At 31.7% G+C, this 57,671-nt stretch carries 58 protein-coding genes (1 of these 58 running past the window's edge); 22 read left to right on the top strand and 36 right to left on the bottom strand.

The features are described 5' to 3' along the window. Positions 1-162: the beginning of a polyprenol monophosphomannose synthase gene (locus H574_RS0112365; RefSeq protein WP_027880880.1), read on the bottom strand. The gene continues 564 nt to the left of window position 1, outside the view; the window shows 162 of its 726 coding nt (coding positions 1-162); its start codon is at positions 160-162; the stop codon falls past the left edge of the window. A gap of 108 nt (positions 163-270) precedes the next feature. Here H574_RS0112365 and H574_RS14875 point away from each other — a divergent pair, with 108 nt between their 5' ends. Beyond that, positions 271-915 (top strand): DUF4271 domain-containing protein, encoded by a 645-nt coding sequence (locus tag H574_RS14875; RefSeq protein WP_027880879.1) that lies wholly within the window; start codon positions 271-273, stop codon positions 913-915. Positions 916-937: 22 nt separating this feature from the next. Next, a complete protein-coding gene (locus tag H574_RS0112355) occupies positions 938-1,687 on the top strand; it encodes a uroporphyrinogen-III synthase (RefSeq protein ID WP_027880878.1) in 750 nt (249 codons plus the stop codon). A gap of 80 nt (positions 1,688-1,767) precedes the next feature. Here the strand turns inward: H574_RS0112355 and pckA are convergent, their stop codons facing one another. Both pckA and H574_RS0112345 read right to left on the bottom strand, forming a co-directional pair. After that, a complete protein-coding gene (gene pckA / locus H574_RS0112350) occupies positions 1,768-3,384 on the bottom strand; it encodes a phosphoenolpyruvate carboxykinase (ATP) (protein WP_027880877.1) in 1,617 nt (538 codons plus the stop codon). Positions 3,385-3,450: 66 nt separating this feature from the next. Beyond that, positions 3,451-3,840, bottom strand: coding sequence for a DUF423 domain-containing protein (locus tag H574_RS0112345; protein ID WP_027880876.1), 390 nt, complete (start codon positions 3,838-3,840; stop codon positions 3,451-3,453). Between the two features lie 109 nt (positions 3,841-3,949). On the opposite strand from H574_RS0112345, the gene H574_RS0112340 reads away from it, so the two are divergent. Together H574_RS0112340 and H574_RS0112335 are read left to right on the top strand one after the other, a co-directional pair. Further along, positions 3,950-5,314, top strand: a complete 1,365-nt coding sequence (locus H574_RS0112340; protein WP_027880875.1) for a saccharopine dehydrogenase family protein — start codon at positions 3,950-3,952, stop codon at positions 5,312-5,314. Between the two features lie 191 nt (positions 5,315-5,505). Further along, positions 5,506-5,976: an Lrp/AsnC ligand binding domain-containing protein gene (locus H574_RS0112335; RefSeq protein WP_027880874.1), complete on the top strand. Its 471-nt coding sequence runs from the start codon at positions 5,506-5,508 to the stop codon at positions 5,974-5,976. A 191-nt stretch (positions 5,977-6,167) separates the two neighbouring features. Here the strand turns inward: H574_RS0112335 and H574_RS0112330 are convergent, their stop codons facing one another. The 4 genes from H574_RS0112330 to H574_RS0112315 form a co-directional block, all read right to left on the bottom strand. Then, a complete protein-coding gene (locus H574_RS0112330) occupies positions 6,168-6,875 on the bottom strand; it encodes a Bax inhibitor-1/YccA family protein (protein ID WP_027880873.1) in 708 nt (235 codons plus the stop codon). Positions 6,876-6,972: 97 nt separating this feature from the next. Further along, positions 6,973-7,683 carry a zinc metallopeptidase gene (locus H574_RS0112325; protein ID WP_240471271.1) on the bottom strand — a complete coding sequence of 237 codons (711 nt, stop codon included), beginning with the start codon at positions 7,681-7,683 and terminating at the stop codon, positions 6,973-6,975. Positions 7,684-7,778: 95 nt separating this feature from the next. Then, on the bottom strand, positions 7,779-8,879 hold the full coding sequence (gene ald, locus H574_RS0112320; protein ID WP_027880871.1) for an alanine dehydrogenase: 1,101 nt from the start codon (positions 8,877-8,879) through the stop codon (positions 7,779-7,781). A gap of 454 nt (positions 8,880-9,333) precedes the next feature. Continuing rightward, positions 9,334-12,384 carry a leucine--tRNA ligase gene (locus tag H574_RS0112315; protein ID WP_027880870.1) on the bottom strand — a complete coding sequence of 1,017 codons (3,051 nt, stop codon included), beginning with the start codon at positions 12,382-12,384 and terminating at the stop codon, positions 9,334-9,336. A 127-nt stretch (positions 12,385-12,511) separates the two neighbouring features. Between H574_RS0112315 and H574_RS0112310 the strand changes: the two genes are divergently transcribed. From H574_RS0112310 to H574_RS0112300, 3 genes are all read left to right on the top strand, one after another. Then, positions 12,512-13,387, top strand: a complete 876-nt coding sequence (locus H574_RS0112310) for a cell division protein FtsX (RefSeq protein ID WP_027880869.1) — start codon at positions 12,512-12,514, stop codon at positions 13,385-13,387. 138 nt (positions 13,388-13,525) lie between these two features. Next, entirely contained in the window at positions 13,526-13,669 is a 144-nt protein-coding gene (locus H574_RS14665) for a hypothetical protein (protein ID WP_155912670.1), read from the top strand. Positions 13,670-13,709: 40 nt separating this feature from the next. After that, the gene (locus tag H574_RS0112300) at positions 13,710-13,967 is read left to right on the top strand and encodes a DUF3098 domain-containing protein (protein ID WP_027880868.1); all 258 of its coding nucleotides are present in this window, start codon (positions 13,710-13,712) and stop codon (positions 13,965-13,967) included. Between the two features lie 8 nt (positions 13,968-13,975). Here H574_RS0112300 and H574_RS0112295 read toward each other — a convergent pair whose 3' ends face one another. The 4 genes from H574_RS0112295 to H574_RS0112280 form a co-directional block, all read right to left on the bottom strand. Continuing rightward, complete coding sequence (locus H574_RS0112295) at positions 13,976-15,100, bottom strand: glycerate kinase (RefSeq protein WP_027880867.1); 1,125 nt, start codon at positions 15,098-15,100, stop codon at positions 13,976-13,978. Positions 15,101-15,103: 3 nt separating this feature from the next. Beyond that, the gene (locus tag H574_RS0112290; RefSeq protein ID WP_027880866.1) at positions 15,104-16,810 is read right to left on the bottom strand and encodes a sodium:solute symporter family transporter; all 1,707 of its coding nucleotides are present in this window, start codon (positions 16,808-16,810) and stop codon (positions 15,104-15,106) included. 11 nt (positions 16,811-16,821) lie between these two features. Then, positions 16,822-18,132, bottom strand: a complete 1,311-nt coding sequence (locus tag H574_RS0112285; RefSeq protein WP_036227640.1) for an MGH1-like glycoside hydrolase domain-containing protein — start codon at positions 18,130-18,132, stop codon at positions 16,822-16,824. Positions 18,133-18,216: 84 nt separating this feature from the next. Continuing rightward, positions 18,217-20,883: a TonB-dependent receptor gene (locus H574_RS0112280; RefSeq protein ID WP_027880864.1), complete on the bottom strand. Its 2,667-nt coding sequence runs from the start codon at positions 20,881-20,883 to the stop codon at positions 18,217-18,219. 116 nt (positions 20,884-20,999) lie between these two features. Here H574_RS0112280 and H574_RS0112275 point away from each other — a divergent pair, with 116 nt between their 5' ends. The 4 genes from H574_RS0112275 to H574_RS0112260 all read left to right on the top strand — a co-directional run bounded on the left by H574_RS0112275 (position 21,000) and on the right by H574_RS0112260 (position 24,345). Beyond that, entirely contained in the window at positions 21,000-22,022 is a 1,023-nt protein-coding gene (locus H574_RS0112275) for a LacI family DNA-binding transcriptional regulator (RefSeq protein ID WP_027880863.1), read from the top strand. Positions 22,023-22,060: 38 nt separating this feature from the next. Continuing rightward, complete coding sequence (locus tag H574_RS0112270) at positions 22,061-22,855, top strand: undecaprenyl-diphosphate phosphatase (protein ID WP_027880862.1); 795 nt, start codon at positions 22,061-22,063, stop codon at positions 22,853-22,855. 5 nt (positions 22,856-22,860) lie between these two features. Next, the gene (gene truB / locus H574_RS0112265) at positions 22,861-23,556 is read left to right on the top strand and encodes a tRNA pseudouridine(55) synthase TruB (RefSeq protein WP_027880861.1); all 696 of its coding nucleotides are present in this window, start codon (positions 22,861-22,863) and stop codon (positions 23,554-23,556) included. Positions 23,557-23,628: 72 nt separating this feature from the next. Continuing rightward, positions 23,629-24,345, top strand: coding sequence for a hypothetical protein (locus H574_RS0112260; protein WP_027880860.1), 717 nt, complete (start codon positions 23,629-23,631; stop codon positions 24,343-24,345). 50 nt (positions 24,346-24,395) lie between these two features. On the opposite strand, the gene H574_RS0112255 is transcribed toward H574_RS0112260, so the two are convergent. Beyond that, complete coding sequence (locus H574_RS0112255) at positions 24,396-25,010, bottom strand: thioredoxin family protein (RefSeq protein WP_027880859.1); 615 nt, start codon at positions 25,008-25,010, stop codon at positions 24,396-24,398. Positions 25,011-25,087: 77 nt separating this feature from the next. Between H574_RS0112255 and H574_RS0112250 the strand changes: the two genes are divergently transcribed. Then, a complete protein-coding gene (locus H574_RS0112250) occupies positions 25,088-25,651 on the top strand; it encodes a DNA-3-methyladenine glycosylase I (protein WP_027880858.1) in 564 nt (187 codons plus the stop codon). 10 nt (positions 25,652-25,661) lie between these two features. Here the strand turns inward: H574_RS0112250 and aat are convergent, their stop codons facing one another. The 3 genes from aat to H574_RS0112235 form a co-directional block, all read right to left on the bottom strand. Then, positions 25,662-26,288 (bottom strand): leucyl/phenylalanyl-tRNA--protein transferase, encoded by a 627-nt coding sequence (gene aat, locus H574_RS0112245; protein WP_027880857.1) that lies wholly within the window; start codon positions 26,286-26,288, stop codon positions 25,662-25,664. A 105-nt stretch (positions 26,289-26,393) separates the two neighbouring features. After that, on the bottom strand, positions 26,394-26,768 hold the full coding sequence (locus H574_RS0112240; protein WP_027880856.1) for a DUF3127 domain-containing protein: 375 nt from the start codon (positions 26,766-26,768) through the stop codon (positions 26,394-26,396). 46 nt (positions 26,769-26,814) lie between these two features. Beyond that, positions 26,815-27,669, bottom strand: coding sequence for a flavin reductase family protein (locus H574_RS0112235; protein ID WP_027880855.1), 855 nt, complete (start codon positions 27,667-27,669; stop codon positions 26,815-26,817). Between the two features lie 121 nt (positions 27,670-27,790). Between H574_RS0112235 and H574_RS0112230 the strand changes: the two genes are divergently transcribed. Together H574_RS0112230 and H574_RS0112225 are read left to right on the top strand one after the other, a co-directional pair. After that, on the top strand, positions 27,791-28,942 hold the full coding sequence (locus H574_RS0112230; RefSeq protein WP_027880854.1) for a sensor histidine kinase: 1,152 nt from the start codon (positions 27,791-27,793) through the stop codon (positions 28,940-28,942). A 2-nt stretch (positions 28,943-28,944) separates the two neighbouring features. Beyond that, complete coding sequence (locus H574_RS0112225) at positions 28,945-29,295, top strand: hypothetical protein (RefSeq protein ID WP_027880853.1); 351 nt, start codon at positions 28,945-28,947, stop codon at positions 29,293-29,295. On the opposite strand, the gene H574_RS0112220 is transcribed toward H574_RS0112225, so the two are convergent. Beyond that, positions 29,286-29,675 (bottom strand): HIT family protein, encoded by a 390-nt coding sequence (locus tag H574_RS0112220; protein WP_027880852.1) that lies wholly within the window; start codon positions 29,673-29,675, stop codon positions 29,286-29,288. The two genes, H574_RS0112225 and H574_RS0112220, sit on opposite strands and share 10 nt — an antisense overlap. A gap of 108 nt (positions 29,676-29,783) precedes the next feature. After that, the gene (gene greA / locus H574_RS0112215) at positions 29,784-30,257 is read right to left on the bottom strand and encodes a transcription elongation factor GreA (RefSeq protein ID WP_027880851.1); all 474 of its coding nucleotides are present in this window, start codon (positions 30,255-30,257) and stop codon (positions 29,784-29,786) included. Positions 30,258-30,416: 159 nt separating this feature from the next. Here greA and H574_RS0112210 point away from each other — a divergent pair, with 159 nt between their 5' ends. Continuing rightward, on the top strand, positions 30,417-30,860 hold the full coding sequence (locus H574_RS0112210) for a hypothetical protein (RefSeq protein ID WP_027880850.1): 444 nt from the start codon (positions 30,417-30,419) through the stop codon (positions 30,858-30,860). A gap of 66 nt (positions 30,861-30,926) precedes the next feature. Here the strand turns inward: H574_RS0112210 and H574_RS0112205 are convergent, their stop codons facing one another. The 8 genes from H574_RS0112205 to H574_RS0112170 all read right to left on the bottom strand — a co-directional run bounded on the left by H574_RS0112205 (position 30,927) and on the right by H574_RS0112170 (position 38,101). Continuing rightward, a complete protein-coding gene (locus H574_RS0112205; RefSeq protein ID WP_027880849.1) occupies positions 30,927-33,056 on the bottom strand; it encodes a TonB-dependent receptor in 2,130 nt (709 codons plus the stop codon). Between the two features lie 332 nt (positions 33,057-33,388). Beyond that, positions 33,389-33,796, bottom strand: coding sequence for an alternative ribosome rescue aminoacyl-tRNA hydrolase ArfB (arfB, locus tag H574_RS0112200; RefSeq protein WP_027880848.1), 408 nt, complete (start codon positions 33,794-33,796; stop codon positions 33,389-33,391). Next, on the bottom strand, positions 33,796-35,349 hold the full coding sequence (locus H574_RS0112195) for a DUF4301 family protein (RefSeq protein WP_027880847.1): 1,554 nt from the start codon (positions 35,347-35,349) through the stop codon (positions 33,796-33,798). Before H574_RS0112195 ends, arfB begins: the two co-directional genes overlap by 1 nt. Next, positions 35,333-35,914 (bottom strand): AAA family ATPase, encoded by a 582-nt coding sequence (locus H574_RS0112190; RefSeq protein ID WP_027880846.1) that lies wholly within the window; start codon positions 35,912-35,914, stop codon positions 35,333-35,335. Before H574_RS0112190 ends, H574_RS0112195 begins: the two co-directional genes overlap by 17 nt. Continuing rightward, positions 35,875-36,507: a nicotinamide riboside transporter PnuC gene (pnuC, locus tag H574_RS0112185; protein ID WP_027880845.1), complete on the bottom strand. Its 633-nt coding sequence runs from the start codon at positions 36,505-36,507 to the stop codon at positions 35,875-35,877. Before pnuC ends, H574_RS0112190 begins: the two co-directional genes overlap by 40 nt. Further along, on the bottom strand, positions 36,491-36,751 hold the full coding sequence (locus H574_RS0112180) for a hypothetical protein (RefSeq protein ID WP_027880844.1): 261 nt from the start codon (positions 36,749-36,751) through the stop codon (positions 36,491-36,493). Before H574_RS0112180 ends, pnuC begins: the two co-directional genes overlap by 17 nt. A 1-nt stretch (position 36,752) precedes the next feature. Next, a complete protein-coding gene (locus tag H574_RS0112175; protein ID WP_036227638.1) occupies positions 36,753-37,475 on the bottom strand; it encodes a phosphoglycerol geranylgeranyltransferase in 723 nt (240 codons plus the stop codon). Next, a complete protein-coding gene (locus H574_RS0112170; protein ID WP_027880842.1) occupies positions 37,475-38,101 on the bottom strand; it encodes a 4'-phosphopantetheinyl transferase family protein in 627 nt (208 codons plus the stop codon). The genes H574_RS0112175 and H574_RS0112170 overlap by 1 nt, the downstream gene beginning before the upstream one ends. A 133-nt stretch (positions 38,102-38,234) precedes the next feature. Between H574_RS0112170 and ahcY the strand changes: the two genes are divergently transcribed. After that, complete coding sequence (gene ahcY, locus H574_RS0112165; RefSeq protein ID WP_027880841.1) at positions 38,235-39,551, top strand: adenosylhomocysteinase; 1,317 nt, start codon at positions 38,235-38,237, stop codon at positions 39,549-39,551. A gap of 127 nt (positions 39,552-39,678) precedes the next feature. Here the strand turns inward: ahcY and H574_RS0112160 are convergent, their stop codons facing one another. The 5 genes from H574_RS0112160 to H574_RS0112140 form a co-directional block, all read right to left on the bottom strand. After that, the gene (locus H574_RS0112160) at positions 39,679-40,692 is read right to left on the bottom strand and encodes a phytase (protein ID WP_027880840.1); all 1,014 of its coding nucleotides are present in this window, start codon (positions 40,690-40,692) and stop codon (positions 39,679-39,681) included. After that, positions 40,692-43,550: a TonB-dependent receptor gene (locus H574_RS0112155; RefSeq protein ID WP_027880839.1), complete on the bottom strand. Its 2,859-nt coding sequence runs from the start codon at positions 43,548-43,550 to the stop codon at positions 40,692-40,694. The genes H574_RS0112160 and H574_RS0112155 overlap by 1 nt, the downstream gene beginning before the upstream one ends. A gap of 194 nt (positions 43,551-43,744) precedes the next feature. Beyond that, the gene (gene rpmA, locus H574_RS0112150; protein WP_027880838.1) at positions 43,745-44,005 is read right to left on the bottom strand and encodes a 50S ribosomal protein L27; all 261 of its coding nucleotides are present in this window, start codon (positions 44,003-44,005) and stop codon (positions 43,745-43,747) included. 64 nt (positions 44,006-44,069) lie between these two features. Next, a complete protein-coding gene (gene rplU / locus H574_RS0112145) occupies positions 44,070-44,723 on the bottom strand; it encodes a 50S ribosomal protein L21 (protein WP_027880837.1) in 654 nt (217 codons plus the stop codon). A 97-nt stretch (positions 44,724-44,820) separates the two neighbouring features. Next, a complete protein-coding gene (locus H574_RS0112140; protein WP_027880836.1) occupies positions 44,821-45,273 on the bottom strand; it encodes a DUF4199 domain-containing protein in 453 nt (150 codons plus the stop codon). 191 nt (positions 45,274-45,464) lie between these two features. Here H574_RS0112140 and H574_RS0112135 point away from each other — a divergent pair, with 191 nt between their 5' ends. After that, positions 45,465-46,787 (top strand): M16 family metallopeptidase, encoded by a 1,323-nt coding sequence (locus H574_RS0112135; RefSeq protein WP_027880835.1) that lies wholly within the window; start codon positions 45,465-45,467, stop codon positions 46,785-46,787. 49 nt (positions 46,788-46,836) lie between these two features. Beyond that, positions 46,837-48,915, top strand: coding sequence for a M16 family metallopeptidase (locus H574_RS0112130; RefSeq protein WP_027880834.1), 2,079 nt, complete (start codon positions 46,837-46,839; stop codon positions 48,913-48,915). A 35-nt stretch (positions 48,916-48,950) separates the two neighbouring features. On the opposite strand, the gene H574_RS0112125 is transcribed toward H574_RS0112130, so the two are convergent. Beyond that, positions 48,951-49,847 (bottom strand): DMT family transporter, encoded by an 897-nt coding sequence (locus H574_RS0112125; RefSeq protein WP_036227636.1) that lies wholly within the window; start codon positions 49,845-49,847, stop codon positions 48,951-48,953. Between the two features lie 99 nt (positions 49,848-49,946). Here H574_RS0112125 and H574_RS0112120 point away from each other — a divergent pair, with 99 nt between their 5' ends. Then, entirely contained in the window at positions 49,947-50,459 is a 513-nt protein-coding gene (locus H574_RS0112120; protein ID WP_027880832.1) for a heavy-metal-associated domain-containing protein, read from the top strand. A gap of 98 nt (positions 50,460-50,557) precedes the next feature. Continuing rightward, complete coding sequence (locus H574_RS0112115) at positions 50,558-51,385, top strand: alpha/beta hydrolase (protein ID WP_027880831.1); 828 nt, start codon at positions 50,558-50,560, stop codon at positions 51,383-51,385. A 1-nt stretch (position 51,386) separates the two neighbouring features. Here the strand turns inward: H574_RS0112115 and gldD are convergent, their stop codons facing one another. The 4 genes from gldD to mutY form a co-directional block, all read right to left on the bottom strand. Continuing rightward, the gene (gene gldD, locus H574_RS0112110; protein ID WP_027880830.1) at positions 51,387-51,968 is read right to left on the bottom strand and encodes a gliding motility lipoprotein GldD; all 582 of its coding nucleotides are present in this window, start codon (positions 51,966-51,968) and stop codon (positions 51,387-51,389) included. Positions 51,969-51,984: 16 nt separating this feature from the next. Next, the gene (locus H574_RS0112105) at positions 51,985-53,289 is read right to left on the bottom strand and encodes a gliding motility-associated protein GldE (RefSeq protein ID WP_027880829.1); all 1,305 of its coding nucleotides are present in this window, start codon (positions 53,287-53,289) and stop codon (positions 51,985-51,987) included. A gap of 10 nt (positions 53,290-53,299) precedes the next feature. Further along, positions 53,300-53,755 (bottom strand): single-stranded DNA-binding protein, encoded by a 456-nt coding sequence (locus tag H574_RS0112100; protein ID WP_027880828.1) that lies wholly within the window; start codon positions 53,753-53,755, stop codon positions 53,300-53,302. Positions 53,756-53,847: 92 nt separating this feature from the next. Further along, complete coding sequence (gene mutY / locus H574_RS0112095) at positions 53,848-54,888, bottom strand: A/G-specific adenine glycosylase (protein ID WP_027880827.1); 1,041 nt, start codon at positions 54,886-54,888, stop codon at positions 53,848-53,850. Positions 54,889-55,027: 139 nt separating this feature from the next. Between mutY and H574_RS0112090 the strand changes: the two genes are divergently transcribed. Both H574_RS0112090 and H574_RS0112085 read left to right on the top strand, forming a co-directional pair. After that, positions 55,028-55,318, top strand: a complete 291-nt coding sequence (locus tag H574_RS0112090; protein ID WP_019386001.1) for an HU family DNA-binding protein — start codon at positions 55,028-55,030, stop codon at positions 55,316-55,318. A 307-nt stretch (positions 55,319-55,625) separates the two neighbouring features. Then, positions 55,626-57,170, top strand: a complete 1,545-nt coding sequence (locus H574_RS0112085; RefSeq protein WP_027880826.1) for an Rne/Rng family ribonuclease — start codon at positions 55,626-55,628, stop codon at positions 57,168-57,170. A gap of 212 nt (positions 57,171-57,382) precedes the next feature. Here H574_RS0112085 and H574_RS14240 read toward each other — a convergent pair. Further along, positions 57,383-57,671 (bottom strand): OmpA family protein (locus H574_RS14240; RefSeq protein ID WP_036227634.1); only part of this gene is annotated, 289 nt, incomplete at its 5' end.

The following is a 57,671-nucleotide window of genomic DNA, read 5'->3' as shown; positions in this document are numbered from 1 at the left end:
GTGTTCTTGAAGACGCTGTACTTTTTTTGCAGTTCCATCTGGAGAATTATCATCTACCACTAAAATATGGAACTCTTTTTTTAAATTGAAAACAGCTTTTATAATTGCTTCTATGTTTTCAACTTCGTTATACGTTGGTATAATGACAATAGCGTCTTGCATTAATTCTTTTAAAAATTTAGGCAAATGTACATTTTATAGGGTTAAATGTTTATAAAAAAACCTTAATAATTGCCATTTTTTTGCTTTAAAAAGTAATAATTTTACCACGTGATTAGAGAAATTATAAATACAGATATTATTACACTAATATTTATAGTGTGCTTAATTTGTATTGCCTTAAGTAAATTAATCTACACAAAACGTTTTGAGATTTTTTCTTACTTAGTTGTTAATAACCGATACACAAAGTTATTTTCAAAAGATCAGCATTTTATTGAGCTTTTTGATGGCATACTGTTTATAAACTTGAGCCTTAATGCCGCTATCTTTTTTTACTTGTTTATAAACAGCTTGGTTGGCGAGACAATTTCGCAATTACTAATCTTAAAATATGCACTTTTGATAGCTTGCTTTTTTATAGTAAAAGTACTTTTAGAACGTTTATTATCTAGCATTTTTGAGATAGAATTGCTTATTAAAGATTACCTGTTTACTAAAACTAGTTATAGAAATTATCTAGGTTTATTATTACTACCAATTAATGCAATATTAATATACTCGGTCACTCCAAATCTTAACACACTGATTATTATAAGTTTATTAGGATCAACTGTTTTTAGTTTAGGTTTATTAACTTTTTTTAAAGCTAATCTTAATGTATTTAAAAGAAGTATGTTTTATTTTATTTTGTATCTTTGCGCTCTCGAAATCGCACCTTACCTTATTGTTTATCAATTTATAGCAATAAAATAGGCCTAAAAATTTAAAGATACTTATGAAAGTGAAAACCATTTTAGTCTCGCAACCAGAACCTAAAATTGAAAATTCGCCATACTTTGATCTTTCAGAAAAGCAGAAAGTTAAAATTGATTTTAGACCTTTTATTCACGTAGAAGGTGTATCTACAAAAGAAATTAGACAACAAAAAGTAGATTTGACTAAATACACTGCAATTATCCTAACCAGTAGAAATGCAGTAGATCACTTTTTTAGAGTAGCCGAAGAAATGCGCTTTAAAGTACCAGATACAATGAAGTACTTTTGCCAGTCTGAAGCTGTAGCTTTTTACTTACAAAAATACGTTGTTTACAGAAAACGTAAAATTTATGTGGGTAAACGTACTTTCGCAGAGCTTTCGCCATTAATCAAAAAGTATAAAGATGAAAAATTTTTATTACCAACAACAGACAAGTTAAAACCAGAAGTACCAACCATATTAGATGGACTTGGTGTAGATTGGAAAGAAGCTATTTTTTACAGAACTGTAATTAGTGACCTATCAGACTTAGCCAACGTGTACTATGACATATTAGTGTTTTTTAGTCCATCTGGTATCGAGTCTTTATTTCATAATTTTCCTGACTTTAAGCAAAACGATACAAGAATTGCTGTGTTTGGTAATACTACAATTAAAGCTGTTGAAGCAAAAGGATTACGTGTAGACATTTCTGCACCAACACCAGAAACACCTTCTATGACTATGGCTTTAGAAAAATACATTAAAGAAGTAAATAAAGGAAAGTAAAAACTTCTCTTTAAACAGTATAAAAAAAGCGCTATCTAATTATTTAGATAGCGCTTTTTTACTTTAACACTTGGTTTGTATTACTCAGCATAACGTTGCGGTCCGCCACGTCTAATTTCTTCGCTTGCGTAAGACTCAAACTTTTCAAAGTTAGTTCTAAACGCATTAGCTAATTTAAATGCTGTTTTGTAATATTCTTTATCATTATTCCAAGTTGCTCTTGGACTTAAAACTTCTGTTGGTACACCTGGACAACTTCTTGGTTGCGCTACACCAAATACAGAATGAATGTGATAATCGTTATAATTGTATAAACCTAAATCACCATTTAATACCGCATTAATCATAGCTCTAGTGTATTTTAGTTTAATTCTGCTTCCTACACCGTAAGATCCGCCAGTCCATCCAGTATTAACTAGCCAAACGTTTACGCCAGCTTCTTTCATCTTTTTGCTTAACATCTCTGCATATTTTGTAGGATGTAAAGGCATAAAAGGAGCTCCAAAACACGCTGAAAAGCTTGGTACTGGTTCTGTAATACCTGCTTCTGTACCTGCTACTTTAGCTGTGTAACCTGATATAAAATGGTAAGCAGCTTGTGCTGGTGTTAATTTTGAAATTGGAGGCAATACACCAAAAGCATCTGCAGTTAAGAAAAATATGTTTTTAGGGTTTTTACCAATAGATGGTTTTTGGATGTTATCAATATGATAAATTGGATAACTAACACGTGTATTTTGTGTGATTGAAGTATCTGCAAAATCTACAACGCCATTATCATCCATAATAACATTTTCTAAAATTGCACCTCTTTTAATTGCTCTAAAAATATCTGGTTCTTTTTCTTCAGAAAGATCTATCACTTTAGCATAACATCCACCTTCAAAATTAAACACAGAGTTTTCTGATGTCCAACCGTGCTCATCATCTCCAATTAATTTTCTATTTGGATCTGCAGACAGTGTTGTTTTTCCTGTTCCTGATAAACCAAAAAAGATAGCTGTTTCATCATTTTCACCTACGTTAGCACTACAGTGCATTGGCAACGTATTTTTAAACACTGGTAAAATAAAGTTTAAAGCAGAAAAAATACCTTTCTTGATTTCACCAGTATAACCTGTTCCACCGATTAAAGCTATTTTACGTGTAAAATCTAAAATAGCAAAGTTATGTTGACGTGTTCCATCTACTTCTGGATCTGCCATAAAACCTGGTGCATTTACTACAGTCCATTCTGGAGTAAAGTCGTTTAACTCTTCTTCTGTTGGTCTTAAAAACATGTTATAAGCAAACATGTTACTCCAAGGTAATTCGTTAATTACTCTAATATTTAGTTTGTAATTATCATCTGCGCAAGCATACGCATCTCTTACAAAAACTTCTTTATCAGAAAGGTAAGCGGTTACCTTATCATATAATTTCTGAAATTTATCCGAATCAAACGGAATATTAATATCTCCCCACCAAATTTTATCTTCGGTAATACTATCTTTTACAATAAAACGATCTTGAGGAGAACGACCTGTAAACTCTCCAGTATTAATTGCTAAAGCTCCAGAAGATGCTTCTACTCCTAAACCTTTTTCTATAGTTACATCATGTAATTGATCAGGTGTTAGTTGATATTGTACTTGTGCATTTTTGATTCCGTACTGTTCTAACGAAATCGTTTTCGTGGATTGTGTATGGTTTACCATAATTTGTTTGTGTTGTTTAAAGTGCAAAGGTAAAATTTAATATAAATTAACGCTAAGTAAAACTTGTTAATTCTCTTTATATTTTAAAAAGTTTATTAACAATATAGCCCAAGCTGCTATTAATAAAGCGCCACCTATTGGTGTTATTAGTGCTATTTTGCTAAAATCAAATCCTGTTAAATCATTTGTAGCTAGACCATATATTGAGCCTGAAAAAAAGATAACACCTACAAATACTAAATAGAATATTGTTGATTTTGTTTTTTCTGAAATCTTATCAATAAGTCCTATAAATAACAAGAATAATGCGTGATACATTTGGTAACGTACACCAACTTCAAAAGTTTGTAATTGCTCTGCATCTAAAACTTCCTTTAATCCATGAGCCCCAAAAGCACCAATTATAACGCTTGTTAAACCTAAAAATGAAGCTAAAATTAGAATTCTTTTATTCATAATAATTTAATCTTAACACAAAAATACAGTAAGTATTTATTAAATTCGTATAAAAATATAAGATACTTTAAAAATATTACATAAAAATTAAAAATAGTTAATAACCTTTATGCGACATATATTAGTTATAGGTTCCGGAAAATCAACCTCTTACTTATTCAAATATTTATTAGAACAATCTGAAACTGAAAATCTGCACATTACCGTTGGTGATTTAGACATTGATAATGCTAAAAAAATGATTGGTAATCATAAAAATGCTACAGCTATAACTTTAGATGTCTTTGATAAAAACTCTAGAGAAGATGCTGTTAAAAAAGCAGATATTGTTATCTCTATGCTACCTGCAAGATTTCATATAGAAGTTGCTAAAGATTGTGTGACCTACGGTAAAAATATGGTTACAGCATCCTACATAAGTGACGAGATGCAAGCTTTAGACCAACAAGTTAAGGATAAAGGTTTAGTTTTTATGAACGAAATTGGTGTAGATCCTGGTATTGACCACATGAGCGCTATGCAAGTGATAGACCGTATTCGTGATAAAGGCGGAAAAATGATACTATTTGAATCATTTTGTGGCGGACTTGTAGCGCCAGAAAGTGATAACAATCTTTGGAACTACAAATTTACTTGGAATCCAAGAAATGTTGTTGTTGCAGGACAAGGTGGCGCTGCTAAATTTTTACAAGAAAACACCTATAAATATATTCCTTATCACAGATTATTTAGACGTACCGAATTTTTAGAAATTGAAGGTTTTGGACGCTTTGAAGCTTATGCTAATCGCGATTCTTTAAAATACCAAAGCGTTTACGGATTAGATAATATCAGGACATTATACAGAGGTACAATGCGTCGTGTAGGATTTTCTCGTGCTTGGCAAGCTTTTGTTTTATTAGGCATGACAGACGATAGCTATACCATAGATGATAGCGAAAACATGAGCTACCGCGACTTTGTAAACTCTTTTTTACCATACAGTCCAACAGACTCTGTAGAGCTTAAATTTAGACACGCATTAAAGATAGACCAAGATGATATGGTTTGGGACAAGTTTGTAGAACTTGATATTTTTAACCCTAATAAAATGGTCGAACTTAAAAAAGGAACACCAGCTCAAATCCTTCAAAAAATATTAATGGATAGCTGGACACTAGCACAAGAAGACAAAGATATGCTAGTGATGTATCACAAATTCGGATACGAGTTAGATGGTAAAAAACACCAAATAGACTCGACAATGGTTTGTTTAGGCGAGGATCAAACCTACACAGCTATGGCAAAAACCGTAGGCTTACCCGTTGCAATAGCTACATTAGCCATATTAAATAAAAAAATTACTACACCAGGTGTACAACTACCTATAAACAAAGAAGTGTACACACCAATTCTTGAAGAATTAGAAAACTACGGTATTATTTTTAAAGAAACCGAAGTACCTTATTTAGGGTATAATCCTTTAAATATTTAAGATTATTATAGCGTTACCGTACCGAAAACATCGGTACGGTCGGGCTATTCATTGCAATTCCTCGCTCGTACCTCGCTGTGGGATTTACATTACTATCCCTAACGCGCTAGCCAAAGTTAAACACACAAAATAAAGTTTTAGTTTAAAACAAAATACTTACTTTTATCTTTTAAACTATAAGCTTAAATCTTTTGAAAACTTCAAATAACAATATTATCATAGACGGTATTGACAAGAAAATATTACGCGCACTTATGGAAGATGCCCGTACACCTATATTAGAAATTGCTAGACAAGTTGGTATTTCGGGCGCTGCAATACACCAACGTTTACGTAAGCTAGAAAAATCTAAACTTATTGCTGGATCTAAATTTGTCATAAATCCTAAAGTTTTAGGCTATACTACTATGGCGTTTGTTGGGATTTATTTAGATAAAGCCATTAGTAATCCGCAAGCTGTAAAACAATTACAAAAAATACCTGAAGTTATCGAGTGTCATTACACTACAGGTAATTGGAGTATTTTAATTAAGATTCTTTGTAAAGACAACTCGCATTTAATGCATTTATTAAATAGTCAAATTCAATCGATAGAAGGCGTATCTAGAACAGAAACGTTTATTTCTTTAGATCAACAGATAGAAAGACAAATTAAAATCTAGATTCTAGATCGCTACGCTTTTAGAATAAAGAGAAAAGAACAAAAAAAAACACCTCAAAATTTTAAAATTTTGAGGTGTTTTTTTGCGTTAGGGATTGAGCAACTGTCGGAGCACATCTTTGATTGCGACTTGCGAAAGCCTGACGCACTTTTGCCATTAAAAGCAAAAGTGGGTAACGCCCAAATAATAATCTAGTCCCTGGACATAAATAATTGAAGTATATACCAAAATAATAACATTACTGAAGCAAATATACCCAAAGCTGCACCTACGTATTGATCACCAGTATATTCATATTTTACTTTAGATGTTTGATATAAAATTGCTGCTCCAGCAAACACAACCATTCCTACAGAAAACCATAGTCCTAAATCAAAACCAAAAATAGTTCCTGCAACGATTAATCCAATTGCTACAAAGCTTCCTATAACCAAACCTGTTTTAAGGAAAGAAAAATTCTTATTTGTCATGAATACTGTAGCTGTCAAACCTGCAAAAAGGCAAAGTGTAATTATTGCTGCTTGAGTTAACATTTCTGATCCTGTAGAATGATATGCCGCAAGATATATCATTGGTAAAAAAATGATTGCTTCTAAAAGCACATAGAGTCCTAATCCTAAGTATTGGGTTTGTTTTGAAGGGTTATGAGCAAGTTTATCTGCCATACTACTTCCAAACCAAAAAAGACCCAAAACTATTAACCAAGAAAAGCTACTTCCAAACATAAGGTTAATTAATGAAATAACTGCATCTTCAAACATACTTATAAAGATATACTCTAGTAGTATAAAGGCTAAAATTGCAAATGCAACGTGAGTATAAGTTTTACGATAAAAAACAGCTTTTTCGCTATCTTCTAAATTGCCAACTAATATTGGACCTTGAATTTGATTTTCCATATAAAAATTATTGTTTAATTAGATTTTAAATATAAACAAAAAAGCCGAAGAAATCGTTTTACTCTTCGGCTTGATTTATAATCTAATACTTATTTGTTTAATCTCGACTTCCAAATACTTGTAATGCCCAATATAGTAATGAGGCTAAAGCACCAATTGCTGCAACTAAATATGTTCTTGCTGCCCATTTTAAAGCATCTTCACTACCTTTATATTCTTCTGGAGTTACCATATTTTTAGCTTTTAACCATGCTAATGCGCGGTTACTTGCATCATACTCTACAGGTAAAGTGATAAAACTAAATAAGGTAGCAAATCCCATCATAATTAATCCAGCAACTGCTACATAAAAACCACTACCGCCTAAAGCATTAGATGCCATTAATACTATACCACCAATTACAACCCATTGTGACATACTTGATGTGACTTGTACAATTGGCACTAGTTTAGATCGCATCGTTAGATATTGATACGCTGTAGCATGTTGTACTGCATGTCCAACTTCGTGAGCAGCTACTGCTGCTGCTGCTGCGTTAGCATGATTGTAAACCACTTCACTTAAATTTACGGTTTTATCCACTGGATTGTAATGGTCTGTTAATTGTCCTCTTGTAGAAATTACTTTTACATCTTGTATACCATGATCGGCTAACATTTTTTCTGCTATTTGTGCGCCTGTCATTCCGTTACGTAAATGTACCTTAGAGTAATGTGCAAATTTTCGTTTTAATTGACTACTTACCATACCACTTATTAATGCAATGACACCTATTAGTATGTAGTAACCCATATATCCTGTAAACATGTTTTTCTCTTTTTAATATTAATGATTTAAATATAACAAAAAGTAAGCCAATTTAATGTTAGGTAATTTTGTCAGAAAAACAATGTCAGTTCTTTTTAAACTGCATCAACAGACCAGTTAAAAGCTTCTGCAATTTCCTGATATACAATTTTTCCGTTAACAACATTTAATCCTTTTGCTAACATTTTATCGTTTTCGCAAGCTTTTTTCCAACCTTGATTGGCCAATCGTAAAACGTAAGGTAAAGTTACATTTGTTAGAGCTAAAGTTGAAGTGTATGGTACTGCTCCTGGCATATTTGCAACGCAATAATGCACAACATCATCTATGATATAAGTTGGTTCTTCATGCGTGGTTGGTTTTGAGGTTTCTACACAACCACCTTGGTCTACTGCAACATCTACAATGACTGTTCCTGGACGCATTTCTTTTAGCATATCTCTGGTAATTAAGTTTGGTGCTTTTGCACCTTTTAATAATACACCACCAACAATTAAATCGTGATCCTTTATACGTTTTCTTATATTAAATTCGCTAGAAAACTCTGTAACAACATGATTTGGCATTACATCATTTACATAACGTAGTTGTTTCATGTTTATATCCATAATAGTAACGTGCGCTCCTAATCCTGCAGCCATTTTTGCGGCTTGTATCCCAACAGTGCCTGCGCCAAGAACTAAAACTCTGCCTGGTGGCACACCTGGTACACCGCCTAAAAGTACACCACGACCTTTAATTGGTTTTTCTAAATATTTTGCACCTTGTTGTATTGCCATACGTCCCGCAACTTCAGACATTGGCGTTAATAGAGGCAATGTGCCATCTATATCTTCTACAGTTTCGTAAGCAATACAAACTGCTTCGCTTTTTAGCATAGCTTTAGTCAGTGCTTCACTAGACGCAAAATGAAAATAAGTAAATACCACATGATGCGATTTTATAAGCGGATACTCTTCTGCAATTGGCTCTTTAACCTTAACAATCATATCACTTGAGGCATAAACTTCTTCAATACCATCTAAAATTGTTGCACCAACATCTTTGTAATCTTGATCAAAAAAACCGCTACCAAAACCGGCATCTTTTTGTACATAAACAATGTGATTGTTCTTGATTAATTCGAAAACTCCAGCTGGTGTCATACCTACTCTATTTTCGTTGTTTTTGATTTCTTTTGGAATACCGATTTTCATTTTTTTTATTGAATTTGTAGATTATAGCGTATGAAAATTACAATGAAATTTTTAGCTATCCCAAAGAGAATGATGTGTTTACAGGATTTTTATGGAATTGATATTTTGAAGGATTTATTTTGAAAAATTAGCATTTTTTGTTCTCGATACAACGCTCCTTACGTCGCGTCACTCGAACTGACGTATTGGGATTAAAACTATCGTCACTTCGAGAGATTTATGAGGTACGAGCAAATTGTATCGAGAAGTATAAAAAAAGCCTTCAAAAATTATTGAAGGCTTTTGTGGTATTTTTTAGTCATGTCATGTCGAATTCACGTGAGACATCGCACACGATATGTAATAATTATGTGATTTCTCCTAGCGTCGAAATGACTCAACCTTTTCTTATTTAAAACTCCTATGAACTCAGTGTGATATTTTATCCAAAAGAGATTCCTGCTTTTGCAGGAATTTATCCTACGATATTCACAATTTTACCTGGTACGACGATTACTTTTTTAGGTGTACGTCCTTGTAATTGTTCTTGTGTTTTTTCGTGAGCCATAACGGTTTTTTCTATTTCGTCTTTGCTCATATCCAAAGGTAATTCTAGTGTAAAACGCATTTTACCATTAAACGAAATTGGATAATTCTTACTGCTTTCTACTAAATGCTTTTCTTCAAAAACTGGGAAAGGCGCTGTAGAAATTGACATTTCATTACCTAATTGATGCCATAACTCTTCTGCAATATGTGGCGCGTATGGCGATACTAAAATTAGTAATGGTTGTAAAATATCGCGACTTGTACATTTTTGTGCTGTTAGCTCGTTAACCGCAATCATAAAAGTAGATACCGATGTATTGAAAGAGAAATTTTCTATATCTTCTTCTACCTTTTTAATGGTTTTATGTAAAGTTTTTAAGTTGTCTTTTGTAGGTTCTGTATCGGTAATTTTTAAACCGTTATCGTCTACGTATAACTTCCATAATTTTTTAAGGAAACCATGCACACCAGTAATACCAGCAGTATTCCAAGGTTTTGCTTGCTCTAACGGACCCAAAAACATCTCATACAAACGTAAGCTATCTGCACCGTAATCTTCACAGATTTGATCTGGATTAACCACGTTGTATTTTGATTTTGACATTTTTTCGACTTCGCGACCGACTTTGTAAACATCATTATCTCCTTCAATTATTTCTCCATTTTCACCAATAAAAATAGCACCTTTAAAATCGTCACCAAATTCGCTATCTTCTTTTAAGCCTTCAATATCTAATTCATCTGAAGCATTTACATATTGAACTTTAACATGTAAAGCAGAAACTTTAAGCATATTAGTTTGCCCATATTTCGTTTCACCTTCAGGTAAAGTCTCATTAACTTCATTTATTTCTTTATTAATTCTTCCAACAATTTTAGCCCATAAATCCGATGAAATTTTATCAACATCATCATTTTCTATAAGTTTAGCTATCTCAGCAGAAACATAAATAGAAGACGAAAAAATTGATCTAACCGCATTATCTTGAATATTACCTGTTGATTTCTTTCCAGTCATAGGTAAAGATTCAACTCTATAAACAAAAGCACTAGTCCCCAAGATCATTCCTTGGTTTATTAGCTTTTTAAAAGGTTCATCTACGTTTACAAAATTTCTATCTTTTAAAAACTTAGTCCAAAAACGTGCATATAATAAATGTCCAGTAGCGTGCTCGCTTCCGCCAATGTATAAATCTACATTTTCCCAGTAGTTAAGTGCATCTTCGGTTGCAAATGCGTTACCACGATTAGCTTGTTCTTCCATATATCTAAAGAAATACCAAGAACTTCCTGCCCAACCTGGCATGGTGTTAAGCTCTAAAGGAAATACCGTTTTATCGTCTATTTTATCGTTGCTAACCACTTGGTTTAATTGTGTATCCCAAGCCCAAACATCTGCACGACCCAATGGTGGCTCGCCAGTTTCGGTTGGTAGATATTTTTCTACTTCTGGTAAGGTAATTGGCAAATGTTTTTGGTCTATCATTTGTGGCATACCATTAACATAATACACCGGGAAAGGTTCTCCCCAATAACGCTGACGACTAAATACTGCGTCGCGTAAACGGTAGTTGGTTTTTCCTTGTCCTTGTCCTATTTGTTCTAGCTCAAAAATAGCGCGTTTGGTTGCTTTTTTGTAGTTCATTCCGTTAAGGAAATCGCTATTAGCAATCACGGTTTTTTCTTTATCTGCAAACGCTGCTTCGCTTATATCTACACCTTCAAAAATATTTGGGATTTCGATATTAAAATGTTTAGCAAAATCGTAATCACGTTGGTCGCCACAAGGCACAGCCATTACTGCTCCTGTACCATAGCTAGCCAATACGTAATCGCCAATCCAAATTGGGATTGGTTCTTTAGTAAACGGATGCTCTGCATACGCACCTGTAAATGCACCAGAAATGGTTTTTACATCTGCCATACGATCGCGTTCGCTACGTTTTGCAGTTGCTTCGATGTAGGCATTTACCTCATCTTTTTGTTCTGGTGTTGTAATTTTTGAAACCAAATCGTGCTCTGGCGCTAAGGTCATAAAACTTACGCCAAAAATAGTATCTGGTCTTGTCGTGAAAACTTCGATGGTTTCGTTATGATCTTTTACGTTGAAAGTTACAGATGCTCCAACCGATTTACCTATCCAGTTACGCTGACTTTCTTTTAACGCATCTGTCCAATCGATGCTATCTAAACCTTGTAATAATCGCTCTGCATACGCCGAAATACGCATAGACCATTGTGTCATTTTTTTGCGCACAACAGGATGACCGCCACGTTCTGACACGCCATTTACAATCTCGTCGTTAGCTAAAACAGTTCCTAAAGCCGGACACCAATTTACTTCAGTTTCGGCTAAATACGTTAATCTGTATTTTAATAATATGTCTTGTTGTTTTTCAGATGAAAAGGCTTGCCATTCTTCAGCAGAAAATGTTTCAACTGTTTCGTCACAAACAGCGTTAACTGTTGTATTTCCTTCTGAAGAAAAAAGTGTTTCTAATGTTGAAATGCCTTCAGCTTTATCTGAATCTATATTATACCAAGAGTTGAACAGTTGAATGAAAATCCACTGCGTCCATTTGTAATATTCTGGATTACTAGTGCGTACTTCTCTACTCCAATCAAAAGAAAACCCAATTTTATCTAACTGTTTTCTATAAGTAGCAATGTTGGTTTTTGTTGTAATTGCAGGATGTTGTCCTGTATGGATAGCATACTGTTCTGCCGGTAAGCCAAAGCTATCATAACCTTGCGGATGCAATACATTAAAGCCTTTATGACGTTTGTAGCGCGCATAAATATCACTAGCAATATACCCTAACGGATGTCCAACATGTAATCCTGCTCCAGATGGATAAGGAAACATGTCTAGCACATAATATTTAGGTTTTTCGCTGTTGTTTTCGGCTTTAAAAGTTTCGTTTTTGGCCCAATACTGTTGCCAATGGTCTTCTATCTTTTTAAAATCGTATTGCATCTTGTTGTTTTTCGGCTTATAAAAGCGCAAATTTAAACTTATTATAACAATGTTGAAAGTTTAAACGTTGTAAACATTAAGCAATCCAAAATATTTATATTTTTACGGTATAATCTAACATCGTTTTATGAGTTCATCTTTTGACAGATATCAAAAAAGACGTTTAATTTCGTCTTATTTTTCAGTTGTAATTAGCATCGCTTTAGTACTTTTTCTATTAGGAATTGTTGGCTTTTTATTGCTTAACGCGAAAAAAGTAACCGATTTTATGAAAGAAAACGTAAACGTAACAGTGTATTTAAAAGACACTGCTAAGGATGTTGAAATAAAACAACTTGAAAAAAGTCTAGCGCTTGCAGACTATGTAAAAACAACCGATTTTGTATCTAAAGACGACGCTGCAGAAGCAATGAAATCTGAATTTGGTGACGATTTTATGGATCTAGTTGGTTATAATCCTTTACAAAATAGTATTGATGTAAAGTTGAAAGCCGATTTTTTAACTAACGAAAAGTTAGAAGAATTAACTGCTTTAGCACAAGAAAAAAGCTTTGTAGACGAAGTTAAATACGACGAAAGTCTTGTTGAACTTATTAATAGCAACGTTAAAAAAATAAGCTTTTGGGTATTATTGCTTAGTGCTATCTTCACTTTAATTGCTGTACTTTTAATTAATAGCTCTATTAGATTATCTGTTTACTCTAAACGATTTACAATTAAAACTATGCAAATGGTTGGCGCTACAAAAAGCTTTATACGCAGACCTTTTGTTTGGAAAAGCATAAAACTTGGTATTCTTGGTGCTGTTGTAGCATTAATAGGACTTGGTTTTGTTGTTTACTACGTCGATAAAATGTTTCCAGAATTAGCACTTAGACAAAGTTTAGTCTTAATTGGTGGTTTATTTTTAGCCGTTTTCCTATTAGGGATTATAATCACTTGGATAAGTACACATTTTGCTACACAACGTTTTTTAAATTTAAAAACTGACCAGTTGTATTAAACAACTTTAACAGCTTTTAACGTTAGCGTTAACAATACTTCACACAATAGCACGTTATCTTTACTTAACCAAAAAATTAAGTGCGACTGACCATACCATTACATTAACAAATTTAATTAATCCCTAAAATTAACGGTTATGAAAAGAGTAACGTTTGTATTGATAGGTCTTATAGCAATTGTAATTTACATTGCCAAAGCAAAACCAGAAGCTAATAATAAAGTAGCACAAGTAGAAAAGGTAAGTCCAAAAAAACATACCATTAAACATATATATGATTAATTTAAAAAGTTTAAATTTGTCTTATAAATAATAAATCATCGTGGGCGAAAGTAAAAACAAGAACAAAAACAATCTTAAAACCGAATTGGTTTTTAAAAAGCACAATTATAAGTTTATGTTCATAGGTCTTGCTCTTATGGCGCTTGGATTTATACTTATGTCTGGCGGTGGAAGTGATGACCCTAATGTGTTTAACCCAGAAATTTTTAGTTGGAGACGCATTAGACTAGCACCAACATTGGTTATTATTGGTCTTGGCGTACAGGTTTATGCAATACTATCTAAGCCTAAAAATTAATCTACCCTTTATAATTTTGATTTAAGTATAAAATCTTTAGTGATTTGATTTAAATAAGTCTCTGTATTTGCTAAAGCATCTTCAAAGTTTTTTGCTTTATCCATAATGGATGCGCTGTATTGTATGCCTATTTTTTGAAGTGCCTCTTGACTTAAATCTACACTACCACAAAATGTTGCTACTTTAATCCCTTTTGATTTTGCAGATTTTAAGATACCATCTATTGCTTTACCTGAAAGTGTTTGACTATCTAGCTTGCCTTCTCCTGTAATGATCCAATCTGCGTTTTTTATTTTATTATCAAAATCGGCTATTTGTTTTACTAGTTCTATTCCTGGTGATAGTGTTCCGTTTAAAAAAGTAACGCAACCTGCGCCCATTCCGCCTGCTGCTCCTGCTCCAGCAATGTCTTGAACATTTGTATTGAAATGAGCATCTAAAACTTTTGAAAAACTTTGAAGACCTTGATCTAAGTATAGAATATCATTTTTTGAAGCACCTTTTTGTTTTGCATATACATGTGCTGCACCATTTGTACCAAAAAGCGGATTTGTGACATCGCATGCTATTTGTATGCTAACTGATTTTAATTGTGAATCTACATGCGTATCATCAATAGATTTAATATTAATTAGCTCGCTACCAATTGGCTTCACTTGGTTATTAGTTTCATCTAAAAAACGGTAGCCTAAAGCGGTTGCCATACCAATTCCGCAATCGTTAGTAGCACTTCCTCCAATTCCTAAAATGATGTGTTTTGCACCTTTATTAATCGCATCGAGAATTAATTGTCCGGTACCAAAGGTTGTGGTATTCATACAATTTTGCTCTTCTGGTTTTAAAAGCTTTAAACCTGATGCTTCAGCCATTTCTATAAAAGCTGTTTTAGACTCTTCGGCATATAGATAGTTTGCCTTTACCTTATTAAATACCGGATTATTAACTTCAACTTCTATATTGTTTCCGTTAAGGTAATAATTAACAACTTCAATAGTACCATCTCCTCCATCTGCTAACGGTACGTTAATAACCTCTGCATTGACGGTTTGCTTTAAAATTGGCGCTACGATGTTACAAAACTCTAAGCCTGATAATGAGCCTTTATACTTGTCTGGTGCTAATACAATTTTCATTTTTTAACTTAAGATATTAGGTAAAAATGAACTTATTATAAGTATAAAAGTAAAGAATGAAATTAGTATAATACTTTCCTTTTTAAATAAATCCTTAAAGCTAACTTTATAGTCCATCTCTATTTGTTTTGCAGGTACTTTATGGGTTAATTTACTCACTAAAATCGCAACTAAAATTGCTATTATAAATCCTGTGAGATTGTACCAAATCCAAAAAATATCAGGCACATAATTATATCCTAAATCTGCTAATGCTAAATGAATAGAATCTTGACCCGAATAAAACTGACCTTGTGTAAAAAAGTACACTAACTCTGGTAAGTATTTAAAAATAAGGTTAACTGCTACCGATGTTATAATGGCAGCATTCATACCAATATGATTAACTTTTTTTAAGAATATTGCAATAACAAAAGCGGCTAATATTGGCCCATAAAACAAGGATGTAATAGCATTAATAAGCTCTATAACTGTGCTTTGGCTATTACCAAAAAGATATGCTGCAAGTATACAAACTACACCCCAAAAAACAACAAGCCCTTTAGATAACACCATATAGCGTTTTTCGGACAGCTTGTTTTTTCCGCTATTAAAAAAATCTTCGATAGTTACAGCACTTAAAGAATTAATGGTAGAACTTAACGAAGACATTGCTGCAGATAAGATACCAACCATTAAAATACCGATTAGTCCGTTTGGCAAATATTTGGTAATAAATACAGGCATCATTAAATCTGGTTTTATACCAGAAGCTGCATATTCTGCAGGATAATGCACACGCGTTGTTTCTTGTATGCTTTGGTAAAACTCTGGAATATTACTAACTAAATAGCCAATAATTAATCCCATAATACAGTATACCAATACTACAGGAAATCTTAGCAGTCCATTAGCCATTAAAAGTTTTCTAATTGTACCCTCGTCTTTTGCAGATAATAAGCGTTGTGCTTGGGTTTGGTCTGTACCGTAGTACGATAAATACAAAAACAAACCACCTAAAAGCATTGGCCAAAAGCCATATTCTTCACCTTGGAAAATTCCTAAATTTGACAGGTCTATTACCTGTAATCTTTCGGAATTAAAGCCTGTAAATGTTCCGGTATCTTCCATTAAAGAATAACCAACAATAAGGCAAATTATTAATCCTGAAAACAGAATTATCATTTGTATGGCGTCGCCCCAAACAACAGCTTTCATACCACCTTGATACGAATAGACAAGTGTTACAATACTTATAATAATTAACGTCCAATGAAAACTTATACCTACTACAGCTTGAATAATTAACGCCATAGTAAACACCATTACACCTGTCCCTAAAGCTCTACTAATTTGAAAAACAACACTAATTAATTTTCGAGTGGATTTAGAAAAGCGACGTTCTAAATATTCATAAATACTAACAATACCAGATTTGTATAAAGGTGGAATTATGAAAAACATTATACCAATCATAGCTAGAGGAACACCAAACTCAAAGGTTAACCATTTTAATCCTCCGTTAGCTTTTAAACCAACAAAAGCTGGTGCTGAAATAAAGCTAATGGCAGATAATTGGGTTGCCATAGTTGATAAACTTAGTGGAAACCAACCTAAGCTTTTTCCTCCTAAAAAATAATCTTTAGAATCTTTATTTTCTTTGAAGAAATAGCCCATAGCCACAAAACCTATGAGGTAAACAATTATAATGGTGTAATCTAGCCAATTCATTTAGTTGCTTTTTAGTCTTTTAATAAATCTAGTAATAATGCTGCACTCCAAGAAAAGTTATTCCCTCCGTAACCAGCATTTTCTGTTACAGATTTTCTAGAATCGAAATATTCGTAAAAACCATATTTTTCGATTAGTGTTATAGAATCTTCTTTTACACGATTAGCAATATCTGTAAACCCATAATTATTTAGTCCGTTATAAAGCATCCAGTTAAGGTTTATCCAAATTGGTCCACGCCAATATTTTTTTGGGTTAAATCTATCACTTTCTGGGTCGAAAGATGCACAAAGATAACGGTCTTCTCCTCCAAATTTTTCAATTAGCGTTTTTACCATTACCTCAGCGTGTTCTTTTGTTGGTATATTGGAAAATAAAGGTGCAAAAGATGAAGACGAAAGATGTTCTATCTGCTTTTCGTTTCTTAAATCGTAGTGTACGTAACCTCCTAATTTTTCGTTATAAAGCTTTTCGTTAAATCTTGTTATTGCCTTTTCTTGCCAAGCTTTTAATGTACTTATTTTATCTTCTGAATCGCCAATCATTTCATACAACTCAATTAATGCTTCGTTAGATTTAATAAGCATAGCATTAAATAATGGGTCTTGTACTAAGAATGGTGATAATTCTGCAATTTTTGCGTCATCATAATTATGCGCTTTTGCAATTTCAATTAAATGAAGATAGTAATCATACTCTCTATTTGTTGGTCTTTGTGCTGCATCGACGTGTGTGGTATCTCGTCTTTCAAACTTATAGTTTGGCGGATCCATAGTCTCCCAAATATCGTCCCAAATTGGTGAATTGTCTGTACCAGATTCCCAATTATGATATATGAAGACTAATCCTTCTTGATTTGGGTCTCTGTGGTTGTAAAAATGTTGATGGTTAAAAAAAACTTTATCTATGTTTTGCTTGATAAAATTTAGCATATCCTCTTTATCATCTACAATATCATAAATTTCTTTAAGCACAAATCCCAGTACTGGCGGTTGCGTCATACCAGTTGTTCTATGACTTTTAGATGCTAATGGATGAAGTTTTGATAAGTGAAAATCTGGACCAGGAAAATAGGTGTCACTATCGTTATGAAATACGATGTGAGGAATAAATCCATTTTCCCATTGTGCGCTTAATAATGCTTCTATTTCTCGTTTTGCTTTGTTACTATCGTAATGGGCAAATCCGATAGCTATGAAGCCTGAATCCCAATTCCACTGAAAAGGATATAAGCCTTCACAAGGTATTGTAAATCCTTTATCTTCATTAAAATTAGTATTAAGAATATGTTTTGCTTTTTCTTGTAGGTTGTCTTTACTCATAGTTTGGTTTAATATAAAAATTGTAAAAAAAGCATCGGCATTACGATAAATAATACCAATGCTTTAAGACATAATTAAATAATTTTAGAAATTAAATGTAGTGGTAATAAATAATCGTCTTGGTAATATTGGTCTTCCGTAAAAGAAGTCACCATCTGCAGATTGTCCTGCAATACCAGCTCTTGGATTTCCTTCTGTAAGTCCAGAACTATCAAATAAGTTAAATACAGAGAATCCAACTCTTAAATTACTATTGTCTTTAGTTTTAAAAGTATATCCTGCACCTAATCTTGCTATAGTGATTGCGTCTAACTCTACGTTATTAGTATCGTCTGTAAATTTTGCACCAGTATGGTTAAGTGAAAATAAAGCGTCAAACTGGCTATTGTCATAATTTAGAGCAAACGATCCTAAAAAGTTAGGCTGCCTTCCTATTTCATTTCCTTCGTTAATTGTAGTGATGCCACCATTAACTAAATCTTCTGTTTGATTTGTTGTAATTTCATGATTTTGATACGTTAATGTTGCTGATGCTGTAAATGCATCTGTTATTTTATAGTTACCTGTTGCTTCTAGTCCTAATGTTTTTGTAGATTGTTCGCTACGACCTTGGTCTACTAACTCTCCGTTAACAATTGCTTGATCAATTCTAATACGATCACTTAACCCTACGTAATAAGCTGCAGCAGAACCTGAGAACTTAGATGTACCAAATTTTGCTCCTATTTCTCCTTGTAAAATTGTTTCAGCGTCATAATTTGTGTCTCTAATTCCTGGTGTTGGTGCAAAACCACGTTGTTGTGGGAAAAAGAATCCTCTTGAGAAGTTAGCGTATAAATTTGTAGTTGCTGTTAGTTTATATAAACCTGCAAGTGATACAGCCCAATCTGTTGCTTCAATTTCACCTGTTGTAAATGTACCGTCTGTATATCTTACGTTTTGAAGATCTGAAGTTAAATTAGCATCATCATAAACTTGGCTTTCTGCTAAGTTTCCTCTTCTAAATGTTCCCTTTGTAGATTCTATTCTAAAACCAACATCAAAACGCCATTTATCTAAAACCATCTCGTCAGTAATATAAAATGCTGTTCTACTTTGGTTTAAAAAGTTATTAGTTGTCATACCTATTCTGTTATATAAACCTCCTTGAGAGTAAATAACATTATCTCCACCAGCATTTGTATAACTTAAGTTTATAAGACGTGGATTATTATTAAATTCTGAAAGTACTCTATATTGATAATTAACATCTTCTGCTTCTGTACGTGCCAAGAATGTACCTGCTGTATAAGTATGTATACCGTTTTCTGATTTAAAAACTAAATTAGCCTCTCCAGAATAGTCTGTCATTGGTCTTAATCTATCAATGTGTAAATTTTCAATTACTAAATCATTACCATTAATTTGTTGTCCTGATCCACCTAAATAATTTGCAGTATAATCTATGTTATTTGGTGCCACAGCAGACACATAATCTGATAAAGTAATAGGATTACCATAATTACCGTTACCTCCAACATATAAAGCAAAATTGTGTTGATAGTTAGCATATTTTACTTTAGACTTAAATTTTAAATTATCTGTTAAATCGTAATTAAAGTCTGCTAAAATATATCCTCCTTTAGTGTAAACACCATCTCCTATAGGGCTGTCATAATTTCCGCCAGGTGTTAAAAAAGATGTGTTAGCCAATTCTCCTGTTAATAAAGATTGTACCTCATCACCATCATTACCATTTAATCGCTCTCTTGATCCTCCTTGAAGAGGTAAAGGCATAAAAAATTGTGCGCGGTCATTTATAAACTGACCATGTACTGTAAAAAATCCTTTATCAAATTTTTGTTTGATATTAGCTCTTAATTGAAATCCTCTAGTATCTAATCCTGTATCTATAGGACCTTCGTCTTTTCTAACAAAACCAGTTACTGCGTAGTAAGTATTTGAGTCTTCTCCTCCTAATTGTCCTCCAGAGTAGAATTCAGTTTTTAATCTTCCATCTGTACCATACTCTAAATTAAGGATATTTTCATCATTAGAATCTCCTGTTTTACTAGTGTAATTAATAATACCTGCTACAGAACCAGCACCGTATAAAACTGCTGCTCCACCTCTAACAAATTCTACACCTTTAAATCCTAAATCTGGTCTTGCATACACATCATGAGCAGAAGAGTTAAGACCAAACGTACTCATTAATGGCATACCATCGTATTGTAATGGATTAAATACGTATTGTCCGCCAGAAGGTAAACCTCTTACAAAAAGATTAGTAGCTGTTTCTCCTCCACCACCTTCTGCTGTAATACCAGGAATACTACGTAAAACATCTGCTTGGCTATTTGCAGATAACTTTGTAATGTCCTTTTGTTTAACAGAGCTTATAGACATTGGTGTCTCTTTTTGAGATCTAAAAGTAGAAGACGCTGTAAGTACAACTGTTTCTAATGCATTTTCTCCTTCTTGTAAAACAACGTTAATATTCACTTCACTGTTATTACAATCAATACTTTGTTCAAAAGTATCAAAACCAACGTAAGACACTTGTAAAGTCTGTTGACCTGTCAAACTTGTAGTAAACGTAAAATTACCCTCAAAATCTGTAACAGCTCCAAAGTCACTATTCTTAATAATAATATTTGCTCCCATTATAGGCGTATTATTTGCATCTGAAACTTTTCCTTTAATGACAGTCTGAGAAAAGGCAGAAATAATACTAATCATCATTAAAGATGTAAGTAAAAATTTTTTCATGTTAGTTATATATTTTGTGTTAGTGAGGCTAAAATATTATCAAATAGTTAAATTTTTATCAAAAAAATTAATAGATTCGTACGCAAACGATTGCGGTAACGATTGCATAAATAAACATGAAAAAAAAGATAATTACCTTAAAAGACCTAGCTAAACGTCTAAATATTTCTCCATCTACAGCTTCTAGAGCTTTAAATGATCATCCAGATATAAGTATAGAAACTAAACAAAAGGTAAAAGACCTTGCAAGAAATTTAAATTATGTTCCCAATCTATTTGCTAAAGGATTTAGATCTCACAGAAGTAACATTTTAGGGGTAATTGTACCTAATATTACTCATTATTTTACGACTACTTTAATTAGAGGAATCTTAGAAGAAGCAAATCTTCAAGGTTATAAAGTCATTATATCAGAATCTAATAATGATGTAAAAAAGCAAACCGAAATGCTAAATACTATGTTACAATTTGGTGTAGACGGCGTACTAATGTCTATCTCTAAGATGACAAAAGATGTTGATGATATTCTTAAAGTATTAAATACTGTACCTCTTATTTTATTTGACAAAGCCTCTAACAAAATACCATGTACACAAGTAGTTATTAATGAAGAGGAAGCTGCTTTTAATGCAGTTGAACATTTAATTAACATTGGAAAAAAAAGAATTGCAATTATTAAAGAAACAGAATATTCTTTTACTTCTGAAAAAAGGTATCATGGTTATTTAAGAGCTTTAAAAGAAAATAATATTCCATTAGATAATAAAATAGTTTTAAGTGTAGAAGACATTTCTATGCATCAGGGAAAGAGAATGACCAATATATTACTATCCTTAAAAGAAAAACCAGATGCAATTTTTGCTATAACGGATAGTGCCGCTATTGGAGTAATTAAAACTTTAAAAAAACTTAGTATAAAAATTCCAGAAGATATAGCTGTAGTAGGATTTAGTAATTCTACAAACTCACAGATAATAGAGCCTAAATTAACAACAATAGACCAACCTGGACAAAAAATAGGATCTACAGCAGTAAAACAAATAATTGAAGAAATAAACAGCACTAATCAAATTAACGTCAATAAAACTATAGAAATAAAAACAAACTTGATTATTAGAGATTCTAGCTTCAAAATTTAAAAAACAAATGTTTACTTTTGGCCAATTAATTTATTTAAATGGAGGTTTTAGATTCAATTTTATTAGGAATTATACAAGGTTTAACCGAGTTTCTACCGGTATCATCTAGTGGTCACTTAGAGTTAGGAAAAGCTGTTTTAGGTGATAAAAGTATTCCTGAAGAAAGCTTATTATTTACTGTTGTACTTCATTTTGCCACTGCTTTAAGTACCATTGTTGTATTTAGAAAAGACATTTGGTTGCTTTTAAAAGGCATTTTAAAATTTGAATGGAACGACGATTTACAATTTGCTTCAAAAATTGCAATATCTATGTTGCCTGCAGTAATTGTAGGTTTATTTTTTGAAGAGCAATTAGAGCAACTTTTTGGAGGAAACATCCTATTAGTAGGCTTTATGTTATTAATTACGGCTATTCTTTTATTTTTTGCAGATAAAGCTAAAAACACTAATAAAAACGTCTCATTTAGTAATGCCTTTATAATTGGTGTTTCTCAAGCAATAGCAATGCTTCCAGGTATTTCTCGAAGTGGCGCAACAATTTCGACCTCTGTTTTGTTGGGTAATGACAAAACAAAAGCTGCACGTTTTTCGTTTTTAATGGTTGTGCCTTTAATTTTTGGTAAAATTGCTAAAGATGTGTTAAGTGGAGATTTAAGTTTAGAATCTCAAAACATTACGGCGCTTTCAATAGGTTTTATAGCTGCATTTATTTCTGGATTATTTGCTTGTACTTGGATGATACGTTTAGTTAAAAAAAGTAAACTATCTTACTTTGCTATCTACTGTGCTATTGTTGGGTTAATTGCTATAACATATTCATTTTTAAATTAGAAAAAATGACAGGAGAAGATTACAAATCAGGACAAGTTTTATTAATAGATAAGCCTTTAAATTGGACGTCTTTTCAAGTTGTTAACAAACTACGTTGGGAAATCAGGCAAGCCTTTAACATAAAAAAAATTAAAGTTGGTCATGCTGGTACTTTAGATCCATTAGCAACTGGTCTATTAGTGATTTGTACCGGAAAGATGACTAAGCAAATAAATACGTTTCAAGGTCAAATTAAAGAATATACTGGCACTTTTGTTTTAGGAAGCACAACGCCTTCTTTTGATTTAGAAACTGAAATTGACAACACCTATCCAACCGATCATATTACTGAAGCATTAATACACCAAACAACCAAACAATTTATTGGTGAAATTGATCAATATCCACCAGTATTTTCAGCCATCAAAAAAGATGGAAAGCGTCTTTATGAATTTGCTCGTGCTGGTGAAGATGTAGAAATTAAGTCTAGAAAAGTAACCATCGAAGCTTTTGAAATCACTAAAATTAACGGTTTAAGCTTAGAGTTTAGAGTAGTTTGTAGCAAAGGTACTTACATTAGGTCTTTAGCAAACGATTTTGGAAAAGCTTTAAATTCTGGCGCTCATCTTTCAGTATTACGACGTACAAAAATTGGTGATTTTGATGTAAAGAATGGACTTTCTATCGAAGATTTTATTAAAAATTTGCCAAAAAAGGAATAAAAAACGTCTTTTCAATATATAGCTGCGTATATTAATTACTAACAAATCAAGCTTAATTATTAATTTGTTTGCATGCAGTTTAACAATTCACATAAGGCATTAGCTATAACTTTTTTAATTGTGGGTACATTGGTACTTTCAATTTTTAATACAACTATTTTTAAGTTAGATAATGCGCAAGCTGAAACATTTTATGAAGTAGAAACTATTGAAGATATAAAAGAACAAATACCTGAAATTGAATCACAAAACAAAAGTTCTAACACTACAAATAAAGCTTTTAATACCACCGAAAATTATAAACATTACGCACAAGCTTACAAACCTATAGCGCCACCAAAAGATTATAAAAACCCTAAACTAGAAACTTATAAAAATGAAGTAATTAAGGAGACTTCAACATCTAAAAGCAATGGTAATTCTTCAATTTCTGAAGAAACTATAACCAGTTTTAATAGTGTAAATAGTGTGCTTTCTAAACGTAGCAAAAATCAAAGTGCAGCACAAAGCAATGTCGCAAATACCAACAGTAATGTCTATTATTCTTTAAAAGGTCGTATAGATCAATTTTTACCTGTTCCTATTTATTTATGCGATGCAAGAGGAAAAATAGTAGTAAATATTACAGTAAATCAAAACGGAAACGTGGTTAAAGTTAGCACCAATTCTGCATCAACTTCTAATAATGCTTGTTTAAAAGACTACGCTTTAAAGTATGCAAAAGAAGCTAGATTTAACAGTGCTAATAAAACTTCACAAATAGGTACTATTACTTTTGAATTTCAATAAAAGTTCTCGAAACAATTTTTCGTGCCTTAAAATCACTCGAACTGACGTTATTAGTATATCAATTCTATTAAATCTTTAATCACATTTTGACCTTTATCTTTATTGTACCAACGTTGTAAATCTTCTTTAAATTCGGCAGTTAACGTACCGTGTATCTTTTTAAAATCATTAACCAGCTTGGTAGCTTCTGTTGGTCTAGGTCCATAACTATTTAAAACTGTTTTTGATGTATTATCAAACTGAATAAGTTTAGGTATTGATTTACCTCCGTTGGTTAAGAACAAATCCATTAATTGCTCATTTTCATCACGCATAACCAATTGCAAATTAATACCAGTATTTAACTCGGCAACCTTATTAATTACAGGTATTACATGTGCTGCATCGCCACACCAACTTTCGGTAAGAACAATCCATGTTTGATTTACTGTTGCATTTTTAATAGTTATTTTATCGGCTTCACTAATTTTTACCGTTTTATCCCAGCGCTTCATACGTCTATCGTTAAGCGCTGTATAATTAATTAATGCTTCAGATTGATTAGTACCTGTAGTAGCATTCTCTTCTACTAACCTGCTTAATAAAGTTCTATAATCTTGATAAGAAAGACTTTTTTTTAAGCTCTCTTCTATAACATTTGCTAAGTCTAATTGTGTTGTTTCCATAGTCTAAAATTACAGCAACTTTTAGGATAATTTAGTAACTGTTGTTACATTAGTAGTATATTTTTAAAAACCTTACAATGACAAAACACAGATGTGGTTGGTGCGTTGGTGATGCACTATACGAAGCCTATCATGACCAAGAATGGGGAAAACCTGTTTATGATGACGACACCATTTTTGAGTTTTTAATTCTTGAAACATTTCAAGCTGGATTGAGTTGGATTACTGTGTTGCGTAAACGCGAAAATTTTAGAGTCGCTTTTGATGATTTTGACTACAAAAAAATAGCAAATTATAATGAAACGAAACTTGAAGAATTAATGCAAAATGAAGGTATTATACGCAATAGACTAAAGATTAAAGCTACAGTTACCAATGCACAAGCTTTTATGAAAGTGCAGGAAGAATTTGGATCGTTTAGTAAATACATTTGGGCTTTTGTAGACGGAAAACCTATAAAAAACAAAGTAAAAAATTATAAAGAAGCTCAAGCAAATACACCAATAAGTGATGCTTTAAGTAAAGATTTAAAAAAACGAGGGTTTAAATTTGTAGGCAGCACTGTTATATATGCACATATGCAAGCAACTGGTATGGTTAACGACCATGAGATTGATTGTTTTAGGTATAATCAAGTTTAGTAAAATGTAGTTATTTTATATATTTTAAAAACTCATCTCTAGAAATATCTTCTGCACCTAAACTTTCTAAGTGATTGGTATAAACTTGACAATCTATTAATTTGTAATTACTATTTTGAATAAAAGTGATAAAACCAGCTTTGCTAGCATTACTAACTTTGGTAAACATACTTTCACCACAAAACACACCATTATTTAAGTCGACACCATATAAACCAGCAACAAGTTTTTGGTCTTGCCAAACCTCGACAGATTTAGCAAAACCTAGTTGATGTAATGTGTTATAAGCCTCTACCATTCCGTTGGTAATCCATGTACTGTCTTGACCTGGTCGTTTTGCTTTAGCACATTCGGTAATAACCGCATTAAAATCCTTATTTACGGTCACTTCAAAATTACAATTACGCAACACTTGTTTCATACTTTTAGATACTTTTAACCTAGAAGGAAATAAAACAAATCGAGGATCTGGTGACCACCATAAAATAGTATTATCATCTTCAAACCAAGGAAAAATTCCGTTTTGGTAAGCTGCTAAAAGTCGTTCTGGACTTAAATCGCCACCAAAAGCTAAAAGACCATCTTCTGTTGCTTGAGATACTGGAGGAAAAAAGTGATGTTTATTTAGAAAATTCAATGCAATTATTTTTACTTAAAATAAATATTTAAAATGAATTTGACAAAAAACCCTCAAAACCAAATAGGTTTTGAGGGTTTTTATTTCCGCGAAATCGAAATATGTTTAAAACGGTAAATCGTCGTGCTCTTCTTCGTTTACATTATTTGCTGGTTCAAAAGCTTGTGCTGGTGGCACTTCTGGCATGCCTTGTGGTGAACCTGCTTGAACAGCTTCTATACGCCAACCTTGAATAGAGTTGAAATATTTTGTTTCACCTTGTGGATTTACCCATTCTCTACCACGTAAGTTAATGTTAACTTTTACATCTTGTCCTACTTGGTAGTTATTTAATAAATCTGTTTTATCTTGAACAAACTCTATCATGATATGTTGTGGGTACTGCTCTTCGGTAGTTACTACTATTTCTCTTTTTCTAAACCCATTACTTCCAAAAGTCTGTGTTTCTCCAATTAATTTTACTTTTCCTTGTACTTCCATTTCTCTCTATAATTATTAAATATTCGTCTAAATTTATATTGCTATTTTACAATAATAGCATTTTCCAAGCACTTTCTACATCATTATAACTTAAAAAATCTTGTGCTTTTTTGTGTTTTTCTTCTAGATTTAATTTTGATAAATCATGTTTTTGTTTAAATGCTAATATAGCATCTTCTGTTGGTAATGTTTCTACATTTGCTAATAAACCTAAATCATTACCTGTTAAGATGTTACTGTTTTTTACATGTTCTGGTAAAGCGTCTACACCAATACCTAAGGTTCTTAAAGGTTTTGGTATTTCAAAAAAACCAGATTTTGCTCTGCTATAAAAACTACCTCCTGCTCTTGATACTAAGTCTAATTTTACTTGATCGATAGCTCCATTTTCATCTAAAACCTCATCATTAATATGCATTTTAACCACTTCGCATATTACTAAATTACCTGCACCACCTTCTGTACCTAGCTTAACAATTTCATTAACCTTACACTCCATTTGTATTGGGCTTTCTGCCACTCTAAAAGGTTTAACAATGTCCGATTTTAGCATGGTTAACCCTGCTTTTTCAAATTCGTTAACACCTTCAGGATATTCTGTACTACTTAATGACATTTGTTGTACAATATCATAATTTACCACATTAATTACGACTTCATTTGTAACTTCTACATTTTCTAAAGTATGTTTTGTGGTATTGCCTCTAACACGTCTTGCAGGAGAAAATATTAATATTGGTGGATTTGCACTAAATACGTTAAAAAAACTAAACGGTGATAGGTTTGGTCTTCCATCTTTATCTACTGTACTTGCAAACGCGATTGGTCTTGGTGCCACAGCGCTAAGTAGGTAACTGTGTAGTTTTGGTGTTTCTAAATCCTTTGGCAAAAATGATAACATACTACTTGTTTATTTTGTACAAAAGTACATAATCTGGCACGCAACTAAAAGCAATTTAATGGGTAACTCTCACAATATTATTAACAGAATTGCATTATATTAACAACAAAAATTAACCATCATGTTTTTTACTAAACATCGTCAGCTAGTACGTTGGATTATTATTATTGCGTCTTTTGGAATTATCTCTTTGATTTTATGGAATACCTACGTGTTCTTTCAAAAATTTAAAGAAGAAGAACGCAAAAAAATGGAGATTTGGTCTTTTGCTCAACAAGACATTATCCAGAACATGGATTTAAATGGAGATATTGGCAATTTACCCCTAAAAATTTTAGAAAGTAATAACACTACTCCAATGATTAAAGTTAACGAAGATGGAACGATGGACTTTAATAACATAGATGAAAAGGAAACAGAAGACGAAACTTACCTTAAATCTTTAATAGAACAATTTAAAGGAGAAAATAAACCCATCGAAATTAAATACAAAGACAAAGTTTTATCTACGCTTTACTACGGAAATTCTCCTTTATTAAACAAGCTTAAATACTATCCATTAGCGCTACTGTTGATCATTTTACTATTTGGTGCAGTTGTTTACTTTTTTTACAAAAGTTCTAAAAACGCAACCGAAAACAAATTGTGGTCAGGAATGGCAAAAGAAACAGCTCATCAAATTGGCACGCCGCTATCTTCTTTAATTGGTTGGACAGAAATTTTAAAGACCGAAAACACTAATCCAGAATATATTAAAGAGATTGAAAAGGACATAAATAGATTACAAACTATTACCGAACGTTTTAGTAAAATAGGCTCTTTACCAACGTTAGAACAATTAGATATTGTTGAAGAAACTAAAGATGCTTATAGTTATTTAAAGTCTAGATCCTCAAAATTGATTAACTTTAGTATTGATGCTCCAGACACACCAATTTATGTAAATTTAAATAGACAATTATACGGTTGGAGTATTGAAAACTTGGTTAAAAATGCGATAGATGCCATGAAAGGAAAAGGGAATTTGAGAGTTCAAATTACGCCACATCAAAAATATGTAGATATTACAGTTAGTGATACTGGTAAAGGCATCTCTAAAAAAGAATTTAAAACTATCTTTGAGCCAGGTTACACCACTAAAAAACGTGGTTGGGGATTGGGATTATCTTTAACAAAACGTATTGTTGAAGATTTTCATGACGGAAAAATAAAAGTACAATTATCAGAAATTGGTGTTGGAACAACCATGTTAATTTCTCTAAAAACAGTTTAATTATGCGTAAAAGTTATGCTACAATAAAACAAGTAGTTTTAAAAAATAACTGTCCAGAATGTTATAACAACTCTGGATTACAACTTACTTTTAAACAAGAGTTTTTAGAAACGACACTTCACAAAACTTTGACTCAAAAAATAAGTCATAGCTTATATTGTAACACTTGTGAAACTGAAATCTTCCCTGTACAATGGACTGATGACATTGAGCGTGTTTATGAGTATCAATTAAAAGCATTTACGCCAAAAAAAAACTACTTAAAACTAAAACCATTTGCATTGATTTTAATAGTAGTAGCTATAGTTTTAATTGCTGCTTTAGTTACGTTTTTAATCAGCTCTTATAAGTAAGATTGTATTGCTTTTGCAGTTGCTTCAAAATCTTCTTTAGTAAGTGTTTCTTTACTAATAAAGCGCGCATCTTCCATAGTGTTTAAGGGAATTAAATGTACGTGTACATGAGGTACTTCTAAACCGATTACGCTTACACCAACACGCTTACATGATATTGCTTGTTCTATAGCTATAGCAACTTTTCTAGAAAATTGCATTAAGCCTATATATGTAGCTTCATCTAAATCAAAGATCTTATCAACTTCTTTTTTGGGAATACAAAGCGTATGTCCTTTAGCATTAGGATTGATATCTAAAAAGGCAAAAAAGTCTTCTGTTTCTGCAATTTTGTAGCACGGGATTTCACCATTTATAATTTTTGTAAATATTGAAGCCATATTGATTAATTTATAATTTAAATATAAAAAAGATTCCTGCCAAACTGAAAACATATTTCAGAATACACAGGAATTTTGTTTTTAATTTCCGCGAAAGCGAAATATTATTTATCTAGAAATTTCGATAATATCAAATTTCATAATACCACTTGGCACTTGTATTTCGGCAACTTCACCAACAGATTTACCTAACAATCCTTTACCAATTGGACTATTTACAGAGATTTTTCCTGATGCTAAATCTGCTTCACCATCTGCTACTAACGTGTAAACCATTTCCATACCATTGGTTTGGTTTTTAATTTTTACTTTAGATAACACCAGTGCTTTTGATGTGTCTAATTGAGACTCGTCTATTAAACGCGCACCAGCTAAAGCTTCTTCTAATTTAGAAATACGCATCTCTAACATACCTTGCGCTTCTTTAGCGGCGTCATACTCTGCATTTTCACTTAAATCTCCTTTATCTCTTGCTTCGGCAATTGCTTTAGATGCTTTTACGCGTTCTACATCTTTAAGTTGCTTAAGCTCATCTCTTAGTTTTTTTAAACCTTCTGCTGTATAATAAGATACTTTACTCATAGTTATTTCGTTTTAAATAAAAAGACGCTGAAAAAAATTTCAGCGTAAAACGCAAAAATCTCGCATGCACGAGATTTTGTTAAGCAAATATACAAAATATTTATTTTACGCTACTTATTGTTGTAAATTTGTATAGAATTTAGACTTTTATTTTAGAATATGAAAATCAAATTATTAGCACTTGTATCGCTTATTATTATTAGTGTTTCTTGTCAAAAAGATGATGATAATAACAACAATAATTATATCCCTAATATTGCTTTTGACACTCAAAACTCTATAGATACATCTTTGCCTCAATATAACGATTTACAGTTTGCTGGAAACCACTTAGTGCTAAACGCTTTTGGTTATAATGCTATTGTTATTTATAATGTTGGTAATGGCAATTATGTTTCTTTTGAATTAACAGATCCAAACCATGCACCTTCTGATTGTTCTAGATTAACTGTTGAAGGTATTACTGCAACTTGTAATTGTGAGGATGGCAATAGTTACAACATTGTAACTGGTGCTCCTTTTGATGGTACTGACGGCAATTTTAGTTTAAAACCTTATTTTGTTGAAGTAAATGGTAGTGTAATACGCGTTTACAACAATTAAAAAAACTTATTGAAAAATAAAAAAGCACCTTAAAAAAAGGTGCTTTTTTTTGTAATTAATTACTAATTAAAATTTTAAAGTCATTCCTAACAAAAAGTTTGTTGTGGCTTGTGGATAGTATCCTGCATAATCTAAAGTTGTTGTTTGACCAGGTACTGACCAAGTATCATCATATGTACCGTAATATCCATTTGAAACATACTTTTTATTAAACACATTATTTACTAAACCAGAAAATACGATAGACTTAAATAGTTTATTTGGTTTAATTTGATAATTAACGTTTAAATCATTTACAAAATAGCTATCTAACTTAGAGTTTTCACTATCAATATTACCCATATATTGTTCTCCCACATATTTACTTAAGAATGAAATTTGTAAATTTTTAGTAGGCATAAAATTAATAGCGTTACCAATAACTAACTCTGGGGAAAAAGAGATATTTGTATTGCCAAGATTTACAAATTGTCCGTCTAATGATGTTGTAAAATCTTGATTTTTATTTTGGCTTACTGCTACGTTTAAAGACGTACTAAACTTACTATTAAAAGCAATATTAGCATCAACTTCTAAGCCTAATCTATAACTTTCTCCACTAGTAGCTCTTATAGGACTACCAACATCATCTAATTCGCCAGTTAGCACTAACTGGTTTTGATAAAACATGTAGTATAAGTTAGTATTTACATTAACTTTATTATTTGCATAACGCCAACCTAACTCTATATCATTTAAAGTCTCATTTTCTGTTACACCAGCTTTAAAGTCGTCACGATTTGGCTCGCGGTTAGCTCTTGCATAAGATACGTAGTAGCTATTTTTTTCTGAAGATTTATATGTTAATCCTAATTTAGGATTGAAAAAACTAAAATCTGCATCGGTAACAAATTCATTTAAATCTGAATTTATACCATTGGTTTTATAGCTTACAAAGCGTCCTTGTAAATCAACAAATCCTGTAAATTTAGGTGCTAGTTTAAAAGTAGCTTTAGAGAATACACTAAAGTCGTTTTTTGTAGCATCACCATCATAGTAACGATCTCTAATTTGTGTGTTTGGTGCTAAATCGCTTCCCCAAATTACTTCACCAAAATGGTCATTTGTAAAACTGCTATATGAGATACCAGAGATAACCTCTAAAGCATCTTTTTTGTAAACTACATTGGCATTAAGTACATAAAAATCGCTATCTAACCAACGACGTACAATAACATCTGAGTCGTCTTCTATTAAATTAGAAAAATCTGCTGCAGCTTCTTCTTCTTTATATTGCTCAAAGTATCCTTTCCCTTTTGTATAGTTTAATCCTAGGTTTGTTGACCAATTATTATTGTAGCGTTGGTTCCAGTGTAATTGATAATGATCTTGCCAGTAATTATCTGTTTCGTTATCATAAGTATATGGATTTTGACGACGATCTTCTTCTAACTCTTCTTTAGTTAAACCATACCATGCTTGATAAGTTCTTTCTACATTACCAAAAGTTAAGGCTTTAATTAATGTATTTTCATCTTTATAAATTCCTTGTAAAAAGTAAGATTTTAAATCGGTAAAAGCTCTATCTATATATCCATCTGAATCTATTTTTGATAACCTTCCTGAGAATTCAAAATGATCATTTAATAATCCTGTACTTAATTTTACCGTATGTTTTCTTGTATTGAAACTACCAAAACTGTTTGAAATTTCGGCAGAAGCTTCTTCAGAAAACACATCGGTTAACAAGTTTAAACTTGCTCCAAACGCTCCAGAACCATTGGTAGATGTACCAACACCACGTTGTAACTGAATGCTTTCTGTTGATGATGCTATATCACCTAAATTAACCCAAAAAGTACCTTGACTTTCTGGATCATTATAAGGTATCCCGTTAATAGTTACATTAACACGTGTTGCATCTGTACCACGTACTCTAATACCAGTATATCCTATACCTGCTCCAGCATCACTTGTAGTAACAACAGACGGTAAATAATTAAGTAATATAGGTACATCTTGACCCAAGTTACGCTTTTGGATTTCTGCTTTAGAAACATTACTGTGCGTGATTGGCGAGTCTGCATCTACACGTACGGCTTTTACTAAAACTTCGTCTAATTGTTGGGTTTTTGTTGTGTCTTGTTGCTTTTCTTGTTGCGCATTAACACTGACTGATAACACTAAAAGTGTTAAAAAAAGAAATAAATTTTTCATTACGATTATGAAATTTATAATCGAATAAAAAGAGGTAATTATTCTTTACTATTAATAATTAATTTGTTGAATGTTAATCATACGTTTTTACTTGTAAGATTGTCCATTCTTTGTCCCTAAACAGCATTACCTGTTCTAGGTTCGTTGGGTATGATCTCAGCCTGTATGATTTAAGTTTGACTAGTATATCTTAAATCAAAAAAGCACCCCTTTTTTGAGAACGGCGCAAAGATAAATAGGTTTTTTGAAATAAAAATAAGAATTCTAACTTTTATAGAATTAATTTAAAAATAGCCGAAAATAAAATTGTTCTTTTTTAAAATAATACCAAACTAATCAATGTTAGGTTTACGTCTATTTGCTTTCTTTTCGGATTGTATTTTTTTGTTTTTTAGTCGCTTTTTAATAACTGACTTTGGCACTTTTGTAGGTTTTCTTTCTGCTTTAACCTCTAGTGCTGCTTCTAAGATCGAAAATGCTCTACTTATTGCAATTCGTTTATTTTTAAGTTGGCTTCGTGTTTCTCCACATTGCAGAATTAACACTTGATCTTTTGTTAACCTATTATAAAGCTTTTCTATTATTATTGCTTTTTGGTGTTGATTTAATACTAAAGATTCTGAAACGGAAAAACTTAATTCGATTTTTGTAGCAACTTTATTTACATGTTGCCCACCACTACCTGAGCTACGAATGGCTTTAAAGTTAAATTCTTTTTCTAATTCTTGATAAGGCAACATTAGTCTACTTGATGAGATGATTTAAGCAAATCGTTTACCGTTTTTACTGGATTAAATGTTGCTAATGGTACTTCTACAAAAATAGTATTCCAGTTAGACATACTTCCATTCCATAATCCTGGCAATTCTAATGCTTTTATACTTTTACCGTTAACGGTTTTTTCTGTTATAAAAGCTGCTTTTGGATCTAAAAATTTTTGTAAATCATACACTTCACCTTTATAATTTTTAATACTACAAACTATATCTACAGGATTAAAATGAGTTGCTTTTTTAAGTATTTTTTTCTGTGACTTTGCTTTGGTGTCTATTTGAGCTGTTTCGACAATTTGAAGAGAAATATTAGCAGCTTCATCTTTTACCCAAAATGGTCCTCCACCAGGTTCTCCTTCATTTTTTACCATACCGCAAACTCTAATTGGACGGTTTAGTTTTTTCTGTAAATATTCTACTTGATATTTTTTAGCGTACTTTTCAAATTCTTGAGAAATTACTACGTTAAGTTTATTTTGTAAGAACGTTGCAATCTCTATTAACTCTTCTTCGGTTAGATCCTTTTCGTCTAATGCTTTGGCATAATCAAACGCTTTAGTTTTTACATCTAACAACAATCCTGCAAGGACTTTTTTATGTTTCCAAACTTGTTCTTTGCTTTTAGGAACCACAACATTATCAATATTTTTTATAAAAATAACATCTGCATTTAAATCGTTTAAGTTGTTTATCAAAGCTCCGTGACCAGATGGTCTAAAGTATAACTCTTTAGATTTTGTTCTTACAATTTCGTCCTTACTATTTACTGCAATAGTATCTGTTGATTGCTTTTGATAAGAAAATGAAATATCAAATTTGGTTTCTGTGTTTTGTTCTACTTTATCCTTAATCTTTTCAAACTCTGCTTTAAAAAGTTCTAGATGCTTGTCTGAAATTGTTAAATGTACTTTTGCTTTTTTATTTGAAGAAGCATATAACGCTGCTTCGTATAAATGTTCTTCAAAAGCAGTTGCAATATGATCTTTGTATTTATGAAATGGTAATAATCCTTTTGGGTAAAAGCTATAATTAAGCTGATTTTCTTGTAATAAAGCTTTTACAAACTCGATACGTTGTTCTTCTAGAGTTAATTTTGAATAATGCGGTTTTGTATTTTTTAAATGTTGAATAACATCGTTGTAAAACGGTAATTTTTCTAGACCTATAAAAAATAACGAAATATCTAATGCTTTTTTACGGTTAATGTATGCATTAATACTCTCGTCATTAGATTGGTATGATTGTAAAAATTGAAATAAGAATTTAAACATACGTGTTGCTGCGCCAGACGCAGGAACAAACTTAATTACATCGATATTATCCTTAGAAGCATCATATAACGAGATTAATTGTTCTTTTTCTGTATCGTTTAAGTTCAAAATACCATCTCCTACAGTTGCTGCACGTTTTAAGTTGATATAAGGTAAACCTGTTTTAAAAGTTTCTAATTGTTGCTTTAGCTTTTTTACAGTAATTCCTTTTTTTTCTAATAACTCTTGGTCTTTAGGGCTTAACTTCATCTTTCTTTGCTAATAATTGATTAATGTGCTTGGTGGCTAATGCTAAACGTGTTTGCTTATCGCCTTTTAATAAAACATATGGTTTGTTATATTTTATTAAAGCTGCTTCAAACGCTTCAAACATTTCTTGTCTTTCTTCTGGTTTATCTCTTAAATCATCTGCTTCCCAAGGTGTATCAATATACGTTAAAAAGTATAAATCGTAGGTGTTTTTTAAAGCATATTTTTCTAATAATGGATCACATGTACCTGAATAATATTCTTCTGAATACACTTTAGTTTCTAGTAAATCGGTATCACAAATTAAAACTGAATCTGTTTTTTGAGCTAATGTATTTTCTAATTGCATTTGACCAATAGCTATTGGCAAAAGGTCTTTAGGCTCGCAAGTTTTACGATCGTTATTCCATTTATTTTGAAGATATTCGCGTGCATATTCTGGTACCCAAACCGAATTATAATATCGCGCTAATTGCCTAGAAAGGGTCGTTTTACCACTACTTTCTGGTCCAAAAAGCACAACTTTTATACAATTGCTTGGTTGTTGTTTAAGAGCTTTTTCCATGCTAAATATCCATAAATTGCTATTACCGTAAATCCTAAATACTGTAAACTGGTAAATGTAAATCCTTTATAGAAATATAAAGGTACAGAAATGATATCTCCTATAATCCAAAAAATCCAATTTTCAATTTTTCGTTTTGCCATTAACCACATTCCAACAAAGAAAATAGCTGTTGTCAACGCATCTACATAAGCAACCCAACTTGTCCACTTATCAAAAGTTTTATAAACAGTAAAAACAAAAATTAAAGTTGCAATAAATATAACAATACTAGCTTGTTTTTCCTTAATGGTTGTTGTAGAAATTGGTGTTACATGAGTTTGATCTACCTTTTTTGTCCAAAAATACCATCCATAAACACTCATTATAAAATAATAAGCGTTTATCATCATATCGCCTAAAAGTTCCCATTTTAGTAATAAATACACAAAAATTAGTGTACTTATCATACCTGTTGGAAAGACAAGAATTTTGTTTTGTTTAGAATACCAAACAGATAAAAACCCAAAGATTACGGCAATAATTTCTAAAACAACATCTACAGTATTATAAGTTGTATATTGACCAAAAAAGAAATCAAAAATGTGGTTCATAATCGCTTCTGTTTGTTTTTACAACCTTCATGGTTAATACACTAATATCTGTATTTTCAAAAGATGTTTTAATAGCTTGATTTAAAAATGGCATAAGCGTATCAAAGTCACCAAATATTTGTGTACTTAAAGGATTTTCAAGTACTTTAAATTCAGAATTTCTAAGTGTTTTTATAAAGTCTATAATGTGTGACTCATAATCGTTTTGTAACGGCGACAAGGTTAAATCTACTGATATTTGCATACTAATGTTTTAATTGTTCAAAAAACTGTTGGTTTTCTTCAAAAGCAGTACCAATAACTACCATATCTGCGCCTGCAATAAAAGCGTTTTCTATTTGTTTTTTTGTTCTAATTCCGCCACCAACAATTAACGGAATATCTATTTTATTTTTTACAGATTCAATTACTTCAACCGGTACTTCGTAAGTAGCACCACTACCAGCTTCTAAATAAATCAACTTTTTACCTAATAATTCTCCTGCTTTTGCTGTGTTTGTGATAGCATCTACATCTGTTCTATTTAAAGGTAACGTTTTTGTAACGCGCTGTACTGCTGTTGTTTTGCCAGATTCTATTAAAATATATCCTGTTGAAATGACTTCTAATTGTGTTTTTTCTAATAGAGGTACAGCTTGCACTTGCTTGTCTATTAAATAGTCGGCATTACGTCCTGAAAGCAAAGACAAAAACAAAATAGCATCTGCATCTTTTGAAATTTGTGTGACATCACCAGGAAATAAAACTATTGGTAAATCGGTAAGCATTTTAATCACTTCTACTAACTCTTGTGTTACGTTTTGCCCTACTTCACTACCGCCAATAAAAATATGTGTTATTATTGATTCATTGACTTTATCTATAAATTGCAATGCATTTTTAAGCTGAAATTTATCTGGATCTATTAACACCGCCAATAGTTTATTTCCGTCATTTTTAGCTTGTAATATATGATTGTAAATGTTCATTATTCAATAACGTAAGCGCAAGTAAATCCTTCAAATTCTAAGAAGTGTGAGTTGTATCTTTTTTTTAGCCCATTGTAATCAATCCAACACACTGTTTCTTCATCTTTAATAGAAAAAGGTATGACTAAAAAGTGCTCTCTAAACAACATTCCTGGTGTTGCAAATAGTTTATATAAAGACTCTTTTATGCCCCAAATAACTGTTAGTTTATTAATATAATCTTTAGCTTCAGTATCTAAATACTCAAACTCGTAGTCGACAAATTTCTTAGCTATTTTCGTAATTTTTTCGCGCTGCATTTCTATATCAATACCAACTTCATTATCACTAATAATAACTCCAGAGAATGTGAAACTGTGCGTGATAGAAATATGCTTTCCGTCTTTTAAATGTGGTTTACCGTTTTCATCATAAAACAAATCTTGATCGGTATAACCAAACTCTCGTAACAAGTGTCTAACACTTAAAAAACCACGTTGATGTAACTCGCTTTTCATTCCTAAAACTCTGGTTAAACTTTCTGGTTTTAAGTCTAAAGGCGATAGTAAATCGTCATAAGATTCTTCAATTTTCCAAATTTTAACAGTAGTTTGGCTATTAGGAGTAATGGATTTGTAAAGAGGCATTTAATATTCTAAATGTTATTAGTTATCTTTGCAACGCCTAAGGCGATTTTGGCATTTTATATAGCGAATTTAGTTATTTTAAAACACTAAAACCAAAGTTTAGCCCTTTAATAAACATAGAAAAAATTTAGAAATGAGTACAAAAACAGTCCCATACGTTCCTAATAAGGTAAAAGATATGTCTCTAGCAGATTGGGGAAGAAAAGAAATTGAATTAGCCGAAGCAGAAATGCCAGGTTTAATGAGTTTACGTGAAGAGTATAAAAATGAGCAGCCGTTAAAAGGCGCACGTATTGCTGGTTGTTTACATATGACCATTCAAACTGCTGTTTTAATTGAAACGTTACAGGCTATAGGTGCAGAGGTTACTTGGAGTAGCTGTAACATTTTCTCTACACAAGATCAAGCTGCTGCTGCTATTGCTGCCGCAGGAACTGCTGTTTATGCATGGAAAGATATGACAGAAGAAGAGTTTGACTGGTGTATCGAGCAAACCTTATTTTTTGGAGAAGATCGTAAGCCTTTAAACATGATTCTTGATGATGGTGGTGATTTAACTAATATGGTTTTAGATAAATACCCAGAATTAGCTTCTGGTATTAAAGGTTTGTCTGAAGAAACTACGACTGGTGTACACCGTTTATACGAGCGTGTTAAAAACGGAACATTACCAATGCCTGCAATTAACGTAAACGACTCTGTAACAAAATCTAAATTTGATAACAAATATGGTTGTCGCGAAAGTGCTGTAGATGCTATACGTCGTGCAACGGACGTGATGTTAGCTGGTAAGCGCGTTGTTGTTTGTGGTTACGGAGATGTTGGTAAAGGTACTGCTGCGTCTTTTAAAGGTGCAGGAAGTATCGTAACAGTTACTGAGATTGACCCAATTTGTGCGTTACAAGCTGCAATGGACGGTTTTGAAGTTAAAAAATTAGAAACTGTTGTTGGTAATGCCGATATCGTAATTACTACAACTGGTAACAAAGACATTGTACGTGCAGAGCACTTTAAAGCAATGAAAGATAAAACCATAGTATGTAACATTGGTCATTTTGATAACGAAATACAAATGGCTTGGTTAAACGAAAACTATGGCAACACTAAAAACACAATTAAACCTCAAGTAGATAAATATACTATTGATGGTAATGATATTATTGTTTTAGCAGAAGGACGCTTAGTAAATTTAGGTTGTGCAACTGGTCATCCAAGTTTTGTAATGAGTAACTCTTTTACCAACCAAACATTAGCGCAAATCGAGCTTTGGAATCATTCTGACAAGTATGAAAACGAAGTATATATGCTACCAAAACATTTAGATGAAAAAGTAGCTAAATTACACTTAGAAAAAATTGGTGTTGAACTTACTGAGCTTAAGCAAGATCAAGCAGAATATATTGGTGTAACGGTTGAAGGTCCTTTTAAACCAGAACACTATAGATACTAAAATTTCTGCAACAGCAGAAAAATTACAAATCCCAAGCAGAAATGTTTGGGATTTTTTTATTGTACATTTTAAAAATCAAAAACCCTTTCTGTTAAAGAAAGGGTTTTCTTAATTTATGAAAAAATTATTATTTATTCAATTGTAATGAATCTACTGCATGATAAAAGAAATCTTGCTCATCATTCATTGAAACAAATAATCCGTTGGGAAATTTATCACCTAATGCTTGTGTCGTAATATCGCAACCATCGGTTTCTAAAGTTCCTAAGTTTAAAGTTTTTACGAAAGCATTATCACTTCTTGTAAAAAAGTTAAACGTATGATCTTGTTGGTTAGATACTATTATATAACCTTCTCCGTTAGGATAAGTTGCTATAGCAATACCTTCTATATCGTCTTTAAAATACTCAGAACCAAACATGGATATTTCTTTATTCCCATCTTTTGGGTTGGCGTGATATTTTCTTATACCTACACCTTCATCAGAAAAATATACAAAACCTAACTCGTCGTCTACAGCTATGGCTTCAATTTCTTTTTGACCACTAAATGTGCCTAATTTTCTAAGTAATTTTGTAGAAACTCCTGTCGAGTCAGATTCTAATCCATACTGGTATAAATAACCTTCTTTTGGACCAGCTTTTCGGCTAACAAATACAGAGACTTCATTAGTTTTTGGGTTTTTATAAATTGAAATTCCCATTGGTCTTTTTTGAAGCTTATCAGTTTCATCTTCAAATACTTTAAAACCTCCATTATCAAGTGGCTTTAAATCTGGTACAGAAAATAACCGTATTTGATTTTTTTCTCTTTCTGTAAACATCAATATATCTGTTTCAGTACTATCTGTTAACTTAAAACCATATTCTACATCTACATTATTTGGGTAACTTACACCTGTAATTGCTTTGTCTTTAATTAGTTTTCCGTTTAAATCAAAAGCGTAAACACCACCATTAACTTCGTCTTTATCTGTACCAAAAACTATACTTTGTTCTGGGTTTTGTTTGTTTACCCAAATTGCTGGATCATCACTATCGTGAGGTACTTTATCTGTTTTTAATGTTGGCGGTATTACTGGTAAGTTAGTTTTGCAAGCTACCATTGTAATTGCGCAACATAGTATTAAAAATTGTTTCATTATTTTTTGCTTTTAAATAGATCATACTTTAATCCAAAGGTTAAACGCTTCTCGTAGTATTCCATTTGCATGGTTCTTCCTTTTACACCTTGATAATAACGTAATGGTTGGTTAGTAATGTTATTTAAATTAGCATATAAGGTTAGATTTTTACTTAATGCAACATTAGCATTAAAGTCTAAGAAAAACTGCTCGTCATAGTATCTGTCTTCAAAAGCATTTCCTCCTATTTCATCTATATAATCGTCTGAAAAGTTTGCTGATAAACGTAAACTGAATTTTTTAGCATCATAGCTTAAAGATCCGTTAAACATATTTGGAGCTGTTTGTGGTAAATCTAAATCTGTACGCTCTTCTCCGTCTTCGTTATAAATACCATCTGTATTTGAAGTTAAATACGTGTAGTTTAAATAAATATTAAAGTTTTTAGCAAAACCTGGTAAGAAATCTAAACGACGTTGAAATGAAAATTCTGCTCCAAAAACCGATGCTCCATCTCCGTTTAGTGGTTGGTAAACTTCATAACCATTTTCGTTTTCTGTTTGTCTTACGTAAACAAAATCTTGAATATCTTTATAAAATAAACCTCCTGATATTATACCAACAGATTTAAAGTAATGCTCTGCCATAATATCAAAGTTCATAGATGTAGTTGGGTCTAACTCTGAATTACCTAAGAAAATCTCTTCATCTTCATTATTAATTTCTTGATAAGGCACTAAGTCTACATAGTTTGGTCGCGCTAAAGTATTTGTCCAAGCAAAACGTAAAACAGTATTATCTGTTACGTTATATTTTAAATGAACACCTGGTAAAAGGTTTGTGTAAGAATTTTTATCTGTTAATTTTTGAATACCGTCTACATCTCCATCTTCATTAAAAGTCAACTCGTTACCTTCACTATCAATAGAAGTATGCTCTAACCTAACACCTGCTAACACGCTAAATTTATCAGAAAAATCTTGATTTAACATAACATATCCTGCATATACGTTTTCATTAACATCGTAGTTTGCTGTTATGTATTCTTCTGGCAAATCTTCACTTTCAAATAGGTTTGTGTTGTTAAGATTAAGTCCTCCTAAAAATTCTTCTGAAGCAAATGTCCCTATTTGATATTGACTACCAGCTAAGAAATCTGAATCAGAGTAGTTTTTTGTAGGAATCATTCCTAACTCTTCTAACATTCCTGTTGCATCACTGTATTCTGTAAAATCGTTATCTCTATTTTTATTTTTTAATCTAGTTTTTACTCCAAATTTTAAAAATCCATCTCTATCTTCAACAATAGAAACTGGTAATTTGGCATTTACAAAAAAGTTAAAATCTTCTTCTTCTGTATATTGATTTTCTTCTGATAACTCATTAAACGTAAAAATTGAAAAATCAGAATTAGCAGCATTTACTGGTGAATAGTTTGGTTTATCTTGATTGTTATTAAAGTTAACCATGTACTCGCTTTCGTATTCTAGATAACGCTCGTTTAATCTTTCTTCAGATGCTTTAGCAAATGAAGCCATCCAATCAAATTCTACATTACCTAATAAATGATCTCCACCTAAACTAAAGTTAAACATACGTTGATCTTCTAAACGCCTGTTTTTATTTCTATTATTATCAATTCCGCCTTTAGACTGTCTTTTTGCCTCAACCGGAAACATGGTTAAATTTCCATTGCTATCAACATTAAAATCGCCTAAACCAATATCTTCTCCATCTAATATTTCATGTTCTAATCTAAATCTGTTTTCGCGATCATCTCTCCAGTTGTAAATTGATTTGAAGTAAACCGTATTATTTTTATCTAACTCGTAATCAAAATTTGCAGAAAAACTTCTTCTAACACGTTGTACTAAGTATTCTCTAATTTCAAAAACATTAGCGTAAGGATTTACATCTACTTCTTCAAGGATATCATCACCTTCTATGTCTTGGACTCCTGTATTATATTCAAACTCATCTGTCCATTCTGTTTCTACGTTATCACTTCCAAAATCATTATCATTGATAGATGCAGAAACCATCCAACCAAATTTACCATCGTTAGAACGGTCTCCTACTAAAAATGAACCATTTAAAATACGCTTATCTGTAATAAAGTTTAAACCAGAACCAGCTGTTGCAGACAATCTAAATCCTTGTGGCGATGTTCTTGTAATTAAATTTACAGATCCTCCAAGTGCATCTGCATCCATATCTGGTGTAACGGCTTTATTAACTTCGATAGTTTGAATCATGTCAGAAGGAATTAAATCCATTTGTATGTTTCTATTATCTCCTTCTGCAGAAGGAATTCTGCTTCCGTTAAGAGTTACCGAGTTTAATTGAGGTGATAAACCTCTAACAATAATATTTCTTGCTTCTCCTTGATCTACTTGCATTGTAATACCTGGTATACGCTTTACAGCATCTCCTACATTGGCATCAGGAAACTTACCTATTTGGTCTGTAGATACGATATTTGTAATATTTTGTTTGTTTTTTTGAGCATTTAAAGCTCTTGCTTGACTACCAATACCGTATCCAGTCAATACAACCGTTTCTAATTCGGTGTTTTCTGAGTTTAAATTTATATTTAGCGTTGTTGTTGTATTAGCTGTTACTTGTACAGATTTTGAAACATCAGAATATCCTAAATATTTAACCAATACAGTATAATTTCCTTCTGGCACGTCTACTAGAGTATATTTACCATTAAAGTTAGAGATTGCTCCTTTATTTAATGTTTCTATTAAAATAGTAGCTCCTGGTATAGATATACCATTTTCATCTGTTAATGTTCCTTGAATATTTCCTGACTGAGAATAGCTACTAAAAGAGATAGTTAGCAGCATTAATAAGGTGTAAAAGTATTTCATATTTTGTTGATTTTTGTTCAACGCTAAATAATAAAATACCCATCTAAGTGAATTTAGATAAACTTAAAGGTTGAGTTATTTTTAAATGAAAAAATAAGCTTTTTAATATTAACAAAACTATGAGGTAATATTAAAGAAACAAAAAACCCTTTCTAAAATTAGAAAGGGTTTTTTGTTTTTTGGGCTAAAAATTCTTAAGCCTGAAAAGGCTCTATAGAAACATAAGATTTGTTATCTTTTTTCTTTGTGAATTTTACAACACCATCTACTTGAGCGTGTAACGTATGGTCTTTACCTTGGTATACGTTTTCACCTGGATGATGTGTGTTACCTCTTTGTCTTACAATGATATTTCCAGCAACAGCTGCTTGACCACCAAAAATCTTAACACCTAATCGTTTCGATTCTGATTCTCTACCGTTTTTAGAACTACCAACTCCTTTTTTATGAGCCATAATTTTAAGGTTTTAAAGTTTCTGCTTTACGCAGTAACGTTGTGTTATACTTAAGTGTTGTAGATTATTTTTCTACTCCACCATCTAATTTGTCTTGTAACTCTTTTAATTCATCCCACTTACCATCAGCAGCTAATTGAGCTTGTTGAGGCCAAGTGTCTGGTACGTGATTACCACGAACACCTTCGATGATTTCAGAAATTTTTGCTGGTTTAGCTTTAGCTAAATCTGCATAAGTAGCAATTCCTGCTTCTACTAAAGTTTCTGCAATTTTAGGTCCGATACCTTCAATTTTCTTTAAATCGTCTGCTTTAGCAGTAGACTTTTTTGCAGCTGCTTTTGGTGCTTCTGCTTTAGCTTCTTTTTTTGGAGCAGCTTTTTCAGCTTTTTTTGCTGGCTTAGCTCCAGATGCTACTATGTTTTCAATTACGATTTCAGTTAAGGCTTGTCTGTGACCATTTTTCACACGGTAACCTTTACGTCTTTTCTTTTTGAAAACAATAACTTTATCACCTTTAAGGTGCTTTAAGACTTTTGCACTTACTTGTGCTCCATCTATAGCTGGGGCGCCTACTGTTACATTGCTACCGTCTGCTAATAAAAGTACGTTGTCAAAATCAACTTGCTTACCTTCTTCTACTGCTAAACGATTAACAAAAACTTTTTGGTCTTTTTCAACTTTAAATTGATGCCCTGCTATCTCTACAATTGCGTACATAGCGTAACGTTTTTATTAATTTAATTATTACTAATTGCTTCTGTTTTCTCAGAAAGCGGATGCAAATATACTTCTAATTAATTAATCTACAAACGTTTTAGGCATTTTGAAGCATATTTCTGCTCTTTTTTAGCATTTGCATGCAAGTTAAGGTTAAGACTACTGTTGTAGCAAATCCCATAATTGCAACTACAAAAGCCACTAATCCTATGTGTACGTTGTAATCTTGTTTAAATACAGTAAGTAGCTGACTTAAAAAATCAGGATTAATTTCGGTAGCATATAACGTAAAAAATATTGTAAAAACAATAGCAGCTAAGAATCCTGCTACTAAGCCTGATGTAAATCCATTAGAGTAAGTAAAGTCTTCATCTTGTTTTAGTTTTTGATGCTTAATAACTTCGTAAATACCAAATCCCGTTATAAAGCCATTAAACAAACTAAAAAAAGGATTTGTGTGTAAATTAAATAATGCTAAAATTAAAAAATAAGCAATAAGGGCTGCACTTATGGCAAACCCATATTTAATAGGTAATGAGATATTTTTCATAGTTTTTTATTTTATTGGTTAAATAGTCCATTTAATTTCGTGAAAAAAAAACTGTTTTTTTATAATTTGATGTTAATTTTTCTGATTGAAAGGATGTTAAGCCATTTCTATTGTTATTTTTGTTAAAAAGTGTAACAAATCTTTAAGATTTGATACTAATACCAAAAAATAGACAATTAAATATCTTAAACATGAAAAAAAGTTTATTCTCATTAGCAGCTTTAGTGTTGGCTGGTTTTACCGCTAATGCTCAAGAAGTTAAGTATGAAGAGTATGATTTAGATAACGGCATGCACGTTATTTTACATCAAGACAATTCTGCACCTGTTGTTACTACTTCTGTAATGTATCACGTTGGTGCTAAAGACGAAAACCCAGAACGCACAGGATTTGCTCACTTTTTTGAGCATCTTTTATTTGAAGGTACAGAAAACATTCCTCGTGGAGATTGGTTTAAAATAGTATCATCAAATGGTGGTAGCAACAACGCTAATACTACAGATGATAGAACGTACTACTACGAAGTTTTTCCTTCTAACCAAGTTGAATTAGGTTTATGGATGGAATCTGAGCGTTTAATGCATCCTGTAATTAATCAAATTGGTGTAGATACACAGAATGAAGTTGTAAAAGAAGAAAAACGTTTACGTGTAGATAACTCTCCTTATGGTAAGTTTTTTGAAAACGTAAAAAAACACATGTTTAAAAAACATCCTTACCGTTGGACTACAATTGGTGAGATGGAACATTTAGATGCAGCAACTTTAGAAGAGTTTCAAGCATTTAACAAAAAATTCTATGTGCCTAACAACGCTGTTTTAGTTGTAGCTGGTGATATAGATGTACCTCAGGTTAAAAAAATGATTAAAGATTATTTTGGACCAATTCCAAGAGGTGAAGAAATTACAAGAAACTTCCCAAAAGAAGACCCAATAACAGAACAAATAAATGCTAAAGCTTACGACGCTAACATCCAAATACCTGCTGTTGTAGCTGCTTATCGTACGCCATCTATGAAAGATAGAGACGCTTACGTTTTAGATATGTTATCTACTTACTTAAGTAGCGGAAAATCTTCTGTACTTTACAAAAAGTTAGTTGACGAAAAGAAAATGGCTTTACAAGTTGGTGCTTTTAACAATAGCCAAGAAGACTACGGTACTTATATCCTTTTTGGTCTTCCTTTAGGAGATGTAAAACTTTCTGATCTAATTAAAGAAATTGATGAAGAGATTGTTAAAGTTCAAAACGAATTAATATCAGAAAGAGATTATCAAAAACTTCAAAATCAATTTGAAAATCAATTTGTAAATTCTAATTCTAGTATCTCAGGTATTGCTAACTCTTTAGCTAGATACTACATGCTTTACGGTGATACAGATTTAATCAATTCAGAAATTGAAATCTATAGATCTATTACTAGAGAAGATATGCAAGAAGTAGCTAAAAAATACTTACAGCCTAATAAGCGTCTTGTATTAGAGTATTTACCAGAGGAAAAAGATAACAAATAAGAAATGAAGATTAGCTTCGGCAATTTTTCAATTTAAAATATAAAACATAATGAAAACAAAAATAACAGCCTTATTAGCCGTATTGTTCTTATCAATTTCTGCAACAGCTCAAATTGATAGATCTGTACAACCTAAACCAGGTCCTGCTCCAACCATTACTCTAGAAGTACCAGGAGAATTTCAACTTAAAAATGGACTTAAAGTTTTAGTTGTAGAAAACCACAAATTACCACGCGTATCTTACTCTTTAACAATTGACAACAATCCAATTGTAGAAGGAGACAAAGCTGGAGTATCGAGTATGCTTGGAGCTATGTTAGGTAATGGAACTACAAATATATCTAAAGACGAATTTAATGATGAAATTGACTTTTTAGGAGCAAGATTAAGTTTTGGATCTAGTAGCGCATACGCTTCTGGTTTATCTAAATATTCTGAGCGTATTATGGAGTTAATGGCAGATGCAGCAATTAACCCATTATTTACACAAGAAGAGTTTGACAAAGAAAAAACTAAAGTTTTAGAAGGACTTAAAAATTCAGAAAAAAGTGTATCTGCTGTAGCAGGAAGAGTAGGTTCTGCACTTGCTTATGGTAAAAAACATCCTTATGGAGAATTTATTACAGAAGAAACTGTAAATAATATTACGTTAGATAATGTTAGAGCTTTTTACCAAAAATACTTTAACCCAAACAATGCTTACCTTGTAATTGTTGGAGATGTAGATTTTAAAACCGTTGAAAAAAACGTAAAGAAATATTTTAAAAATTGGGAAAAAGGAATAGATGTTACAACTAATGTAATTAAACCAAATCCTAATGTACCTGCTACGCAAATCAATTTTGTTGATATGCCAAACGCAGTTCAATCTAACATTGCTTTAACTAACAATGTAGACTTAAAAATGAATGATGACGATTACCTAGCTGCTAAAGTTGCTAACTACATCCTTGGTGGTGGTGGTGAAGGTTATTTATTCTTAAACCTTCGTGAGGATAAAGGTTATACCTATGGATCTTATTCTAGTATAGGAGCAAATAAATATGGTGCATCAAGATTTGAAGCTACTGCAGAAGTAAGAAATATGGTTACAGATAGCTCTGTAGTAGAAATGCTTAAAGAGGTAAATCGTATTAAAAACGAAACGATTACTGAAGAAGCTTTAAAAAATGCAAAAGCTAAGTATGTAGGTAGTTTTATCATGTCTTTAGAACAACCACAAACTATTGCAAGAAATGCTCTAAACATTAAACTAAACAATCTTCCTGCAGATTACTACAAGACTTATTTATCAAGAATTAATGCACTTACAGTTCAAGACATTAAAGATGCAGCTAATAAATATTTTAAGCCTGAAAATGCAAGAGTTATTATAGTTGGTAAAGGAAGCGAAGTAATACCTAACTTAGAAAAAACAGGATTACCTATTAAGTATTTTGACAAATTTGCAAACCCTGTAGAAAAGCCAGTATTTTCTAAACCAATCCCTGATGGTGTTACTGCAAAAACAGTAGTTGATAATTACTTAACAGCTGTTGGTGGAATAGACAAAATCAAAGCTGTAAAAACAGTACACATGAGTGGAGATGTAAAAATTGAAGGTGTGCCAATTCCTTTAACTGCAGAAGTAAAATACATGATGCCTAACAAAGAATCTTTAGAAATGAACGCTGAAGGTATGGGTACTTTAATGAAGCAAAAGTGGAATGGAACAACTGGATATATGGAGCAACAAGGAATGAAAAGAGATATGACAGAAGATCAAATTGCAGAGAAAAAAGCTAGCCCAGCATTATTCCCAGAAACTGATTTGGACATGAACAATGTAAGCTTAGAAAGCATTGTTTCTATTAACGGAGAGGATAACTACAAAGTAAAAGTAGTTAATGGAGATAATGAAATCTTCCGTTATTACAATACGTCTACTAACTTATTAACTCAAGTAGAAAGTACTACCGAAGCACAAGGTCAAGAAATTAAAACAGTTGTATCATACAACAACTATTCTCCTGTTAACGGAGTACAGTTACCGTATGGTCAAACAATTGTTTCTGGACCTCAAACTATATCTATGAATTTTAAAGCAATTAAAGTTAACGAAGGTGTTACAGAAGCAGACTTTGAATAATTAATTGTTTATGATATTTATTAAAAATCCGAAGTTTAATTACTTCGGATTTTTTTTTGCTTTCTATTTGCTAAAAACACACCAAATAATATTATCAAACTACCCAAACCTTGGGTCCAACTAAAAGTTTCATTATCTAATAATCCCCAAATTAATGCTACAATTGGCATTATATAAGTTACAGAAGATGCAAACACAGGTGTTGACATCTGCACTAACTTATTAAATAAAACTTTGGCTAAAGCGGTACCAAAAAAAGATAAAACAACTACAAAACCAATAGAGCTTACAAATTCTGATTGGTCTAAGTTTTCAACATTAAAAAAGTCAGTCAAAATCAACACCAATAATGCAGGAATAAAAATTATAACATAATTACCTGCTGCAATACTTAATGGTTTAACATGTTGCAAATAAGTTTTTATAACATTTACATTAATTGCATACATAATTGTAGATGCAATTACAAAACCTGCATACCAATAATTTTGATTTGGATTTAGATCTGCTCCTTCAAGAATTAAAATAGAAGTCCCTACAAAACCAATTACAATCCCAATAACTTGCCTAGTATTTGTCGCTATTTTAAAAACAGCAGCACCTAACAAAACCGTGTTTAAAGGCACCAAACTATTTAAAATAGAAGCCACAGCGCTATCAATTTCAGTTTCTGCTATAGCAAAGAAAAACGCAGGAAAAAATGAGCCTACAAAACCTGAAAGCGCTATCCATTTCCAGTCTTCTTTTTTGAGAAGCTTCAATTTATTATAACCAACAATAAACAAAAACACACCGGTAATAATCGTGCGTAAAGCTCCTAATTGATAAGCATTTAATCCTATCAATGCCTTTTTTATCAGGATAAAAGATGTACCCCAAATTAAAGACAACATCAATAGGTAAACCCATTTTAAATAATCATTATTTTGCATAGTCAATTTTTACACTACAAAAATGGAATAATACATACAATAATTAACAATATTTCTTAGTTTTGTAATCTATTCAGTAATAATTAAATACTATATAAAATGAAATTATTTAAAAATATATTAGCTTTAGCTATTGTCACACTTTTTGCGTTTAGTTGTAAAAATGAAGCTAAGCCAGAAGTAGTAACTTCTCCAAACTCTGAAATTACAACTAATAATGAAGTAGCTAAATTAGATCCAAACGCTAACTATGCTAAGGCAGAATTCACTATCGAAGGAATGACTTGTGCAATGGGTTGCGCAAAAACTATCGAGAAGAAAATGGCTAAAATGGAAGGTGTAAAATCTGCAACAGTAGATTTTGACAAAAAATTAGCAATGGTAGAATATGATGATGCTAAAGTAACACCAGAAAGTTTAGAAAACACAGTTACAAGTGTTGCAGATCAATACAGTGTAAAAGACATGAAAACTGTAGAAAGTTTTACTAAAGACAAAAAAGAATGTTCTGCAAAATGTAAAGAAAAATGTGCAAACAAAACAGATGCAGAAAAAATGGCTTGCAAAGAAACGTGCAAAAAAACTTGTGCAGAAAAAGCTAAAAAAGCCTAAGACATTTAAAAATTAATAATAAAAAGCCTCGATTAGTCGAGGCTTTTTTATGCTTTAAAATCATTAATTATTCATATTTTGGATAAAATTTATTAAAAATGAAAAATAAAATTCTCTTATTCATTACAATTTTGTGTACTTATTTTATAAAAGCTCAAACATTACCTCAAACCATTAGCGATACAACTTTTACAATTGGTAAAACAGTAAAAATTAAGTCTAAAATATTAAACGAAAACAGAGAATTAAATATCTATTTACCTGCATCTTACAATCTAGACAGTATAAAGACCTATCCTGTAATCTATTTATTAGACGGTTCTAAAGACGAAGATTTTATACATATTTCAGGAATTGTACAGTTTGGTTCGTTTTCTTGGATTAATATGTTGCCAGAGTCTATTGTTGTAGGAATTGCTAATGTAGACAGAAAAAGAGATTTTACATATCCATCTAAAAATGAACTTGACCAAAAAGAATTTCCTTCATCTGGAAAATCTGAAAAATTTATAAGTTTTATAGAATCAGAACTTCAGCCTTACATTAACTCTAAATTTAAAACTAGTAAAGAAAAAACAATTATTGGTCAATCTTTAGGCGCCTTATTAGCAACAGAAATATTATTAAAAAAACCAAACCTTTTTGACAATTATATTATTGTTAGTCCTAGTTTGTGGTGGGATGATGAAAATTTATTAAACTTCAAACCTATTAATTATAACAATAATAAAGCTATTTACATAGCAGTTGGTAAAGAAGGGCAAGTTATGGAACGTACAACCAAACAACTTTACGAAAAACTAAACTCTAATAAAAAACAAAATACAAGGTTGTTTTTTAACTTTTTAGAAAACAAAACTCACGGAGATGCTTTACATATTGCAGTATATGATGCTTTTGAGAAAATTTATAGTTCTAAAAAATAAATTATTTCCACTCTAAAGTTTCCATAATGTGTTTAATATCTTTTTGCAGATAGTTAGCAGCAGGTAAGATAGAATCGTAATTGGGTTTTGCGTAAAAATATAAAGAACCTGTTAAAAAGTGCTTTGTACTATCTGTGACATAAAATTGTGATTGGCTTGCTGCATTACCACCAACTTCGTAAAACATTCCGTAAACCTTTCGGTCTTTATTATCATAAACTTGCTCTACAATTTCATCAGCTTTGCGTGTGTGTTCTTGTGTAAAGTTTTGTGCGTCTTTTAAAAACTTAGTTAATTCTTCCTCGTCGTGTATGGTTTTATAAGTAAGATAAATTGTTCCTTTTAATTTTTCATACTCTAAGTTTAATCCAAAACTACTAGGATCATTAGGAATGGTTTTAATTTTAACGGTATCACTAAGTGTATTTCTTTCAAAAGAAAACGGTAATTGTTTATTATAACTTTTATAAGTTGCTTCTGGATACTCTAACCTTAAATACCCTTTTGGTTTTGGCACAGGATCTTCTGCGCAACTGGTTAATAAGAGTAAACCTAAAAGTAAATATGTTAGTTTTTGTATCATCAATTCTACATTTTGGTTAGGGTAAAGTTACCTTAACACGCTTAATTCTTTTTTTATCTAAAGACTCTATAGTAAAAACGTAATTTTCAAATTTTATTTTACTGTTTCGTTTAGGAAAACCTCCAGAATTCTCTAAAATAAATCCAGCTAAAGTTTCGGCTTCTCCTTTATTGTCTTCAAAAACAGTATCGTCTTCAAGTTTTATAATTTTATAAAAGTCTTTTAATGCTGTTTTCCCTTCAAAAACATAGTTTTTATCGTCTAGCTTAGAAAAGATTAAATCTTCGTCATCAAACTCGTCACTAATATCACCAACAATTTCTTCTATAATATCTTCTAAAGACACTAAACCTGAAGTTCCGCCATATTCGTCAACTACAACAGCAAGGTGTACTTTTTTCTCTTGAAACTCTGACATTAAATCATCCAATTTTTTGTTTTCTGGCACAAAAAATGGATCACGTAAAAGCGATGTCCAATCAAATTCTTTTTCATTTAAATAAGGCAACAAGTCTTTTACGTACAAAATACCTTTTATGTTATCCATATTATCTTGGTAAACTGGTATTCTGGAATAACCGTTGGCTACAATTTCTTCCACAATTTCTGTGTAAGTTTGATCTATACTTAATGCAAATACATCAATACGTGGTTGCATCACTTGCTTGGTATCTGTATTACCAAAACTTACAATACCTTGTAGTATTTTTTGCTCTTCTTTGGTTGTATCATGCTCGCTTGTTAGCTCTAATGCTTGAGATAATTGATCTACACTAAGGTTTGATTTTTGTTTTCCTAATCGGCTATGTATTGTTAGCGTTATAGCACGCATTGGTAAACTTAACGGAGAAAACACTACATCTAAAACACGTAAAGGATATGCCATAAAAGTGGCAAATTTTAAATTATTACGGCTAGCATATATTTTTGGCAAAATTTCTCCAAAAAGTAATATTAGAAAGGTAACAACTACTACATCAACTATAAATTTTATTAAAGTAGATGTAATATTTTTAAACATAAACTCACTTAAAAAAGCAAACAGAATTACTATACCAATATTTATAAAGTTATTTGCCACCAATATGGTTGCCAGTAGTTTTTTTGGTCGTTCTAAAAGCTTGGTAATTATTTTTATTTGGTTTTTTGCAGCTAATTCTTCGTCTTCTAAGTCTGTTCTTGACAGAGAAAATAAAGCAACTTCTGCTCCAGAAATTAATGCAGAACCAATTAAAAGAACTATTAAAAGTACAAATCCTAGTACTATATTTATATTAGTACTAGCTAAAAGTAAGATAAAACACGAGGGTTCAGGATCCATATAATATTACTTAAAAAGGAAGATCGTCATTATCGTCTTCTACTGTTTGTGTATTTGGTGTTTCAGGTTTTGGTGCTTGTTGTTGCATCGATTTTGCTTGTGCATTACCTTGCATAGCTTCAGATTCGTTTTTATTACTTAAAAACGTAAAATCTGTCACTTGTATTTCTGTACTATAACGGTCGTTACCAGAATCATCTTGCCATTTTCTAGTTTTTATTCTACCTTCAACATATATTTTATCTCCTTTTGACAAGTATTTTTCGCAGATTTCTGCACCTTTATTACGTACAACTATATTATGCCATTCTGTATTACTAATACGCTCGTTAGTTTGCTTATTGGTATAAGTTTCGTTAGTTGCTAAAGGAAAACGTCCTACACAGCCACCACCTTCAAAATAGTGCATTTTTACTTCGTCTCCTAAATGCCCAATTAGCATTACTTTGTTTAGTGTTCCTGACATAATTATTTAATATTAAGGACGCAAAATTACAGAATTGCGTCTGTATGTTATTAAAATTAATAATTTTTTTTGAAGTGAATGAATTATAAATTTTAAAAATTAAATTTATCAATAAAGTTACCTATTAGAATAGGTACAGGAAAGTCTTCTATATTAGAAATATCAATACCATTTTCAATACTTTTATCTATACTAACTATCCAAAATTTTGTGTACAAATGTTGATGCGATAGTTTATATATTATATCTGTATCATTATATAAATGAACATCAAAATTCATATCTTCTAAAACATCTAAATTTTCAATCTTAGACTTTATATTATTATAAGTTGAAGGTTTTTCAGTTTCAATTAAAGGAAATTGATATAAGTTTTGCCAAATCCCGCTTCCAATACGTTGTTCTAAAATTGTTTTTTCGTTTTTAGAAATAATAACTATAAAATTAAAGTACTTTTTAGTAACCTTAGTTTTTTTAAGCTTAACAGGTAATACAGCAATTTTATTTTCTTTTAATGCTAAGCAACTTGTTTTAAAAGGACAAACACTACAATCTGGATTTTTAGGTTTGCATTGTCTTGCGCCAAACTCCATTATAGCTTGATTAAAAATAGCAGGTTGTTGTTTATCTATTAATTGTTGTGCTAACGCTTTAAATTCTTTTTGTCCTGGAGTAGAGTTTATTGGTGTTTCAATTCCAAAAATTCTTGATAAAGCTCTATAAACATTACCATCTACCACTGCAGTTACTTCGTTAAAGCAAATAGAGGCAATTGCGCTAGCAGTATAATCTCCTACACCTTTTAGCTTTAAAATATCTTTATATGTATCAGGAAAAACACCATCAAGCTCGTTTACTATATATTTTGCAGACCAATGTAAATTTCGTGCGCGTGAGTAATAACCCAATCCTTGCCATAATTTTAAAACGTCTTCTTCATTAGCATTTGCAAGGTCAAAAACTGTCGGAAATTGACTTGTAAAAGCATGGTAATAAGGTGTACCTTGAACAACTTGTGTTTGCTGTAAGATAATTTCAGAAAGCCAGATATAGTAAGGGTTATTCGTACTACGCCAAGGTAAATCGCGTTTGTTTACTGTATACCAATTAATTAACTTTGTTGAAAAATTCATAGGGCTAAAAACTACAAGAAATGCAAAAGTAAAGTTTATAGCATTAAAATTTAATGAATTAGGTTTGAAATATTGAATATTAAATGCCTATATTTGCCAACCCTTAAAAAAAATATAATAACCCAAATAATAAAAGAAAATGACTAAGGCTGATTTAGTAGCAAAAATTTCTGAGAAATTAGGAATTGAAAAAGGAGATGTTCAAGCGACTGTTGAAACTTTTATGGAAGAAGTAAAAACATCTTTAGAGAGTGGAGATAACGTGTACTTAAGAGGATTCGGTAGCTTCATCATCAAAACTAGAGCTGAAAAAACTGGAAGAAATATTTCTAAAAACACAACAATAAAGATTCCAGCTCACAATATTCCAGCATTTAAGCCAGCAAAAGTATTTGTAGAAGGCGTTAAGACAAATGTTGACGTAAAGTAAAAATTTAAACGAATTATTAATTTAAAAACATTAACCTATGCCAAGTGGTAAGAAACGTAAAAGACACAAGGTTGCTACGCATAAGCGTAAAAAACGTAGACGCGCTAACCGTCACAAAAAGAAAAAATAATTCCAAAAAGTAGTTTTTTAACTACTTTTTTGGTTTTTTAAAATTTCGTTCTTTGAAAATAGAGTTTAAAAAAATTACGTTATAACCTTGCGTAAAAATAAACTCAGCCGGATTAAAAATCCTGTGAAAATTGTATAATCCATCTATACTTAATCGTATGGATAAAAATTAACCTAAATGGATAAAGAATTAATTATTAGGTCTAGTCCAGAAGCTGTTGATTTTGCCTTATTAAAAGATGGAAAACTAATTGAATTACATAAAGATGAAGATGGTAACAAGTTTGCTGTTGGCGATGTGTTTATCGCCAAAATAAGAAAAGCTGTACCAGGTCTTAATGCTGCATTTGTTAATGTAGGATATGAAAAAGATGCCTTTTTGCATTATCATGATTTAGGACCAAAAATTTCTTCGCTTTTAAAATTCACAAAACGTGTAAGCACAGGTAAATTAAAAGACTTTTCTTTAAAAGATTACCCATTTGAAAAAGACATTGATAAAGACGGTAAAATAAACAACGTCTTAAAATCAAATCAGTCTATTTTAGTACAAATCGTAAAAGAACCAATATCTACAAAAGGTCCAAGAATAAGCTCAGAGCTTTCTATTGCCGGTAGATATATTGTTTTAGTCCCTTTTTCTGATCGTATATCTATTTCTCAAAAAATAGAAAATAGAGAAGAAAAAGACCGTTTAAAACGATTGGTAAAAAGTATAACTCCACCAGGTTTTGGCGTTATTGTACGAACAGTAGCTGAAGGCAAAAAAGTAGCCGAACTAGACAAAGATTTACAGCATTTGTTAAGTCGTTGGACAACAATGTGTAAAAAGCTACACAAAGCCCATCATCCTACCAAAGTATTAGGAGAATTAAATAAAGCATCTTCAATTTTAAGAGACATATTTAACGACACTTTTACAGGTATACATGTAGATGATGAAGAGCTTTATTTTCAAATAAAAGATTATTTGCAAGAAATTGCACCAAATAAAGAATCAATTGTCAAACTCTATCAATCTAAAGTTCCCATTTTTGAGAAATTTGGGATAGAACGACAAATAAAAACTTCTTTTGGAAAAACAGTATCTATGGCTAAAGGTGCCTACCTTGTAATAGAACATACTGAAGCACTTCATGTAATAGACGTTAACAGCGGTAATAGATCTAACAAATCAAACTCACAAGAAGATACTGCGCTAGAAGTAAATCTTATCTCTGCAACAGAAGTAGCACGACAGTTAAGATTACGCGATATGGGCGGTATTATTGTAGTAGACTTTATAGATTTAAACTCTGCCGAAAACAGAAAAAAACTTTACAATCACTTACGTGAAGAAATGAAAGATGATAGAGCCAAACATAAAATATTACCTCCTAGTAAGTTTGGATTGATTCAAATAACACGTCAAAGAGTAAGACCAGAAATGAACATTAAAACCAGAGAAGTTAACCCTAATGGTGATAATGGAGAAGAGGTCGAAGCACCAATAGTATTGGTACAAAAAATAACTCATGACTTAGAACAACTATTTAAAAAAGACTATAAAAAGGTGACCTTAAACACACATCCTTTTATAGCAGCCTTTTTAACAAAAGGTTTTCCATCTGTACGTTCAAAATGGTTTTTTGAACACAAAAAATGGGTAAAAATACAACCTAGAGATGCTTACACATATTTAGAATATCATTTTTACGATAAAAATGGTGATTTAATAAAATAATCCAAAGCCTTGCTAATTATTTAGTGAGGCTTTTTTTATTGTAAAAATTTGGGCGTTTTAACAGGCTGTTCGTTATATCTTTTTTTGCCTTATATGGAAGCAAAAAAAGGATGTCACTACCATCCTTAACGCAAAAAAGCGGTAATTTGATTGGTTCAAATTACCGCTTTTTTAGTATTGATAAAGCTGATTATTTCAGCATAAAATTTAGATTACTGCTTCACAATTAAGAACTGGCTTCTTCTGTTAAGTTGGTGTTGTTCTTTGCTACAAGGGTTACAATCTACAGCAGGCTCAGTTTCACCTTTACCAGATGCAGATATTCTGCTAGCATCAATACCTTTAGAGATAATGTACTGTCTTGTAGTTTGTGCACGTCTTTCTGATAAACCTTGGTTGTAGCTATCAGAACCTCTAAAGTCTGTGTGAGACGTCGCTTCTATAACCATATCTGGGTATTTATTCATCACTTGTACTAAATTGTCTAATTCAAACGCTGCT

This window comes from Mesoflavibacter zeaxanthinifaciens DSM 18436 (genome assembly GCF_000422365.1).
In the GTDB taxonomy this organism is placed as follows: Bacteria; Bacteroidota; Bacteroidia; order Flavobacteriales; family Flavobacteriaceae; genus Mesoflavibacter; species Mesoflavibacter zeaxanthinifaciens.
Note: the sequence above shows the minus strand (reverse complement) of the source record. Positions and strands in the feature narration are given on the sequence as shown.

Coding starts and splice junctions, on each gene's coding strand:
- H574_RS0112250 (WP_027880858.1), top strand. CDS start 25,088: ATGACAAAACACAGATGTGGTTGGTGCGTTGGTGATGCACTATACGAA.
- H574_RS0112210 (WP_027880850.1), top strand. CDS start 30,417: ATGAAAATCAAATTATTAGCACTTGTATCGCTTATTATTATTAGTGTT.
- rpmA (WP_027880838.1), bottom strand. CDS start 44,005: ATGGCTCATAAAAAAGGAGTTGGTAGTTCTAAAAACGGTAGAGAATCA.
- H574_RS0112130 (WP_027880834.1), top strand. CDS start 46,837: ATGAAAACAAAAATAACAGCCTTATTAGCCGTATTGTTCTTATCAATT.
- H574_RS0112340 (WP_027880875.1), top strand. CDS start 3,950: ATGCGACATATATTAGTTATAGGTTCCGGAAAATCAACCTCTTACTTA.
- H574_RS0112330 (WP_027880873.1), bottom strand. CDS start 6,875: ATGGAAAATCAAATTCAAGGTCCAATATTAGTTGGCAATTTAGAAGAT.
- H574_RS0112260 (WP_027880860.1), top strand. CDS start 23,629: ATGCAGTTTAACAATTCACATAAGGCATTAGCTATAACTTTTTTAATT.
- ahcY (WP_027880841.1), top strand. CDS start 38,235: ATGAGTACAAAAACAGTCCCATACGTTCCTAATAAGGTAAAAGATATG.
- H574_RS0112325 (WP_240471271.1), bottom strand. CDS start 7,683: ATGTTTACAGGATATATGGGTTACTACATACTAATAGGTGTCATTGCA.
- H574_RS0112355 (WP_027880878.1), top strand. CDS start 938: ATGAAAGTGAAAACCATTTTAGTCTCGCAACCAGAACCTAAAATTGAA.
- pckA (WP_027880877.1), bottom strand. CDS start 3,384: ATGGTAAACCATACACAATCCACGAAAACGATTTCGTTAGAACAGTAC.
- H574_RS0112285 (WP_036227640.1), bottom strand. CDS start 18,132: ATGAGTAAAGACAACCTACAAGAAAAAGCAAAACATATTCTTAATACT.
- H574_RS0112280 (WP_027880864.1), bottom strand. CDS start 20,883: ATGAAAAAATTTTTACTTACATCTTTAATGATGATTAGTATTATTTCT.
- H574_RS0112085 (WP_027880826.1), top strand. CDS start 55,626: ATGGATAAAGAATTAATTATTAGGTCTAGTCCAGAAGCTGTTGATTTT.
- H574_RS0112290 (WP_027880866.1), bottom strand. CDS start 16,810: ATGAATTGGCTAGATTACACCATTATAATTGTTTACCTCATAGGTTTT.
- H574_RS0112195 (WP_027880847.1), bottom strand. CDS start 35,349: ATGAAGTTAAGCCCTAAAGACCAAGAGTTATTAGAAAAAAAAGGAATT.
- H574_RS0112170 (WP_027880842.1), bottom strand. CDS start 38,101: ATGCCTCTTTACAAATCCATTACTCCTAATAGCCAAACTACTGTTAAA.
- H574_RS0112220 (WP_027880852.1), bottom strand. CDS start 29,675: ATGGCTTCAATATTTACAAAAATTATAAATGGTGAAATCCCGTGCTAC.
- ald (WP_027880871.1), bottom strand. CDS start 8,879: ATGAAAATCGGTATTCCAAAAGAAATCAAAAACAACGAAAATAGAGTA.
- H574_RS14665 (WP_155912670.1), top strand. CDS start 13,526: ATGAAAAGAGTAACGTTTGTATTGATAGGTCTTATAGCAATTGTAATT.
- H574_RS0112140 (WP_027880836.1), bottom strand. CDS start 45,273: ATGAAAAATATCTCATTACCTATTAAATATGGGTTTGCCATAAGTGCA.
- pnuC (WP_027880845.1), bottom strand. CDS start 36,507: ATGAACCACATTTTTGATTTCTTTTTTGGTCAATATACAACTTATAAT.
- H574_RS0112115 (WP_027880831.1), top strand. CDS start 50,558: ATGAAAAATAAAATTCTCTTATTCATTACAATTTTGTGTACTTATTTT.
- greA (WP_027880851.1), bottom strand. CDS start 30,257: ATGAGTAAAGTATCTTATTATACAGCAGAAGGTTTAAAAAAACTAAGA.
- H574_RS0112120 (WP_027880832.1), top strand. CDS start 49,947: ATGAAATTATTTAAAAATATATTAGCTTTAGCTATTGTCACACTTTTT.
- H574_RS0112135 (WP_027880835.1), top strand. CDS start 45,465: ATGAAAAAAAGTTTATTCTCATTAGCAGCTTTAGTGTTGGCTGGTTTT.
- H574_RS0112315 (WP_027880870.1), bottom strand. CDS start 12,384: ATGCAATACGATTTTAAAAAGATAGAAGACCATTGGCAACAGTATTGG.
- H574_RS0112295 (WP_027880867.1), bottom strand. CDS start 15,100: ATGAAAATTGTATTAGCACCAGACAAGTATAAAGGCTCATTATCAGGC.
- H574_RS0112160 (WP_027880840.1), bottom strand. CDS start 40,692: ATGAAACAATTTTTAATACTATGTTGCGCAATTACAATGGTAGCTTGC.
- mutY (WP_027880827.1), bottom strand. CDS start 54,888: ATGAATTTTTCAACAAAGTTAATTAATTGGTATACAGTAAACAAACGC.
- H574_RS0112125 (WP_036227636.1), bottom strand. CDS start 49,847: ATGCAAAATAATGATTATTTAAAATGGGTTTACCTATTGATGTTGTCT.
- H574_RS0112205 (WP_027880849.1), bottom strand. CDS start 33,056: ATGAAAAATTTATTTCTTTTTTTAACACTTTTAGTGTTATCAGTCAGT.
- arfB (WP_027880848.1), bottom strand. CDS start 33,796: ATGTTGCCTTATCAAGAATTAGAAAAAGAATTTAACTTTAAAGCCATT.
- gldD (WP_027880830.1), bottom strand. CDS start 51,968: ATGATACAAAAACTAACATATTTACTTTTAGGTTTACTCTTATTAACC.
- H574_RS0112180 (WP_027880844.1), bottom strand. CDS start 36,751: ATGCAAATATCAGTAGATTTAACCTTGTCGCCGTTACAAAACGATTAT.
- H574_RS0112275 (WP_027880863.1), top strand. CDS start 21,000: ATGAAAAAAAAGATAATTACCTTAAAAGACCTAGCTAAACGTCTAAAT.
- H574_RS0112345 (WP_027880876.1), bottom strand. CDS start 3,840: ATGAATAAAAGAATTCTAATTTTAGCTTCATTTTTAGGTTTAACAAGC.
- truB (WP_027880861.1), top strand. CDS start 22,861: ATGACAGGAGAAGATTACAAATCAGGACAAGTTTTATTAATAGATAAG.
- H574_RS0112235 (WP_027880855.1), bottom strand. CDS start 27,669: ATGTTATCATTTTTGCCAAAGGATTTAGAAACACCAAAACTACACAGT.
- H574_RS0112240 (WP_027880856.1), bottom strand. CDS start 26,768: ATGGAAGTACAAGGAAAAGTAAAATTAATTGGAGAAACACAGACTTTT.
- H574_RS0112230 (WP_027880854.1), top strand. CDS start 27,791: ATGTTTTTTACTAAACATCGTCAGCTAGTACGTTGGATTATTATTATT.
- H574_RS0112225 (WP_027880853.1), top strand. CDS start 28,945: ATGCGTAAAAGTTATGCTACAATAAAACAAGTAGTTTTAAAAAATAAC.
- H574_RS0112270 (WP_027880862.1), top strand. CDS start 22,061: ATGGAGGTTTTAGATTCAATTTTATTAGGAATTATACAAGGTTTAACC.
- H574_RS0112090 (WP_019386001.1), top strand. CDS start 55,028: ATGACTAAGGCTGATTTAGTAGCAAAAATTTCTGAGAAATTAGGAATT.
- H574_RS0112310 (WP_027880869.1), top strand. CDS start 12,512: ATGAGTTCATCTTTTGACAGATATCAAAAAAGACGTTTAATTTCGTCT.
- H574_RS0112155 (WP_027880839.1), bottom strand. CDS start 43,550: ATGAAATACTTTTACACCTTATTAATGCTGCTAACTATCTCTTTTAGT.
- H574_RS0112255 (WP_027880859.1), bottom strand. CDS start 25,010: ATGGAAACAACACAATTAGACTTAGCAAATGTTATAGAAGAGAGCTTA.
- H574_RS0112105 (WP_027880829.1), bottom strand. CDS start 53,289: ATGGATCCTGAACCCTCGTGTTTTATCTTACTTTTAGCTAGTACTAAT.
- H574_RS0112100 (WP_027880828.1), bottom strand. CDS start 53,755: ATGTCAGGAACACTAAACAAAGTAATGCTAATTGGGCATTTAGGAGAC.
- H574_RS0112190 (WP_027880846.1), bottom strand. CDS start 35,914: ATGGAAAAAGCTCTTAAACAACAACCAAGCAATTGTATAAAAGTTGTG.
- H574_RS0112175 (WP_036227638.1), bottom strand. CDS start 37,475: ATGAACATTTACAATCATATATTACAAGCTAAAAATGACGGAAATAAA.
- rplU (WP_027880837.1), bottom strand. CDS start 44,723: ATGTACGCAATTGTAGAGATAGCAGGGCATCAATTTAAAGTTGAAAAA.